The sequence below is a fragment of the Plantibacter sp. CFBP 8775 genome, from assembly GCF_014839505.1.
Taxonomy (GTDB): domain Bacteria; phylum Actinomycetota; class Actinomycetes; order Actinomycetales; family Microbacteriaceae; genus Plantibacter; species Plantibacter auratus.
Genome location: NZ_JACYNV010000001.1, coordinates 2,605,726 through 2,662,227, shown reverse-complemented (window position 1 = coordinate 2,662,227; position 56,502 = coordinate 2,605,726). Strand labels below are relative to the sequence as shown.

Annotated in this window: 53 protein-coding genes and 1 tRNA gene (2 of these 54 cut by a window edge); 30 read left to right on the top strand and 24 right to left on the bottom strand. The window is 68.5% G+C overall.

Annotated features, from left to right (window positions below; translation table 11 throughout):
- The 4 genes in view from IFR14_RS12550 to der are tightly spaced (at most 8 nt apart) and all read left to right on the top strand, a layout consistent with a single transcriptional unit that may run on beyond the window.
- Positions 1–113, top strand: partial view of a pseudouridine synthase gene (locus IFR14_RS12550; RefSeq protein ID WP_086475416.1) — the 3' end only. It extends 709 nt beyond the left edge of the window; only the last 113 of its 822 coding nucleotides appear in the window; the start codon falls outside the window, past its left edge; the stop codon is at positions 111–113.
- Positions 110–1,210 (top strand): prephenate dehydrogenase, encoded by a 1,101-nt coding sequence (locus IFR14_RS12545; protein WP_191941180.1) that lies wholly within the window; start codon positions 110–112, stop codon positions 1,208–1,210. Before IFR14_RS12550 ends, IFR14_RS12545 begins: the two co-directional genes overlap by 4 nt.
- Positions 1,211–1,218: 8 nt before the next feature.
- Positions 1,219–1,956: a (d)CMP kinase gene (gene cmk, locus IFR14_RS12540; protein ID WP_191941179.1), complete on the top strand. Its 738-nt coding sequence runs from the start codon at positions 1,219–1,221 to the stop codon at positions 1,954–1,956.
- Positions 1,943–3,451: a ribosome biogenesis GTPase Der gene (gene der, locus IFR14_RS12535; RefSeq protein WP_085514417.1), complete on the top strand. Its 1,509-nt coding sequence runs from the start codon at positions 1,943–1,945 to the stop codon at positions 3,449–3,451. Before cmk ends, der begins: the two co-directional genes overlap by 14 nt.
- A gap of 93 nt (positions 3,452–3,544) precedes the next feature.
- On the opposite strand, the gene IFR14_RS12530 is transcribed toward der, so the two are convergent.
- Positions 3,545–4,192 carry a TetR/AcrR family transcriptional regulator gene (locus IFR14_RS12530; RefSeq protein ID WP_191941178.1) on the bottom strand — a complete coding sequence of 216 codons (648 nt, stop codon included), beginning with the start codon at positions 4,190–4,192 and terminating at the stop codon, positions 3,545–3,547.
- A gap of 146 nt (positions 4,193–4,338) precedes the next feature.
- Here IFR14_RS12530 and IFR14_RS12525 point away from each other — a divergent pair, with 146 nt between their 5' ends.
- The 4 genes from IFR14_RS12525 (at position 4,339) to IFR14_RS12510 (ending at position 9,383) form a co-directional block, all read left to right on the top strand.
- Positions 4,339–5,253: an NUDIX domain-containing protein gene (locus IFR14_RS12525; RefSeq protein ID WP_191941177.1), complete on the top strand. Its 915-nt coding sequence runs from the start codon at positions 4,339–4,341 to the stop codon at positions 5,251–5,253.
- Between the two features lie 100 nt (positions 5,254–5,353).
- On the top strand, positions 5,354–5,842 hold the full coding sequence (locus tag IFR14_RS12520) for an NfeD family protein (RefSeq protein WP_191941176.1): 489 nt from the start codon (positions 5,354–5,356) through the stop codon (positions 5,840–5,842).
- A gap of 46 nt (positions 5,843–5,888) precedes the next feature.
- Entirely contained in the window at positions 5,889–7,409 is a 1,521-nt protein-coding gene (locus tag IFR14_RS12515) for a flotillin family protein (protein ID WP_064295482.1), read from the top strand.
- A 279-nt stretch (positions 7,410–7,688) separates the two neighbouring features.
- On the top strand, positions 7,689–9,383 hold the full coding sequence (locus IFR14_RS12510) for a long-chain-fatty-acid--CoA ligase (RefSeq protein WP_194718983.1): 1,695 nt from the start codon (positions 7,689–7,691) through the stop codon (positions 9,381–9,383).
- A gap of 78 nt (positions 9,384–9,461) precedes the next feature.
- Here the strand turns inward: IFR14_RS12510 and IFR14_RS12505 are convergent, their stop codons facing one another.
- Positions 9,462–9,662, bottom strand: coding sequence for a hypothetical protein (locus tag IFR14_RS12505; RefSeq protein ID WP_159878993.1), 201 nt, complete (start codon positions 9,660–9,662; stop codon positions 9,462–9,464).
- Between the two features lie 221 nt (positions 9,663–9,883).
- Here IFR14_RS12505 and IFR14_RS12500 point away from each other — a divergent pair.
- Positions 9,884–9,960, top strand: a tRNA-Pro gene (locus tag IFR14_RS12500).
- Positions 9,961–10,553: 593 nt separating this feature from the next.
- Here the strand turns inward: IFR14_RS12500 and IFR14_RS12495 are convergent.
- The 9 genes from IFR14_RS12495 to IFR14_RS12455 form a co-directional block, all read right to left on the bottom strand.
- Entirely contained in the window at positions 10,554–11,471 is a 918-nt protein-coding gene (locus tag IFR14_RS12495) for a PfkB family carbohydrate kinase (protein ID WP_249406913.1), read from the bottom strand.
- Positions 11,455–12,843 carry an HAD family hydrolase gene (locus tag IFR14_RS12490; protein WP_191941173.1) on the bottom strand — a complete coding sequence of 463 codons (1,389 nt, stop codon included), beginning with the start codon at positions 12,841–12,843 and terminating at the stop codon, positions 11,455–11,457. Before IFR14_RS12490 ends, IFR14_RS12495 begins: the two co-directional genes overlap by 17 nt.
- 454 nt (positions 12,844–13,297) lie before the next feature.
- Positions 13,298–14,416: a hypothetical protein gene (locus IFR14_RS12485; RefSeq protein WP_191941320.1), complete on the bottom strand. Its 1,119-nt coding sequence runs from the start codon at positions 14,414–14,416 to the stop codon at positions 13,298–13,300.
- Positions 14,413–16,431, bottom strand: a complete 2,019-nt coding sequence (locus tag IFR14_RS12480) for an ORC-CDC6 family AAA ATPase (protein WP_191941172.1) — start codon at positions 16,429–16,431, stop codon at positions 14,413–14,415. Before IFR14_RS12480 ends, IFR14_RS12485 begins: the two co-directional genes overlap by 4 nt.
- Complete coding sequence (locus tag IFR14_RS12475) at positions 16,431–17,459, bottom strand: phosphoribosyltransferase-like protein (protein WP_191941171.1); 1,029 nt, start codon at positions 17,457–17,459, stop codon at positions 16,431–16,433. The genes IFR14_RS12480 and IFR14_RS12475 overlap by 1 nt, the downstream gene beginning before the upstream one ends.
- A 1,185-nt stretch (positions 17,460–18,644) precedes the next feature.
- Positions 18,645–18,833 carry a hypothetical protein gene (locus tag IFR14_RS12470; protein ID WP_191941170.1) on the bottom strand — a complete coding sequence of 63 codons (189 nt, stop codon included), beginning with the start codon at positions 18,831–18,833 and terminating at the stop codon, positions 18,645–18,647.
- 105 nt (positions 18,834–18,938) lie between these two features.
- Positions 18,939–19,262, bottom strand: coding sequence for a YciI family protein (locus tag IFR14_RS12465; protein ID WP_191941169.1), 324 nt, complete (start codon positions 19,260–19,262; stop codon positions 18,939–18,941).
- 44 nt (positions 19,263–19,306) lie between these two features.
- Positions 19,307–20,719 (bottom strand): flavin monoamine oxidase family protein, encoded by a 1,413-nt coding sequence (locus IFR14_RS12460; protein ID WP_191941168.1) that lies wholly within the window; start codon positions 20,717–20,719, stop codon positions 19,307–19,309.
- On the bottom strand, positions 20,716–21,342 hold the full coding sequence (locus IFR14_RS12455) for a dihydrofolate reductase family protein (RefSeq protein ID WP_191941167.1): 627 nt from the start codon (positions 21,340–21,342) through the stop codon (positions 20,716–20,718). Before IFR14_RS12455 ends, IFR14_RS12460 begins: the two co-directional genes overlap by 4 nt.
- Positions 21,343–21,527: 185 nt before the next feature.
- On the opposite strand from IFR14_RS12455, the gene IFR14_RS12450 reads away from it, so the two are divergent.
- A complete protein-coding gene (locus IFR14_RS12450; protein ID WP_056005205.1) occupies positions 21,528–22,013 on the top strand; it encodes a glutathione peroxidase in 486 nt (161 codons plus the stop codon).
- A 21-nt stretch (positions 22,014–22,034) separates the two neighbouring features.
- Here the strand turns inward: IFR14_RS12450 and IFR14_RS12445 are convergent, their stop codons facing one another.
- Complete coding sequence (locus IFR14_RS12445) at positions 22,035–22,907, bottom strand: oxidoreductase (RefSeq protein WP_191941166.1); 873 nt, start codon at positions 22,905–22,907, stop codon at positions 22,035–22,037.
- Between the two features lie 199 nt (positions 22,908–23,106).
- Here IFR14_RS12445 and IFR14_RS12440 point away from each other — a divergent pair, with 199 nt between their 5' ends.
- The 3 genes from IFR14_RS12440 (at position 23,107) to solA (ending at position 26,654) form a co-directional block, all read left to right on the top strand.
- Positions 23,107–23,598: a PadR family transcriptional regulator gene (locus IFR14_RS12440; RefSeq protein ID WP_124769454.1), complete on the top strand. Its 492-nt coding sequence runs from the start codon at positions 23,107–23,109 to the stop codon at positions 23,596–23,598.
- Positions 23,599–23,659: 61 nt separating this feature from the next.
- Positions 23,660–25,363 carry an ABC1 kinase family protein gene (locus tag IFR14_RS12435; RefSeq protein ID WP_191941165.1) on the top strand — a complete coding sequence of 568 codons (1,704 nt, stop codon included), beginning with the start codon at positions 23,660–23,662 and terminating at the stop codon, positions 25,361–25,363.
- A gap of 130 nt (positions 25,364–25,493) precedes the next feature.
- The gene (solA, locus tag IFR14_RS12430; RefSeq protein WP_191941164.1) at positions 25,494–26,654 is read left to right on the top strand and encodes an N-methyl-L-tryptophan oxidase; all 1,161 of its coding nucleotides are present in this window, start codon (positions 25,494–25,496) and stop codon (positions 26,652–26,654) included.
- Positions 26,655–26,696: 42 nt separating this feature from the next.
- Here the strand turns inward: solA and IFR14_RS12425 are convergent, their stop codons facing one another.
- Positions 26,697–28,499, bottom strand: coding sequence for a GAF domain-containing protein (locus tag IFR14_RS12425; protein WP_198425043.1), 1,803 nt, complete (start codon positions 28,497–28,499; stop codon positions 26,697–26,699).
- Between the two features lie 202 nt (positions 28,500–28,701).
- On the opposite strand from IFR14_RS12425, the gene IFR14_RS12420 reads away from it, so the two are divergent.
- The 7 genes from IFR14_RS12420 to IFR14_RS21410 all read left to right on the top strand — a co-directional run bounded on the left by IFR14_RS12420 (position 28,702) and on the right by IFR14_RS21410 (position 37,240).
- Positions 28,702–29,976, top strand: coding sequence for a hydroxymethylglutaryl-CoA reductase, degradative (locus IFR14_RS12420; protein ID WP_191941162.1), 1,275 nt, complete (start codon positions 28,702–28,704; stop codon positions 29,974–29,976).
- Complete coding sequence (locus IFR14_RS12415) at positions 29,973–30,953, top strand: hydroxymethylglutaryl-CoA lyase (protein ID WP_191941161.1); 981 nt, start codon at positions 29,973–29,975, stop codon at positions 30,951–30,953. The genes IFR14_RS12420 and IFR14_RS12415 overlap by 4 nt, the downstream gene beginning before the upstream one ends.
- On the top strand, positions 30,950–31,624 hold the full coding sequence (locus IFR14_RS12410) for an FMN-binding negative transcriptional regulator (protein ID WP_191941160.1): 675 nt from the start codon (positions 30,950–30,952) through the stop codon (positions 31,622–31,624). The genes IFR14_RS12415 and IFR14_RS12410 overlap by 4 nt, the downstream gene beginning before the upstream one ends.
- A complete protein-coding gene (locus IFR14_RS12405) occupies positions 31,621–33,090 on the top strand; it encodes an amidohydrolase family protein (protein ID WP_191941159.1) in 1,470 nt (489 codons plus the stop codon). The genes IFR14_RS12410 and IFR14_RS12405 overlap by 4 nt, the downstream gene beginning before the upstream one ends.
- Positions 33,090–34,754 carry an amidohydrolase gene (locus tag IFR14_RS12400; protein WP_191941158.1) on the top strand — a complete coding sequence of 555 codons (1,665 nt, stop codon included), beginning with the start codon at positions 33,090–33,092 and terminating at the stop codon, positions 34,752–34,754. The genes IFR14_RS12405 and IFR14_RS12400 overlap by 1 nt, the downstream gene beginning before the upstream one ends.
- Positions 34,751–35,932, top strand: coding sequence for a M20 metallopeptidase family protein (locus IFR14_RS12395; RefSeq protein WP_191941157.1), 1,182 nt, complete (start codon positions 34,751–34,753; stop codon positions 35,930–35,932). The genes IFR14_RS12400 and IFR14_RS12395 overlap by 4 nt, the downstream gene beginning before the upstream one ends.
- Before the next feature lie 123 nt (positions 35,933–36,055).
- Positions 36,056–37,240, top strand: coding sequence for a sensor histidine kinase (locus IFR14_RS21410; RefSeq protein ID WP_124769444.1), 1,185 nt, complete (start codon positions 36,056–36,058; stop codon positions 37,238–37,240).
- Here IFR14_RS21410 and IFR14_RS12385 read toward each other — a convergent pair.
- A complete protein-coding gene (locus tag IFR14_RS12385) occupies positions 37,229–37,774 on the bottom strand; it encodes a CGNR zinc finger domain-containing protein (protein ID WP_191941156.1) in 546 nt (181 codons plus the stop codon). The two genes, IFR14_RS21410 and IFR14_RS12385, sit on opposite strands and share 12 nt — an antisense overlap.
- A 25-nt stretch (positions 37,775–37,799) precedes the next feature.
- On the opposite strand from IFR14_RS12385, the gene IFR14_RS12380 reads away from it, so the two are divergent.
- Both IFR14_RS12380 and IFR14_RS12375 read left to right on the top strand, forming a co-directional pair.
- Positions 37,800–38,018: a hypothetical protein gene (locus tag IFR14_RS12380; protein WP_124769442.1), complete on the top strand. Its 219-nt coding sequence runs from the start codon at positions 37,800–37,802 to the stop codon at positions 38,016–38,018.
- Between the two features lie 102 nt (positions 38,019–38,120).
- Positions 38,121–38,585, top strand: coding sequence for a carboxymuconolactone decarboxylase family protein (locus IFR14_RS12375; RefSeq protein ID WP_079706065.1), 465 nt, complete (start codon positions 38,121–38,123; stop codon positions 38,583–38,585).
- Positions 38,586–38,591: 6 nt separating this feature from the next.
- Here the strand turns inward: IFR14_RS12375 and IFR14_RS12370 are convergent, their stop codons facing one another.
- From IFR14_RS12370 to IFR14_RS21405, 6 genes are all read right to left on the bottom strand, one after another.
- On the bottom strand, positions 38,592–38,777 hold the full coding sequence (locus IFR14_RS12370) for a hypothetical protein (protein WP_085514378.1): 186 nt from the start codon (positions 38,775–38,777) through the stop codon (positions 38,592–38,594).
- Between the two features lie 38 nt (positions 38,778–38,815).
- Positions 38,816–39,619 carry an ABC transporter ATP-binding protein gene (locus tag IFR14_RS12365; protein WP_124769441.1) on the bottom strand — a complete coding sequence of 268 codons (804 nt, stop codon included), beginning with the start codon at positions 39,617–39,619 and terminating at the stop codon, positions 38,816–38,818.
- A 34-nt stretch (positions 39,620–39,653) separates the two neighbouring features.
- Complete coding sequence (locus IFR14_RS12360; protein ID WP_241160900.1) at positions 39,654–40,730, bottom strand: FecCD family ABC transporter permease; 1,077 nt, start codon at positions 40,728–40,730, stop codon at positions 39,654–39,656.
- Positions 40,727–41,770, bottom strand: a complete 1,044-nt coding sequence (locus IFR14_RS12355; RefSeq protein ID WP_236555586.1) for a FecCD family ABC transporter permease — start codon at positions 41,768–41,770, stop codon at positions 40,727–40,729. Before IFR14_RS12355 ends, IFR14_RS12360 begins: the two co-directional genes overlap by 4 nt.
- A complete protein-coding gene (locus tag IFR14_RS12350; protein ID WP_079706331.1) occupies positions 41,770–42,795 on the bottom strand; it encodes an iron-siderophore ABC transporter substrate-binding protein in 1,026 nt (341 codons plus the stop codon). The genes IFR14_RS12355 and IFR14_RS12350 overlap by 1 nt, the downstream gene beginning before the upstream one ends.
- Positions 42,796–43,035: 240 nt before the next feature.
- Positions 43,036–43,863 carry a helix-turn-helix domain-containing protein gene (locus IFR14_RS21405; RefSeq protein ID WP_124769439.1) on the bottom strand — a complete coding sequence of 276 codons (828 nt, stop codon included), beginning with the start codon at positions 43,861–43,863 and terminating at the stop codon, positions 43,036–43,038.
- A 122-nt stretch (positions 43,864–43,985) separates the two neighbouring features.
- Between IFR14_RS21405 and IFR14_RS12340 the strand changes: the two genes are divergently transcribed.
- Genes IFR14_RS12340 through IFR14_RS12330 form a run of 3 tightly spaced genes read left to right on the top strand, consistent with a single transcriptional unit; the run spans position 43,986 to position 46,635 of the window.
- Positions 43,986–44,663: a response regulator transcription factor gene (locus tag IFR14_RS12340; RefSeq protein ID WP_079706060.1), complete on the top strand. Its 678-nt coding sequence runs from the start codon at positions 43,986–43,988 to the stop codon at positions 44,661–44,663.
- Positions 44,626–46,014, top strand: coding sequence for a sensor histidine kinase (locus IFR14_RS12335; protein ID WP_241160899.1), 1,389 nt, complete (start codon positions 44,626–44,628; stop codon positions 46,012–46,014). Before IFR14_RS12340 ends, IFR14_RS12335 begins: the two co-directional genes overlap by 38 nt.
- Positions 46,015–46,071: 57 nt before the next feature.
- On the top strand, positions 46,072–46,635 hold the full coding sequence (locus IFR14_RS12330) for a hypothetical protein (RefSeq protein ID WP_191941155.1): 564 nt from the start codon (positions 46,072–46,074) through the stop codon (positions 46,633–46,635).
- A gap of 83 nt (positions 46,636–46,718) precedes the next feature.
- On the opposite strand, the gene IFR14_RS12325 is transcribed toward IFR14_RS12330, so the two are convergent.
- Together IFR14_RS12325 and IFR14_RS12320 are read right to left on the bottom strand one after the other, a co-directional pair.
- Positions 46,719–48,557, bottom strand: coding sequence for a DEAD/DEAH box helicase (locus tag IFR14_RS12325; RefSeq protein WP_124769435.1), 1,839 nt, complete (start codon positions 48,555–48,557; stop codon positions 46,719–46,721).
- 92 nt (positions 48,558–48,649) lie between these two features.
- Entirely contained in the window at positions 48,650–49,486 is an 837-nt protein-coding gene (locus tag IFR14_RS12320; RefSeq protein WP_124769434.1) for a DUF1206 domain-containing protein, read from the bottom strand.
- A 116-nt stretch (positions 49,487–49,602) separates the two neighbouring features.
- Here IFR14_RS12320 and IFR14_RS12315 point away from each other — a divergent pair, with 116 nt between their 5' ends.
- Positions 49,603–50,535 (top strand): alpha/beta fold hydrolase, encoded by a 933-nt coding sequence (locus IFR14_RS12315; protein WP_124769433.1) that lies wholly within the window; start codon positions 49,603–49,605, stop codon positions 50,533–50,535.
- Positions 50,536–50,708: 173 nt separating this feature from the next.
- On the top strand, positions 50,709–52,190 hold the full coding sequence (locus IFR14_RS12310) for an MFS transporter (protein ID WP_241160898.1): 1,482 nt from the start codon (positions 50,709–50,711) through the stop codon (positions 52,188–52,190).
- A 21-nt stretch (positions 52,191–52,211) separates the two neighbouring features.
- Here the strand turns inward: IFR14_RS12310 and IFR14_RS12305 are convergent, their stop codons facing one another.
- Entirely contained in the window at positions 52,212–52,760 is a 549-nt protein-coding gene (locus IFR14_RS12305; protein WP_124769432.1) for a dihydrofolate reductase family protein, read from the bottom strand.
- Positions 52,761–52,878: 118 nt separating this feature from the next.
- Here IFR14_RS12305 and ligD point away from each other — a divergent pair, with 118 nt between their 5' ends.
- Positions 52,879–53,904: a non-homologous end-joining DNA ligase gene (gene ligD, locus IFR14_RS12300; protein ID WP_124769431.1), complete on the top strand. Its 1,026-nt coding sequence runs from the start codon at positions 52,879–52,881 to the stop codon at positions 53,902–53,904.
- A 64-nt stretch (positions 53,905–53,968) separates the two neighbouring features.
- Here ligD and IFR14_RS12295 read toward each other — a convergent pair whose 3' ends face one another.
- A complete protein-coding gene (locus IFR14_RS12295; protein ID WP_124769430.1) occupies positions 53,969–54,289 on the bottom strand; it encodes a Fe-S cluster assembly protein HesB in 321 nt (106 codons plus the stop codon).
- A 261-nt stretch (positions 54,290–54,550) separates the two neighbouring features.
- Here IFR14_RS12295 and IFR14_RS12290 point away from each other — a divergent pair, with 261 nt between their 5' ends.
- Together IFR14_RS12290 and IFR14_RS12285 are read left to right on the top strand one after the other, a co-directional pair.
- Positions 54,551–55,594, top strand: coding sequence for an NAD(P)-dependent alcohol dehydrogenase (locus tag IFR14_RS12290; RefSeq protein WP_064296121.1), 1,044 nt, complete (start codon positions 54,551–54,553; stop codon positions 55,592–55,594).
- Between the two features lie 21 nt (positions 55,595–55,615).
- Positions 55,616–56,502, top strand: partial view of an MFS transporter gene (locus tag IFR14_RS12285; protein WP_079706054.1) — the 5' portion only. It continues 337 nt past the right edge of the window; the window shows 887 of its 1,224 coding nt (coding positions 1–887); the start codon lies at positions 55,616–55,618; the stop codon falls past the right edge of the window.

The following is a 56,502-nucleotide window of genomic DNA, read 5'->3' as shown; positions in this document are numbered from 1 at the left end:
GCGAGCTGAGCAAGGATGAACTCGGCGCCATCCTGACCATCGCCCGCGCTCACGGTCCTGAAGCCCGCGCGGCCGACGGCACGGCAGCGGAGGCGTCGGAGCCGACGGCATGAGCGACCTGAGTTCCGCGCCCGCGCGCGTGCAGGGGTCGGTCCGCATCGTCGGAGCCGGCCTCCTCGGCGCGAGCATCGGACTCGCGCTGCGCGCCAAGGGCGTCGACATCATCCTCGACGACGCGTCGCCTAGCCAGTTGCGCCTCGCCATCGACTACGGCGCGGGTCGTGCGGCGGAACCCGCCGACGACCCGTCCGTCGTCGTCATCTGCGTCCCACCGGACGTCACCGCGCGCGTCATCGAGGCCGAACTCGCCGCGTTCCCGCGCGCCGTCGTGACCGACGTCGCGAGCGTGAAGCTCGAACCGTACCGGGCACTGCTCGAGCGCGGCGTCGACCTCACCCGGTACATCGGTTCCCACCCGCTCGCCGGCCGCGAGCGCGGGGGAGCGATCTCCGCGAGAGCCGACCTCTTCCTCGGCCGCCCGTGGGTGATCTGCCGCGACGCCGAGACACCCGCCTGGGCACTGTCGCAGGTGGAGGGCCTCGCGCTCGACCTCGGCACCATCCCGATGGAGATGACGCCGGACGAACACGACCGCTTCGTCGCGCTCGTCTCGCACACGCCGCAACTCGTCGCGAGCCTCCTGGCCGCCCAGCTGCAGGACGCCGAGGAGGGCGCCATCCAGCTCGCCGGCCAGGGCCTGCGCGACACCGTCCGCATCGCCTCGAGCGCTCCCGAGCTCTGGGTCCAGATCCTCAGCGCCAACCACGCCGAGGTCCTCCCGGTGCTGGAGCAGCTGTCCACCGACCTCGCGTCGGTCATCTCGGCACTCCGGGACCCGGAGGTGCCCGGCGCTCGCCGCACGATCGCGGACACGATCGCCGCCGGCAACACCGGCGTCGCACGGCTCCCCGGCAAGCACGGCCAGAACCGCCGGTTCGCCAGCATCGTCGTCCTCCTCGACGACCGCCCTGGCCAGCTGGGCGCCCTGTTCACGGAGCTCGGCGAGATCGGCGTCAACATCGAAGACCTGCGTCTGGAGCACTCGCCCGGCGCGAACATCGGTCTCGCGGAGGTCCAGGTCCTCCCCGAGGTGAAGCAGCGCACCGTCGACGACCTCGAGTCGCGCGGTTGGCGCATCGCGGAAGTATAGGAAGAGACATGACCGAACAGCACCCCACCAGCACCGACGCGTCGACGACGCCGGACGCACCCGTCGTGGTCGCGATCGACGGACCGGCCGGCAGCGGCAAGTCCAGCGTGAGCAAGGCCGTCGCTCGCCGACTCGGCTACCGCTACCTCGACACGGGCGCCTGGTACCGCGCGCTCGCGCTCCACACGCTCGGTGCGGACGTCGACCCCGAGGACTCGGCGGCGGTGATCGGCTCGCTCGACGCGTTCGGTGGTGCCTTCACCGTCTCCCTCGACCCGGACGTGACCGCGTTCACGCTCGGGGGTCGCGACGTCACGGACGAGATCCGCGGCCCTCGCGTGACGGCCGTCGTGTCCGCCGTGGCCCGTGTCCCGGAGGTGCGTGCGTGGATCAACGAGACCTTCCGATCGCTCATCGCCGACGTCGACCGCCCGGGCATCGTCGTCGAGGGACGCGACATCACCACGGTGGTCGCACCGGATGCTCAGGCTCGGATCCTGCTCACGGCATCCGAAGCGGCTAGAATGGCCAGGCGTTCAGCGGAATTCGAGAGCCACCCTGCCGGCGACGTCGCGGAACAACTGCAGCGGCGTGATCGGGCGGACTCCAGGGTCGTCGACTTCATGAACGCGGCGGACGGAGTGACCACGGTCGACTCCACGCACATCGACTTCGACGAGACGGTCGACGCGGTCGTCCGCGTCACCGAATCCCTCACAGCAAGGAACTCCCATGGCTCACGATGACGAGCAGTTCGACGGAGGCCCCGACGACCTCGCGGACCGCCTCCAGGACATGGACGAGGAGCTCGCGACCCAGCGGGCCGCGTCCCTCCGCTCCGGCCTGGCCGACTACGACCTCGAGGGCGACGACCTCGACATCCTCGACGGCGCGACGGAGGACCCGGACGAGATCCGCTTCCTACCGGCGCTGCCCGTCGTGGCGATCGTCGGTCGCCCGAACGTGGGCAAGTCCGCGCTGGTGAACCGCATCCTCGGTCGTCGTGAGGCCGTCGTGGAGGACACCCCCGGTGTCACCCGCGACCGCGTCAACTACAAGGCCGAGTGGAACGACCGTCGCTTCACGGTCGTCGACACCGGTGGGTGGGAGCCCGACGCCAAGGGGATCGACGCGTCTGTCGCGGCCCAGGCCGAGATCGCCATCGACCTCTCCGACGTCGTGATCTTCGTGGTCGACGCCATGGTCGGTGCCACGGCGACCGACGAGCAGGTCGTCAAGCTGCTCCGCAAGACCGGACGCCCCGTCTTCCTCGTCGCCAACAAGGTCGACGACGCCCGTCAGGAGCCGGAGGCCGCGGCGCTCTGGAACCTCGGCCTCGGCGAGCCCCACCCGGTCTCCGCGATCCACGGCCGTGGTGTCGCCGACCTCCTCGACAAGATCCTCAAGGTCCTCCCGCAGGTCTCGGCCGTCGCGAAGGACGAGTTCGGCGGCCCCCGCCGCGTCGCGATCCTCGGACGCCCGAACGTCGGCAAGTCCAGCCTGCTCAACAAGACCGCAGGCGAGGAGCGCGTCGTCGTCAACGATCTCGCCGGGACCACCCGCGACCCGGTCGACGAGCAGATCGAGCTCGGCGGCAAGATCTGGCGCTTCGTCGACACCGCGGGTATCCGTCGTCGCGTGCACCTGTCGCAGGGTGCCGACTTCTACGCGTCGCTCCGCACGAGCACGGCGCTCGAGAAGGCCGAGGTGGCCGTCGTCCTCATCGACGTCACCGAGGTGATCAGCGAGCAGGACGTGCGGATCATCGACCTCGTCCTCGAGAGCGGTCGCGCCCTCGTGCTCGCCTTCAACAAGTGGGACCAGCTCGACGACGAACGCCGGAAGTACCTGGAGCGCGAGATCGAACAGGACCTCTCGCACGTGTCGTGGGCGCCGCGCGTCAACATCTCCGCGCGGACGGGCCGCCACCTCGAGCGTCTCGTCCCGGCCCTCGAGGTCGCACTCGAGTCGTGGGACATGCGTATCCCCACGGGCAAGTTCAACGCCTTCCTCGCCGAGCTCACGGCGGCGCACCCGCACCCGCTGCGCGGTGGCAAGCAGCCCCGCATCCTGTTCGGCACGCAGGCCGCGAGCCGTCCGCCGACCTTCGTGCTCTTCACGACCGGCTTCCTCGACCCCGGTTACCGTCGCTACGTGATCCGTCGCCTGCGCGAGATCTGGGGCTTCGAGGGCACGCCGATCAACGTCAACATGCGCGTCCGCGAGAAGCGTCAGCGCTGACCCGCGGCGTCCGTCCCTCGGACGGCGACGACGAAGGCCCGAGACCACTCCATGGAGTGGTCCCGGGCCTTCGTCGTACTGGTCGAGGTGTGATCAGGAGCGAGCGAGGGCGGATTCGTCCGCGGGCGCCAGGGCGGGCCCGTGTTCGGTCTCGAACGGCCACCAGCTCGGGAGCAGTTCGCGGATGACCTCGAGGAACGACTCGACGTCGCGTGGTGCTGGGGTGTCGAGCCAGACACGGAAGCTCGCGACGGAGCCCGCGGCGACGAAGTGCGCCGCTGATCGCATGAACAGCTCGTGCTGCTCCTCGCTCAGGCATTCGGCGTGGGGGAGGGTGATCGCCCCGCGCTCGAAGATGTCGAGCACGGTGGATGTGAATACCCGGTTGAGCATCGGCTGCAGACTCGCGCCGATGAGGTCGTCGCCGAGACCGATGCGGTAGATGTCGGCGCGCTCGTCGATGTGGCGGAGCGCGGCGACCGTGGCCCGGGTGATCGCCGCCGGGGCGTCGTCCGCGGAGACGGTCGCCAGATGGGTCATGCTCAGTTCCGTGAGCTCCTCGGCGAGGACCGATTCGAGCAGCTCGCACGGCGCCGCCGCGTGCTGGTAGAAGGTCGATCGGTTGATGCCGGCGCGAGCGGCGATCTCCGAGACGGAGATCTCGGAGGTGGGACGTTCTGCGGCGAGTTGCAGGATCGTGCGCGCGAGCCGTGCCCGCGTCCGGCGTTGACGTGCATCCATGAGGGTCCTTCGCGTGGGTTCGATGCGGCGGGCGCGAGCGCGGCCGATGCAATACTGGAGTTCAATATATAACATATTCCGCACGTGCGGTGGAGATGACCCTGGGCAAGGGGGTGGCGCACAGCGTTTCGTGCCAGGCTGGTCCAATGACTGATGCGCATCCTCCCGGCGGCCCCGTCCGGGACGCCGGGGATGCCTGGGTCGAATCCGGGGACGGCCGGAAGTACTGGGGTCGTTTCGGTGCAGCCGGACTCCTCGTGCACGATCGAGCGCGTGGCGTGCTGTTGCAGCACCGGGCCGGTTGGAGCCACTTCGGCGGCACCTGGGGCATCCCGGGAGGCGCGCGTCACCAGTTCGAAAGCGCTGTGGACGGCGCGGTCCGCGAGTCGCACGAGGAGGCGGGAGTCCCCGCCGAGTCGATCGAGCTGCGGTTCGACTCCGTGCTCGATCTCGGGTTCTGGTCGTACACGACGGTGATCGTCGAGGCGGTCGAGCCGTTCGAACCCGTGGTCTCCGACCCGGAGAGCATCGCCCTCGCCTGGGTGCCGCTCGCCGAGGTCGAGACGTTGCCGTTGCACCCCGGCTTCGCCGATTCGTGGCCGGGCCTGCGGTCGCAGCTCGAGCGCCGCGTCACGGTCGTCGTCGACGTCGCGAATGTCGTCGGCTCGCGACCGGACGGGTGGTGGAAGGATCGTGCCGGAGCCGCGCAGCGGTTCGTCGCGCGACTCGGCCGTCTCGCACACGAGGGCCTCGACGCCCAGGCGCTCGACCTCGACTTCAACCGCTGGTGGCCGGCCTGCGTCGCCGTCGTCGAAGGACAGGCCCGCGGTGCCCACACCGATGATGACGTGCGAGAGCCCGGGCATGAGCTGCGAGCGGGCGTCTCGGTCGTCGACGCGGCGGGGAGTGGCGACGACGCGATCGTGGACGTCGTCCGTGGGCTCGACGGCGCGGTCGTCGTGGTCACCTCGGACCGTGAGCTGCGGGAACGCGTCGAGGGTCTGGGCGCGACGACGCGCGGTGCCGGCTGGCTGACGGACCTGCTCGACGCAACGGTCTGAGGGCAGCGGCAGTCGCTCCACAGGAGCCCGCAGCCCGTCGCCGCCATCACGGGAGACCGCTTTCCTGCACGTCGCCTGGGCGTTCAGTAGGGTTGGTGCCATGACCCTGTTCATCATCGTCGGCGCTGTCGGTCTCGTGATCGTCCTCATCTCCCTGGTCTTCGGTGAGATCTTCGACTTCCTGGACGGGGCCGTCTCGGCCACCGCGCTCGGGAGCGCGTTCACCGTCTTCGGTGCGGTCGGCGCGATCGTGCTCGCGAACGGGCTACCTCCCTGGTCCGCGTATGTCATCTCGGCCGTCATCGGTGTCCTCGTGCTCGTCGGCGTGCAGCTGATGATCCGGAGTTTCAAGCGCTCGGAGGACGGCGCGCCGAGTTCACCGCTCGGCCTCTACGGCGTCGCCCGGTCGACCATCTCGGCTTCCTTCGGCGAAGTCAGCCTCGACGGTCCGCACGAGATCGAGACGCGCCTCGCCTTCTCCGACACGCGGATCGAAACGGGCAGCCGGATCCGCGTGGTCGAGCTCCAGGGCTCCCGCGTGAAGGTCGAACCCGCATCGAGCGGAGCCGCTGCCGACATGCAGCCCTGATTCCATCCATCCACCAGCACGCCCTCGAGGGGAAGGCATCTGCCCTATGGACTTCATCACCACCAACATCACAGTGATCGCCGTGATCGCACTCGTCGTGGTGGCGCTCGCGATCGTCGCGTTCGTCGCCGGACGGATCAAGCGCGTACCGCCGAACCAGGCGCTCGTCATCGTCGGTCGGGGGGCCGGCGCCAAGACGGGCGAGCCCGATGGCGGTCAGCGAGTCGTCATCGGTGGGCGGGTGTTCATCTGGCCGATCCTGCAGCAGGGCTTCCCGATCTCGCTCGAGCAGCGCCAGATCGGCATCGTCGTGGAGGGCGTCGACACCAACTTCATCAAGGTCGCCATCCAGGCGAGCGTGAACTTCAAGGTCTCCGGCACGCCGGAGGGTGTGCGCCGTGCTGCGCAGCGCTTCCTCTCGCAGCAGGGGTCGCTGACGCAGATCATCCAGCAGTCCCTCGAAGGCTCGCTGCGTTCCATCATCGGAAACATGCCGATCAAGGAGATCATCTCCAACCGCAACGCCCTGTCCGAAGCGGTGGTCGAGGCGACCAAGACGGATCTCGCCGAGCAAGGCCTCCAGGTCGACCTGCTGAACATCTCCGACATCTCGACGCCGGGCACCAACTACCTCGCCGACCTCGGTCGAGCGGAGAACGCGCTCGCGCGGCAGAACGCGGAGATCAAGGAAGCCGAGACCGCTCGTGCGTCCGAGTTCGCGCGGATCGAAGCGGCGGAGCAGGTCGCGGAGCGGCAGAAGGCCCTGAGCCTCAAGCAGGCGACGATCAAGGCGGAGACCGACCGCGCGAACGCCGAGGCCGAGGCCTCCGGCCAGCTCGCCACGGCGCAGCAGGACCGCCTGGTCGCGGAGCAGGAGCGCGAAGCCCTCGCCGAGAAGGCGAAGGTGGAGCAGGAGCGCCTCGACATCGAGGTGCGCAAGCCGGCCGAAGCCGACGCGTACGCGACGGTCCAGCGCGCGCAGGCGGCTCGTGATGCAGCCAACGCCGCGACGGAAGCCGACGCGTTCAAGCGCAAGACCATCGCCGAGGCGAACAAGGTCGCGGCGGTGCAGGACGCCCAGGCGGCTGCGGAGTCCGTGCGTCTCGCCGGTACCGCTGAGCGCGACAAGCAGATCGCGTTGGCCGAGGGTATCCGCGCCCAGGGTGACGCGAAGGCGTCGGCTGTGGCCGCGGAGGGTCTGGCGGAGGCCGAGGCGATCGACGCGAAGGCGGAGGCACTGAAGAAGTACGGTGAGGCCGGTCTGGCCTCCGAGATCATCGCCCGTCTGCCCGAGATCACGCGCGCCGTCTCGGAGCCGCTCGGCAACATCTCGAACCTCACGGTCATCTCGACTGAGGGCGCGTCCGCCGTCACGAAGACGGTCGGTCAGGTGGTCAGCGAGGTTCCGAAGGTCGTCAAGGACATCACCGGGCTCGACCTGTCCGCCCTCCTGGGCGGGGTCGCCGGTGGCGCGCTGGGGGAGAACCTCCAGCAGGCGATGTCCGACAACGCCGCTGCGGCCGCGAAGCGTCAGCCGAAGACGCCCGCGTCACCCGACGCCGTCTGAGTCGCTGGATCATCGGGAGCCGGTCGCCCTGGGGTGGCCGGCTTCTGGCGTTGCTCCACGGTTGTTCGCGCGATTCACCGGTGTCGCTTTGGAGCTTGTCAAGCGGTCCCGTCGCATCCCCGGTCGGGCATACGCGCCCGCCTAGGGTGGAGGCATGCGTGCGGTGCGCACGGTGTCATCTGGAGGATCGTCGTGGACCATCGAGGAAACACAGCCGAGCAGCGCGAGGGCGAGCAGTCGTCGGAGCCGACCGAGGCCGGCGAGGCCCAGCGCCAGCGCCTGGCCGAGCGGCCGTGGCTGTCGTCCTACGCCAGTGGCGTGCCCGCCGACATCGACGAGGTCACCGAGACGCTCGTCGACCTGCTCGACACCTCGGTGAAGCGCTTCGGTGATCGCATCGCCCTGGAGTTCTTCGGTGCCGAGACGAGCTACAGCGAGCTGGGCGAACAGGTCGCGCGAGCGGCCGAGGGGCTCCGCAAGCTCGGCGTGAAGCCGGGCGACCGCGTGGCGCTCGTGCTGCCGAACTGCCCGCAGCACGTCGTCGCGTTCTACGCGGCGCTCCGGCTCGGTGCGACGGTCATCGAGCACAACCCGCTCTACACGGCTCGCGAGCTGCGGCATCAGTTCGAGGACCACGGCGCGCACGTCGCGATCGTGTGGGACAAGGTCTACGACCTCGTCGCCGACCTTCCGGCCGACGTGATGCGCGGCCGGATCGTGTCCGTCGACATCACCCAGGCGCTGCCGTTGTCGAAGCGTCTGGCGCTCCGGCTACCGGTGAAGCGTGCGCGCGAGTCGCGTGCGGCGATGACCGCGACCCCGTCGGCCAAGCACGTGCTCCCGTGGGAACGCCTGATCGGCGGACGGAAGCTGTCGAAGCGGGTCGTGCGTCCGACGCTCGACGACACCGCGCTCCTGCAGTACACGAGCGGGACGACCGGGGCACCGAAGGGTGCCATCCTGACGCATCGCAACCTGCGGGCGAACGCCGAGCAGGGACGCGCCTGGGTGCCTGGCCTGAGCGAGGGCGGCGAGGTCTTCTACGGGGTGCTGCCGCTGTTCCACGCCTATGGCATGACGCTGTGCCTGACGTTCGCCATGAGCATCGGGGCGCGGCTCGTGCTGTTCCCGAAGTTCGACCTGGAGCTGGTGCTCACGGCGGCGAAGAAGTCCCCGCCGACGTTCCTGCCGGCGGTGCCACCCATCTACGACGCGCTGTCGCGTGCTTCGAGCCGCAAGGGCGTCGACCTGACGAGTGTCCGCTTCGCGATCTCCGGGGCGATGAGCCTCCCGGTGTCGACGGTGACGCGGTGGGAGGAGGCGACCGGCGGTCTGCTCGTCGAGGGCTACGGGATGACGGAGTCGTCGCCGGTGGCGCTCGGCAACCCGATCGGTCCGTCGCGTCGGCCGGGCACCGTGGGTGTGCCGTTCCCGAGCACCGAGATCCGTGTCGTCGACCCCGAGAACCCGACGGTCGATCGTGCGGCGGGGGAGTCGGGCGAGCTGCTGCTCCGTGGCCCGCAGGTCTTCCAGGGGTACTGGGGTCGTCCGGACGAGTCGCGCGAGGCGTTGCTCGAGGGCGGCTGGTTGCGGACCGGTGACATCGTGACGGTGTCGGCGGACGGCTTCGTGACGGTCATCGACCGCGTGAAGGAGCTCATCATCACCGGTGGGTTCAACGTGAGCCCGTCCGAGGTCGAGGAGACGCTCCTGTCGCACCCGGACGTCGAGTCGGCCGCTGTGGTCGGCCTGCCGCGCGACTCCGGTGGCGAGGACGTGACGGCCGCGGTCGTCATGCGTGCCGGGACGGTGTTCGACGCCGGCTCGCTGCGCGACTACTGCCGGACCCGCCTCACGGCGTACAAGGTGCCGAAGCGGGTCGTGCAGCTCGACGAGCTGCCGACGTCGCTCATCGGTAAGGTGCTGCGGCGCAAGGTGCGCGATCAGCTCGTCGCGGATCGCAAGGCTGAGTAGCGCCTGTCCGGGCACCTGCCCGGTTCTCTCGGCACATCGTGGGATGCGTCCTGGAGATGCCTCGTCGTGTCGCGGTGGTCAGCCGCGGGACTCGGGGTGCAGCCAGTGGCGCACGACGGGGATGAGCAGTGACAACGCGACGAAGGTGATGGCGCCGCCGATGATGGCGTCGTCGATCGGGGTGTTGCGGCTGACCTGCACGAAGCCGGAGACGATCGCGACGGGCAGGGCGGTGAGGGCCGCGACGCGGACCTCTTTCCAGTAGTGGCTGTAGCGCATGGTGGTCCTTCGTCGGGTGACCGGGTCGGTCGGTTCGTCCTGTCACGCGGGCGCGGACGAGTCACGGTAGCGTGCCCCGTGCGGGGGTGGGCAGGGGAGACCTCCCGCCCGACGAGTGCGGCATGTCTGAGCCGGGCTGTGCTCGCTAGAGCCGTGTCACGGAGCGCTCTCGGAATCCGCTAGACTGTTCGAGTTGTCTTCTCCGCTCGCGGAGATGGCATCGGGCTGTGGCGCAGCTTGGTAGCGCACTTGACTGGGGGTCAAGGGGTCGCAGGTTCAAATCCTGTCAGCCCGACCATGAAGTCCCGGAAACCATCTGGTTTCCGGGACTTTTTCGTTGGACAGTATTGATCCGACCCTTAGAGCGCCGTGCTCTGGACTGCAGCGAAACTTTTCACGCTGGCAGCCTCCGCCTGATCGTGCTGGTTGTCACCGCCCAGCGGGCCCTTTGTCGGTTGCCCTGACCCTGGCAATGTGTGCGATCATCCCTGATGAGCACGGTCTTCGGCTTAGCCCCAGGTCAAACTGCTATTTCTGTTGTTCGAGCAGGAGAACGTGATCTCCTTGTAGGCCGAGTCCCGCGATTCTGGCCGTATCCGGTGGGACGCTGCTAGAACGAGGGGTTCGAGACGGCTAGCGCGGTCCGAGCTGCTCAGCATGATTGCACTTGCTAGTGCACGGAGCCGACACCGAGCGGCCAATGCTGGTGCTGACCGACTGTGATAGCGGGAAGTTGCTGTCTGGTTCCGTATGGCACACCCCAACTCATAATTCGGGTCCAATCATTTGCTCCCGTAGTGTCGTCGGGTGATCGTGAGGGGACCGGAGTTCGATGTGCAAGTTGTCTAGCAAGCGAGCGGGCGATGGAGTCAGTCTGCGGAGCAGGCACTTCTAACGCGACCTCGTCACACGAGGGCAGCCGAAGGGTTCAAAAGCGATGTCGAACCGCCTCATTGCTTCGGGATGAACGCCTTCCCAGCTAAGCGATCGTGCCGCGAGTTCTTGGCCGGCAATAAGCGCTGATTCGATCCGCTCGAGTGCGACGTGGCCATCGAGCAGTAGGTCATTGATAAGGCCCGCGGTGGTCCAGTCGCCAGCGCCAGCGGAGTCGACGACATCCTCGATAGGTCGAGCAGCAACACGGACCCAGCCATCTTGGATGTTCCGACGGTAGCGGGCTCCGCTCGAGCCGAGCGTCTCCACAATTAGGCCGGGAGCCGAGACCAGCCGGTCACGGAATGCCGGGGCTCGCTGCGAACTGAACTTGATCAGATCGGCGGCCTGCACCGCTTGGTCGAAAAGGTGGGATCGGCCGACAGTCGACGGTTCAAAAACCACAAAGCTCCCGTGTTCCCGCCAGCGACGAGCGAGTTCAAGCGTGAACCGACTGACACGATCGAAGAAGAAAACATCTGGTGTGGTGGACTCATCAACAACTGCGGCCGCGAGATCCTCGGATGGAGGCCTGTATGAGGCGAACTTAGTGCCGCAGATCGGGCACTGGAATCGCCACCGGTGGTCGTCGAGGTGCGCTTCTTGAACAAGTACCGGAGTGGTCCACCGGTGATCATTGTATAAATGTGTCGTGTCGATTCCATCTGCGTGCAACTGCTCAGAGACGAACCTTCCCGCTGGATCATCTCCGATGGTACCGATCACTGCGCTCGACCACCCAAGAGTCAGAGCCGCACGCGCCACGTTGGACGCGGTTCCTCCGGGCGCAGCGCGTAGTGCTCCGTTCAAGAGCACATCGACGGTCGTATAACCACTGCTCGCCAGACTTGGCCGTCGTTTAGCGGACACGGGCATCCTTCAACCTGGGTGGTGCGAAGCGGAAACCGCCTTCGCGCAACTCGAATGAGTCCAACAAATGGGTCAAAGCGCTCGGTCCCTTGGTACTTGACAGGCTGATCGGCCAACAGCGGGTCGGATCCGGTGATGTCACGTCGACTGTGACTGAGCGCGTTGTCAAATGCAGTAAATCGTAGTCGTTTCCGCCGACGCCGCCCTGGTCGCCGATCGCCAGCGTCATACCGCTCTCATCCTCAACGGCGCGCAGGACCGCGGCCTTACCGAACTCGACCGGTACTATATCGACGCTGTGAGCACTCGACATAATCCGTAGCTGAGGACGAACCTCTTCGGGAATCGTCACTTCGACCAATTCCCGCAGGCTCCGCATGGACATTGCAACCGTCACAGGCACTACAGAGACTTGTGTCCATCCGCATCGGACGGCTGCAAGCCTGATCTCCTCAAGAGAAAGCAGTGCCCTTCCCGCTCTAGCAACTGCCGGATGGGTTTCGGTGGGAGCACGTAGATCGTCCGCCAGCTCTTGCATCCACGCGCCATTATGCAATCCCAACAGCACACGATCAGAGACGCTTTCGGGGACCCACTTACGGAGATCTCGGTATAGGCTGTCACCGCGTCCTGACGCGAATACTACTCGCACTCCTTCTTCGAGCAAGCGCAAGAGGCTGTGCTGAACGCTCCCGGTTGGCAGGCTCCAACGTGCTCCTGTCTCAACGCAGGTGCCGTCGTAGTCGAGGATGACCGTCGTAAATTTGGTCTGGGAGATTTGCTTCCTCCAGGATGAGTATGCCTTCGAGTAGAACTCTCCTGCTTGGTCTTTCGCCGGGTCGGCTCCGGCGGCGCGGAGCTTCACTTCAACGGGGTCCTGCGCGACAGAGGGGAAAAGACGCAGGAAAGGCAAGTGGTACAGGCGCCTGCCGTACGGCGGGACGATAGGTTTGGCTGGGTCTAGCTCGGCTAAAGCTGCCAGCACATTAGGCAGGGGGAGAACTTGGCGTAGTAGGTCGATTGCGCCTGTTCCTCCGGAGAAACCACTGTCGAGACGAACAACATCGACAGATTTCGGTATTGCTGCCAGCGTCTTTTCCGCCAAGTCTCGCGAACTGGCCGTCGTCAAAGCCACAATTGTCGTGGACTTGGCGTTGCGACTGAGGCCGACGTGGCGCCCATGAGCAAGGTTGCGGTAATCCGTGACTTGGACCGTTGCTAGACCCAGCTCGTGCATACGCGTTTCGATATCACGTGCAGCCGGAAGCCCATCTGTCCCATGCAACACGATCAGTCGTTCGCGCAGCGCCGGAGCGGCTTCAGCCGCTTCGAAAGCCGGCACAGGAACGCCATAAAGGCGAGCTAACACGATCGCCATTCTTACGATGCTGTTCGTTGCTAGGAACCCATCCTGATGTTGCCCCGCGGGGACGTTCAAGACGTGCACCCGAGGATGCGAGAGTTCAGCGGGAAGATCGTCAAGGGCGCGCTCAGTCAAGAGGATCACATCTAGCCCACCGGCGATGGCGTGACGCGCGGCCAAAGCTGTATCTGGGTGTTTCGCTCGAGCTGAAACGATCATGACGAGCGTGCCGAACGGGGAAGGAGGGGACTCTATGAATGCTAGCGGGGTGCTCGCGGAGGCGGGTTGACGAGCGTGAGAGCGGTGCATGAGCGCCGCAAGCTCAGCGATCGCCGAGGTCCCTCCGCTTCCGACTGCAACGAGAGGAACCCCTGCGAGAAGTCCTGTGAATTCCTGCAGAGCCTCCGCGCCGGGGGTGGCCTGGGCGAGCGCGGCCGTCTGTGGCACATGGCCGAGCTCATCCGCATACCTACGCATCAGACACATCATCCTGTCTGCCACTGACGGCGTAGGGCTCGCCGGTCAGCCACGCTGTATAGATTACCGGCTCGCGCCGCGACGCCGTCTCTGAGCTCTCGAACCGATACGCTTGCGCGTCTACCTGCGCGACCACGATGTGTTCCTCATGCGCTGCGAGGAGGACCCCGAGGCTCAGGAGCTTGCTGCCGTGCTCACTCGTGACAATCGTTGGTTCACCCAACGGATCGAGCGCCGTTCGGTAGCGCCTCGCGAGCGATACCATCTGCCGATAGAGGTCGAAGGGGTTGAGCTCGGTGGCGTAGAGCACGTTTCGCGGCTCAAACTGCATCTCATCGAATAGAAACGTGCCGTGCTCGACAATGAGATTGTCCCCGCGCCGGGCGAAGGATGCGGGAAACGGGACTACTGGGCAGACTTCCTCCGGATCGAGCATTCCTCGGAGCTTCTCCAGCTGCTCAGAGGAACCTGGCCCTAGTACGGGAATCCAGATCACATTTGCTGGACGGTCCGGGAACCTGGTCAGTGAGTTCAGCACACTTGGCCGACCTAGACCGCTTCGTCGGATCTGCTCGTCAACCGTCGCGTCTTCGGCGACGACAACGAGGAGATTGCCGTCAAATCTGTCACTAGCCGCCACGGATTGATTCAAAAACAACTGGATAACGCTGAAAGAGATGGTTGACGGTAGACCACTCATGTCGATGATGACCGCGTCGTAAGAGAGTACGTCGTGATTGTGCACCAAGATCCGCGACAACATGGTCCCAGCTGAGTTCACCTCGGCCACTTCCGGTGATCGCACGACGCGGAACCGGCCACCGAATCGTTGCTCCAGCTCCGCAACGTTTCGTGTCGCTTCGCTTTCTGCTTGATCGTGAAGCCCTTCAGCGTTCGGCTGCAACGCGATGACGTCGAGAGTGTCTATGCCTAAAGTTGCGATAGCACGAGGCGCATCGAGGGTCCGCGGATCAAATCCGCCACCACAAACCAGTAGGACCCGTCCAGACCCTAGCTTTGCTGCATCGGCAATCGTTCGGCAGCTCGAATTCGTGTCTGCGGTGAATACATAGTCATCCCAACGAATTCGAGCTCCCGCTGCCCCGGTCATCGCGGCCAACCAGGCACGTTGGTCGGCGTGATTGTAAGTGCCCGGGACGCATCGAGCTTCATATCCGCCACTGCTGCCATTCGTCGGGACAAAACTGCGACGCTCTGCTCGCGGAACCCGCTCCGTTGCAACGGCAGTTTGAGTGCAGGGAGCAGAAGCCGATTTAAATGAAGAAGTATCAGATCTTGATTCTTGACACGGGCAATCTCGCCAGACATTTCCAAGAGGTTCTCCGATACGGCGCTTGCTAGCGCATTCCTCAAGCGGGATGTGGGTGACCCATCTTTTCCGGAATCAGCGAAGAGAGCGTTTCTTTGAAGATATGGGATAGCGGTTCCAGTTACACCGGGCGCGTACGGTGCGTTCTTTCGATATGTTTGCTCAACGCTCACAGCCGCGATCGCGGTCAGCAACGCTAGTACGTCAGCGCCATAATTGACTCGTTGCGGGATTGAATTCCAGAAATCTCGACTCGAGCGTCTAATGAGGCGGTCCTGGTCTGCGGCGGTAAGTGTTGCATTCCGATTCCTTGACCGGCGTGCGGCCGCGGCAACCATTGTATCGAAATGTTCGCCAGCAACACGCAAATACTGCTCGACGTTGCGGCTTGCCAGCACAGAGAGCGCCTCGGCGCCGTAGTAATAGGGCAACTGATAGTCGTCGGAAAGAAAGAGTCGTGCTGCGACCTTGTCCTTCGATTGTGGTGTGCCTGTCTCTTCGACCTCTGGTGCATTCTCGAAGTCAAAATCAAATAAGGTCTCGCTAGCTCTACTCCGCTCGCGGTCGATTCGTATGAGAGTCTCCCGATATATGATTGCGGCTTCGAGTGGATTTGAGCGCGTCGCCCGCTCACGGGCTGCGAGGAGCCATCCAGTGTATGCAGGGTGGTCGCGCACGTACGCTTCGACCTGACTTCGGCTTCCGTTATACGCAAGATCAAGCTTCTTCTGTTCGATAGATGCTTCGCCTTCGAGAAGATCCGTGAACGGCGTATGTACATCGAGTGCCTGCAGGCCGGCTACTCCTCGCGAATCTGCAACGTGTTTGAATAGTCGATGACGTTTTGCCTCGCTCATGACGCTCGCGTCGTCGACGTAGATGATCTTTAGGTCTCGTCCCTCTGTGCGGCCCAAAAGCTCTCGCGATGGTACTGCTGCTTGCCGCTCTGCAATCCATCTAGCGATCTTGATATCCCGTGAAATTAAAGCCGCGTAGACCGCCTCACGCTGTTCGGGATGGAGTTCATCAACATCGTCAATGAGAAGCAGTGGTTCATAACTCATCATGTTGCCGTCAACATAGATGCCAGCACGTTCGAGTATTGCCAAACTATACAACTTCGCGTGACCATCGATATTGTCCCACTCGACCGGCACTAGTGAATCCAGGAGACTGAGAACCTCCAGCTCCACCGCTCTAGAGCGACGGTATAGCTCGCCAGCTGTAACCCGAACGACGCCCGAAGGGTCTTCCAAGTCGCCTAGCAGTTGTCTGAGCGCTGTGCCACCGCCAGGAATATCCGAGGATGATAGGTGAAACTCGATTCGGTCGAGTCCCTCAAGAAAGGGTAAGTGAGCGGAGACCGACAGGGCTTCCACGGTGGCCTGCAGGATCCGCGCGTCGAGGAGCTTGAATAATACCTTCGATGACCCCGGACCGTTGGGTCCGAGATCGATCAAGGTTTTGTAGTCGGGCCGCAAGCTGAGTAGCACTCCAAGCTTGGCGATCTTGGTCTGGCGGAGCGCTCCTTTTTTTGCTACGTCTTGGCGCAAGAGGTGGACGGATGGCTCCGGATGCACGTACGACGTGAGTTGGGCGAGGGACTCTGCCGAGAAGAGTTTTAGCAGGGAAGTTTTCCCCGCGCCAGGAGCGCTGCGTAGAACGATCAGCCGATCCCAAAGTTCGTCGCCGTCGGGTAGGGCACTTAGCATTTCTACGCCGAAGGTACTGTGAAAGCTGGTTAGCTGTCGGAGTTGCTCAGTGGCGCGGAATCGGAATGGATTGTTGATTACCACTAAGGGCGCTCCGAGCTGTGGCGTTCATGGCGAGGAAACACGCCAGACCACTTCTTTTTGTCCTGCGAATCGTGTTCCTTCCATACAATCGGCGGTGTATTGTTGGGGGCGTTGTGGTGAAGGATCAGCGGAAGCCGGCTTCCTCCGAAGCCGAGTCGCGGGTCGCCTGCTTTTCGGTTGTGTTCATCGACCCACTCCTCTTGGAAGTACTTATCGCAGAGCCTCAAGAAGTCGGCGTCAGTATCATCGTCGAGCGGCAGTTCATCGCCGAAAGTGTGTACGGCTCGAAGTTGAAATTTGGATGCGAAGCCTGATTCGCTCATGCGTTGGTCGAGGGTCAACTTTGCCTGTTGTGTCATCAAGTAAATTAGAACGATGACCTCGGCATCCTGGTCAATGATCTCGTGCTCCCGCAATTGTTCTAGGTGCTTATCCAGCTTCACTAGTTTGCCTTCCCACTCGATGGTGGGCTCGTCGGAATCGCCTTGGCCGGTCGCCGGATCGGAGCGTCGTAACATCGTGGTGCCGCTTGCAGTGAAGTCGTCGACCACGACCACCGTCGTGAATGTCGCCGGCTCGCTCGAAGAGAAGCTGTCGAGGGCCTTCCTGAGCGACTTTTTCAGGTCGGCCTGCTTCGCTCCGTCAATCACGGACACCAGGTGAAACTGTTCCGTCGACATGCTGGAGGCGCGCCGTAGTTTGTCGAGGCGTGCGCCGTCGCTCATTCCCATGATCAGTGTGCGTCGCTGAATTTCACGAAACGTTTGTGTGGCCGTGATCTGTCCCACCCTCCAAGGCTCCACCGGTAGCGATTCCGCGGCCTTGCGGATGAAGTAGGGCCGAAGTACATCTGGGTAAACCGTTCCCACTAGGTGGTCAAGTTCCGGTGAAGAGATGAAGGTGAGCCGCTCGAGTATAAACGTCAGAGCGATCCTTCGATCTTCCTGGTCAAAATAAGTAAGCCAGGTCGCCAGAGACTCGAGGAACTTGACTGCTGGACTGTAGCCCTCATACTCGTCGTACTTCACCGCAGCCAGCCGAGTGAGTTGGGAGGTCATTCGAGCCACTTCGTCATCAAGAGGTGCAGATTCATGCGCAGTTCCCTCGATGACGGCGTCAAGTAGCCGTCGAGCTAGCAGCTCCTTCACCGCACCTCACATTTGATTCGGGCGCCGACTCGCCGCGCTTCCCAGTTCACATAACCTAGCAGGCTGTCTGGTTCTGACGGCAGTATTGCTGTTGGATTGGTACGTCCCTGTCTTGCGATTCGATGTGACAGGCCACCTCGGCAGGTGAAGGCTCGCGATGGTGTGGTTCTGCAGCTGGCTGTTCTCTGCGGCAGCGATCTGGCAACCACCAGCCAGATTGGCTTCGTGCGGCGAAGAACATGGAAGGACAATTCTTGTCCACTAGCTGTTGCTACCTGGTCTTCCTTCCGTCGGCTGAGAGATTGACCTGGAGAAGCTGCGTTCTATCACTCGCGTGAAACCAACCGCGAGAGCTAGATCGAGAGAGTTGCCCGGTGCCTTGCAGGGTGTGAGGGTCGGCGGGTTCTCAATAGACGATGAGGCGAGGAAAGGGGAAAACAGTTCCTCACTGCATCGGGTCGCCGCCGAGGCTTAGGATTCCACCCTCCTGGAACGAAGAGGGCATCGATGTTCCGCGGGTAGCTGGGCGAGCACGCTGAGTGCAGTCTCGCGGGTTGTTTGGCCGACGACATGTTGTTCGTAGCAGCCTAGAGCTATGAGCATCGCGAAGGTCAGCAGCTCGTTCGTTGGCAGATCGATGCCGGAACTGGCGAGGCGGTCACTGGAGCAGCTGCCCGAGATCGCTCTCTGGATACGCGCGTAGTCGGCGGGTGCGTTCGAACACATGGTGTGGACCATTTCGTCGCCGATGACCCGTTTGTAGATGGTGAGACCAAATGCAATTCCTTGGGCAAGGGTGCTGGAGCACACGACAGGCACAGCTCGGCATCGTGAGCGATGAGCGCCTCGTTGGTCGTGTGAAGGACATCGACGACTATTGCCGTGACGATGAACCGAACCGCCCTGACTGGCCCAGCACAGCGGGGAGCGATGAGTCCGAGGAGTTTCCTGGAGGTAGCAAAAATACGTTTGGAGCCTCGCGGAGGGCTATCCCACCACTTAGCGCCCACCACGGACGCCGCGCAAGCGCCTACTGCGGTCTGTAAGACCACTACCTCATTGCACTCAGCTCGTCGGCTTCGGCTCCGCCACGGGGAAGACGACCAGGAGGAACGCGCCGATCGGTCCGAAGAAGAAGACGAGCAGGAACCAGATCCACGCCGACCGGTTCCGGGTGCGCGCGTAGCCGCCGGCGAGGATGGCGACGGTCAGCCAGAGGGCTGAGGCGAAGGAGTAGACGTATTCGATCTGCATGCACCGAGGCTAGGGGATGCGCGTCTCCTAGCCTCGATGGACCTCCTACGGGTTGCGGATTGCGGCAGCTCGCCGGACTCGCTCGTGGTCCTCCGGGCGAAACCCCTAAGAACTCGGGAAGGGGCGCAGCTCCAGGCGGCCGTTGCGGGCCATCGGGTGGCGGGCGGCGACGTCGATCGCCTCGTCGAGGTCGGCGCACTCGAGGATGTCGAAGCCCCAGAGGGTGTCGGTCGCTCCCGGGATCGGGCCGTTGGTGACCAGGCGCTCGCCGGCGCGGACACGGACGCCGCGCGCCTCGCTCGGATCGAGCACGTCGCCGAGGAGTCGCCGCCCGGTCGTGTCGAGTTCCTGGACCCAGTGGTCGACGTCGGAGTCGTCGGTCGGTTCGTCGGGTACCGGGTCCGTGAGGACGAACATCATGAATCGCATACGGTTCCTCTCATTCGACGCTCTCGAGAGCGCACTCGTGGTGGCTATCGGACCGGGTTGACGACCGGTACTCCGCTCTCGTCGCGCCAGAGGGTGTCGATCGGGACGGACTGACCGAGGACGCGCTCCGCCGCCCGATGGCCGGAGTGGAATGCCGCCGTCACCGTCGCGGGGTCGTCGGTCCAGGTGGCCTCGCCCGCGAGGTGCAGGACGCCGCCGACCGGGGTCGCGAGGGCGTCGTGGTCGTCGGTCGTCGAGCCGACGGTCATGTAGGCATAGGACCCGCGCGAGAACGGGTCGTCATGCCAGCGCGTGACGTGCACCTCCGTCGGCTCCCCGATGCGGTCGCCGTACAGGCGCCGCAGCTGCTCGAGGTTCGACTCCACGACGCGCGACTCGTCCCAGTCCCGGATCTCCACGGCCGTCGGGCCGGCGGCGAACGTGAGCAGCGTCGGCGATCCGTGCGCCGTCGTGAGGTCGTACCAGGAGTGCCAGCGTCGACTCTCCGGGCCCTGCTGTCGGATGGCGTAGACGTCGTCGTCCCAGAACCGCCGCTCGAACCGGAGGAAGACCTTCTCGAACGCGTTCATCCGCAATCGCGAGAGTGCGCCGGCGACCGGCTCCGGCAGCGAGGGATCGATCGCGAACTCCTCCGACTGCAGCACCCCGACCGGCACCGTCACCACCACCGAGCCCGCATGCAGCACCACCTCGCCCATCGGTCCCTGCGCGGTGACCTCGACGCCGTCTGCAGACCACCGCACATTCGTCACCACGTGCTCCAGGCGCACGTCGAGCCCCTCGGTCAGTCGCCGGGGGAGCACGTCGTACCCCTCGGGGAACACGACCTCGTCACCGTCGATCGCGTCGTCGTCGAGCCCGTGGGCCGCGAGGTCCTCGATCCATGCGCCGTACTGTTCCTCCGAACGATGCTCCAGGTACTCGCGGACCCGCTGCACCCGCTCGGCGTCCCAGTCCTGCAACGCGAGCGCCGCCTCCGTCACGTCACGGTAAGACGCGTCCGGCGTGGACTCGGCGACGACACCGAGGAGCGTCGCGTCGAGGGCGTGGACGTCCTCGGCGAAGCCGCGAGCCTCGGCGTCCGACAGGCGCTCGCCGCCGGGCCCGTAGTACGCGATCGGCCGGCTGTCCGGCTGGTAGCCGCCGACGGTGAACTCGACTGTCCGCATCCCGAACGCGTCGGCCGCCGCGGCGACCGCACTGTCGTTCACCCCGTGCACCCACGATGCGCCGAGATCGGTCACCTGACCGTCGCGACGCTCGGTCGACACCCGCCCGCCGACCCGGTCACGGGCCTCGACGACGACCACTGTTCGTCCGGCGGCCGCGAGGAGTCGTGCGGCGACGAGCCCGGCGACGCCGGCACCGACGACGACCGTGTCGAAGCGGGTGTCGGCGTCGGGCGTCTGCGTCGACGCCTCGTCCGACGCGCTCATCGCGGGTCGCCCATGTCGCCGGTGGCCGGTGTTCCGTCGATCTGCTCGTACTTGAGGTGGACGGTCCCTGCAGGGGAGGTGGTCGCCGGGCCGAGCAGGCGCAGCGAGGACGGCACGGTGCCGGTGGCGAAGACCCGCTTCCCGGCGCCGAGCGTGATCGGGTACACCCAGAGGTTCAGCTGATCGAAGAGTGCGTCGGCGAGCAGGGTCTGCACGAGGTCGAGGCTGCCGATGACGTGGATCTGCGAGTGACGCTCGCGCAGTGATCGAACGGCCTCCGGGAGGTTCGATCCGAGCTGCGTCGAGTTCGCCCACCCCAGCTCCCGCGGCTCGCGTGACGCGACGTACTTCGGCAGTCGGTTGAAGAGCCTGGCGATGCCGTCGTCCTGGCCGCCTTCCTGGTGCGGCCAGTATCCGGCGAAGATGTCGTAGGTCCGGCGACCGAGCAGGAGGGCGTCCATGCCCACCATGCCGGCGTCGATCTGCTCACCGTCGACCTCGTCGATGAGCGGCGCCTGCCAGCCACCGAACGCGAACCCGTCACTGGGGTCCTCCTCCGGCCCACCGGGCGCCTGAGCGACGCCGTCGAGGGTCATGAAGAGGTCGATGTGGATGCGTCCCATGTCCTGCTCCGATCTGCTGCACTCACGATCCACCGGCGGGCAGGCGGTGTCAACGGCTGTCGGCTGGGAACGCACTGACGAAAGGGCGTCGGCCGTGTCCTGGGCGAGTAGCGTTCGGAGTGGATCCGCTTGCGCACACCAGTGCACGGGCAGGACGTCGTTCGACAGATGAGAGGCATCACACCATGACCGATCTGGACACCATCCCCGTCACCACCCTCGACGGCCGGGACACGACCCTCGCGGAGTGGGACGGGAAGGCCAAACTCGTGGTCAACGTCGCGAGCCGCTGCGGCCTCGCGCCGCAGTACGAGAAGCTCGAGGCACTCCAGAAGGAGTACGCCGACCGCGGCTTCACGGTGATCGGGTTCCCGAGCAACCAGTTCCTGCAGGAGCTCGGCGACAACGAGAAGATCGCCGAATACTGCTCGGCCACCTGGGGCGTCACCTTCCCGATGATGGACAAAGTGAAGGTCAACGGCCGGAACCGGCACCCGCTCTACCAGGAGCTCGTGAAGACCGCCGACGCGAACGGCAAGGCGGGCAACGTGAAGTGGAACTTCGAGAAGTTCCTCATCGCGCCCGACGGCACCGTGCACCGCTTCCGTCCGACGACCGAGCCGGACGCCCCCGAGGTCATCGCCGCGATCGAGGAGAGCCTTCCCGCGTGACGCCGGGACGGCCGGGCGCGCTCACCGGTAGGTGACTCCGGTGAGCGCCTCGGCCGTCGTCCAGAGTTCGGCGGCGACGTGCTCGTCGCGGGCCGCCGAGGTCCGGTCGACGGGCTTCGGACCGCCGCGCATCTCGCCGAAGCCGCTCGGACCGTAGTAGCCGCCGGGCTCGACATCGGGCGACGTCGCCGCGTAGAGCGTCGGAAGCGCACCCATCTCAGCGCTCTGACCGAGGAGCCGGGTTCCCCACGCGAGGAGCGGACCCTGCGCGGACTCGGTGTGGGACTGGAGCTCGGTCGACGCGAAGCCGGGGTGTGCGGCCACGGATAGCACCGAAGAACCCTCCGCCGTGAGGCGTCGCTGCAGTTCGGCCGAGAACATGAGGTCGGCGAGCTTCGACTGGCCGTAGGCGGACCAGCGCCGATACGTCCGGTTGCGCCAGTTGAGATCGGCCAGGTCGATCTTGCCGGCACGGTGCGCGGCACTCGACAGCGTCACGACTCGCATGGAGATGCGGTCGATCAGGAGGCCGGTGAGGGCGAAGGGCCCGAGGAAGTTCGTGCCGATCTGCATCTCGAAGCCGTCGGCCGTGCGTCGTTCGGGAACCGCCATGACGCCTGCGTTGTTCACCAGCACGTCGACCCGCTCGACGCCGTCGGCGAATCGACGGACGGACGCCAGGTCGGCGAGATCGAGCTGCCGCACTTCGACGTCGCCGGTCATCGTCGCCGCGGCCCGCGCGCCCTTGTCCGCATCGCGGCAGGCGAGGATCACGGCGGCACCGTGGGCGGCGAGCTCGCGGGCCGTGACCGCGCCGATCCCACTGTTGGCGCCGGTCACGATCGCGACGCGGCCGTGCTGGTCGGGGATGTCTGCTGCGGTCCAGGGGCTCATGAGGGCGACGCTACGCCATCACGATCTTCCGATTACACATATCGTTCACAGCTTCACCGATATATCGTTGAGCATCGTTCACGTACGACGAAGGAGAGCAATCATGGGTGGATTCCCAAGCGGTGGCGCAGGATTCGGTGGCGCAGGGTTCGGTAACGGCGGAGGCTTCGGCAACGGAGCCGGCTTCGGGACCGACGGCATGTGGCAGATGATGGAACAGCTGCGTTCGAAGTTCGAGAAGAGCGCCGGCTCGCGCGTCGGCCGCGGCGACGTCCGCTCCGCCGTGCTGGCCCTCCTGGCCGAGCAGCCGATGCACGGCTACCAGATCATCCGCGAGATCGAGGAGCGCAGCGGCGGCTCCTGGAAGCCGAGCGCAGGCTCGGTCTACCCGACGTTGCAGCTGCTGTCTGACGAGGGCATCATCACGGCCGAGGAGTCGGGCGGCCGCAAGACCTACGCACTGACCGAGGCCGGTCGCGACGAGGTCGCCGAGTCCGGGGCATCCGCTCCGTGGCAGAACGCCGAGTCGTCCGAGCACCCCGGCTTCACCGCTCTGCCGAAGGCCGGCGTCGAGCTGGCCCAGGCTGCAGCCCAGGTCGGCCGCACCGGTACGCCCGAGCAGGTCCAGCAGGCCGTCACCATCCTCGACGAAGCTCGCAAGCGCCTCTACGCGATCCTCGCCCAGGACTGACCGAGTGTCGTCGACCGGCGGGACGCCCAGCGACTCGGCGTCCCGTTTCGGCGAGCTCCCCATGAGCGGGCGGGCCGGCGTTCCAGCCGGCCCGCCCGCTCATGGGCGCGCCCGGTACCGTCGCATCCTCCGCTTCGCGAGCTGGCACCTGGCCGCTGCCTGGTGGTTCGAGATCGTCCTGCCGCGATTCGGGCTCATCAAGCTGACGGAGCGGACCCGCACGCGCCGCATGCAGAAGTTCGCACGACGGTTCCACGTGCTCGCCGTGGACCTCGGCGGCCTCATGATCAAGGTCGGCCAGTTCATGTCGTCGCGCCTTGACGTGCTCCCGCCGGAGATCACGAAGGAGCTCGAAGGCCTGCAGGACGAAGTCCCGCCCGTCGCCTTCCCTCGCATCCGCGCGCTCGCCGAGTCGGAACTCCGCGTCCCGCTCTCGCAGGTCTTCGCCGGCATCGACGAACGCCCCGTCGCAGCGGCCTCGCTCGGCCAGGCGCACCGCGCCCTGCTCGCTCCGGCGCTCGCCGCGGACACGGGGCTCGACGCCGTCGTGCTCAAGGTCCAGCGGCCGGGTATCGACGAGATCGTCACCGTCGACCTCGCCGCCCTGCGCAAGGTGGGCGGCTGGTTGCGCCGCGTCCGGCTCGTCTCCGACCGCGTCGACATGCCCGCACTCGTCGAGGAGTTCGCCGCGACGAGCCTCGAGGAGATCGACTACCTCCATGAGGCCGCGAGTTCTGAGCGGTTCGCCGCCGATTTCGCCGGCGACGACCGCGTCTCCGTCCCTGCGGTGGTGTGGGAGCGCACGACGCAGCGCGTCCTGACGCTCGAAGACGTCACCGCCATCAAGATCACCGACGCCGACGCCCTGCACGCCGCCGGCATCGACCCGGTCGACGTGGCACCCGTGTTCGCGGCCGTCATGTTCGACCAGCTCTTCACCAACGGGTTCTTCCACGCCGACCCGCATCCCGGAAACATCTTCGTGACGCCCGTCGACGCCGCCCCGGGCGAGCGCCCGTGGAAGCTGACCTTCATCGACTTCGGGATGATGGGCGAGGTCCCGCCGACCACGAGGCGCGGCCTCCGGAAGCTGCTCATCGCCGCCGCATCGCGCGACGGCAAGGGCCTGGTCGACGCGATCCGCGACCTCGGCGTCCTCCTGCCCTCGGCCGACACGACCGAGCTCGAACGGGCCATGACCGCGCTGTTCGGACGCTTCGGCGGCATGGGGTTCGCGGAACTGCGCGACGTCGACCCGAAGGAGTTCCGCGACTTCGGCAACCAGTTCAGCGAGGTCATCCGGACGCTGCCGTTCCAGCTCCCCGAGAACTTCCTGCTCATCATCCGCGCGATCTCGCTCACCTCCGGTGTCTGCAGCGCACTCGACCCCGAGTTCAACCTCTGGGACTCCGTCGAGCCCTACGCCGCGCAGCTGCTCCGTGACGAACGCGGCAACGTCGTCCAGGACCTCGGTCGCGAGGCACTCGACATCGCCACGGTCGCCGTCCGCCTGCCGAAGCGTCTCGACGCGGTCATCACGCGGGTCGAAGCCGGCACCGTCGCGACCACCAACCCGAGACTGGAACAGCGGATCGCGCGGCTCGACCGCACGACGGGCCGGGTCGTCTCGGCCGTGCTGTTCGCCGCGCTGCTCGTCGCGGGAGCCGTCCTCCGGTCCGACGATGCCGTGCTCGGCACCGTCTTCATGGTGGTCTCCGTCGTGCCACTCCTCCATGCACTGTTCTCGGGGCGCCGCGGGCGCTGACCCCGGCGAGGGGTCGTCGCCACGGCACACTCCTGACGCGAAAACCTGGATCATCGGTCCATAGGCCGGTCTCCGCCGCTCCAGCACACTTGCCTGAATCGATCGGGCGAGCATGAGGGAGCACCACCGGATGGAATCGTTCGACGTCGCGGTTGTCGGTATGGGAGCTCTCGGCAGTGCCGCCGCCTACCACCTCGCCCGTCGGGGCGCGAAGGTCGTCGCCTTCGAGCAGTTCGAACTCGGGCACGTCCGCGGCGCCTCGCACGACACCTCGCGGATCGTCCGGACGTCCTACGGCGCACCGCAGTACGTGCGACTCGCGCAGTCTGCCTACCGTGACTGGGCGGACCTCGAGCAGGAGTCGGGCGAGCGGTTGCTCACCATCACCGGCGGGGTCATCTTCCTGCCCGTCGACGGGCCCTACTCGGCCACCGACTTCACCGCGGCACTGGAGGAGTGCGGGGTCCCGCACGAGCTGCTGACGCCGGCCGAGGTGCAGACGCGGTGGCCGCAGTTCCGGATCCCCGAGAACGTGGAGACGGTCTACACCGCCGACACCGGCATCGCGCACGCCGCGCGCACCGTCGCGACGCTGCAGCTCCGTGCTCGGGCGCTCGGTGCGGACATCCGCGACCGCACCCGGGTCGACGCGCTGACCCCTGATGGATCCGGCGTCGTGGTGCAGACCTCCAGCGGCCCGGTGCGTGCCGGCAAGGTCGTCCTGGCCGCCGATGCCTGGGCCAACGAGCTGCTCGAACCCCTCGGCGCGGCGATCCCGCTCGACGTCATGCAGGAGCAGGTCACCTACTTCCGCCCGGCCGACGCCGGGCAGCTCGATCGCGAGCGGTTCCCGGTGTGGATCTGGGAGGACGAGGAGTGCTACTACGGCTTCCCGACCTTCGGGGAACCGACGGTGAAGGCCGCACGCGACGTCTCGGAGAACCGCATGTCGCCGGCGGAGCGCACCTTCGTCCCGTCGCCGGAGCTCACCGGGCAGCTGGCCGACTTCATGGCGGACCTCGTGCCGGCGTCGGGCCCTGAGCTCCGCACGGTGACCTGCCAGTACGCGCTCACCCCGGACCGGAACTTCGTCCTCGGCCCGCTCGAGGAGCACCCGGACGTCATCGTCGCCCTCGCCGCCGGTCACGGCTTCAAGTTCACGCCCGCGTTCGGACGCATCCTCGCGGAGCTCGCGCTCGACGGGGAGACGAGCGACGACATCTCGAGCTTCGCCCCGTCCCACGCCCGCAGCGCCGACCGCGTCTCACCGATGCCGACCTCCGCGAGCTGATCCGGAGCTCGGCGTGGAGCGGGCCGGTCCGAGTGCTGCAGGTTACCGTCCGGCCTGCAACTGCTCGCGGAGCTCGTCGAGGCGGACGGCGATGCCGAGCCGGAACATGCGCTCGTCCTCGCGCCAGGAGGCTCCGAGGACCTGGTCCAGCCGGTCGAGCCGCTGCAGGATCGTGTTCGTGTGGAAGTTCAGGGCGCGCGCCGTGCGGGTGGGGCTCGCGTTGTTCCGCACGAACGCGCGCAGCGTCCCGAGCAGGTCGGCGTTCCGCTCGGCGTCGTAGCGCCGGACGAGTCCGATGGTGTCGCGCAGGAAGTCCGCGAGCGCCCGCGCATCGGTGTCGAAGATCGCGGAGTAGGGCAGGAAGTCGTCGGTCGATGCGGTGAGGTCCGAGAGTTCCAGTGCAGCGATGAGTCTGGCGGTGCGCATCGCGCTGGTGAACGCGGAGGTGAGGGCGTCGGGAGCGGTGCGGGGCACGACGGCGACGACGGGGTGCTGGATGCTGCCGGCGACGTGTCGGCGGACGGCGTCGGCGTCGAGCGGCTGACGGCCGGAGGCGTGTGCGGCGACGACGTACCCGCGGTACTCGCCGACGAGCGCATGGTCGTCGAGTCGGCGGCTGAGCGCTCGGGCGGCGGTGGTCTGCTGGTCTCCCGGGACGGCGAGGAGGAGCAGGGAGTCGAGTTCGTGCAGGTCGATGCCGAGGCGCCTGGCGCGTCGTTCGACGTCGGATCGCCGTTCGGGCACGTCGTCGAGGAGGTCGGCGATGAGTTCGCTGCGGACGCGGTGGTCGGCACCCGAGGCCGCCTCCTGCTGGAGCTCGAGGAGCGCAGCGACCTGCGCCGCGCGTTCGACGGTGCGGAGGTCCACTGCGCCGAGCTCGAAGTCGCCGTCACCGAGGATGAGGGCGCCGAAGTGCCGGCTGCCGGCGGACAGGGCGGCGACCGCTCCGACACCGCCGCTCGCGACCAGGACGCAGTGGCCCGAGCGACGGCTGTCGGTGATGGCCGCGCGCGTGACGTCGTCGAGGTCGAGCATCCCGGGGGAGAGCGGGAGCCAGGCTGCCGCGATCACCCGGTCCTGCGCGTCGGTCACGGCGACCGCACGGCCGAGCGCCGTCGCGAGCGTGTCCGCGACGGGTGCGAATCCGCCCCCGGCGAGGACCGCCTGGACGAGTTCCTGGTGGACGGTGTTCGCCCGGTCGCGTTCGACGAGGTGGGCGGTGAGGTCCGCGAGGTTCCGTCGGCTGGCGTCCTCGGAGTCCTGCAGGTCGCGGAGGGTCTGCGTGGTCTGGAGGATCACCGAGGCGTGGTCCGCGAGCGCCGCCAGGAGCGCGACCTCGTCGGGGGAGAAGTCCTTCCGGTCGCGGTTGCCGACGAAGAGGACGCCGAGGACGTCGTCGCTCGTGAGCATCGGCACGCCGAGCAGGGAGACGAGCCCCTCCGCTGCGACCGCGTCGTCGATGCCCCGCTCGTGTCGATCGGTCGAGTAGTCGGAGTAGTCCGCGACCCACTGGGCCGTGCGCGATTCGACGACGACGCTCGCGAGCCCGCGCCCGGGAGGGACGCGCAGCGTCTGGAACGACGGACTGACGGAGCCACTCGTCTCGCGGACGCGCAACTCGTGGGTGACCGGGTCGAACTCGGACAGGTAGGCCAGATCGACGCCCATCATCTGGTGGGCGCGCTGGACGAGTCTGGCGAGCACGGCGTCGCTGTCGCGGAGCTCGGCCAGTTCGCGGGCGCTCGAGAACAGGGCTGAGAGCTCGTGCTCGCGGCGTCGCAGCCGGATCAGCTCCCGCTCGGTGTCGTGGGGTTCGGCGTCGACGAGGTCGGTGGCCGTTCGCACGTCGGCAGGCTCTCGCATCGGGTCTCCTGACTGGTCCCTCAGGAGTCTAAAGCGATGGCCGGTCCAGCGGGGTGTGGGATCCGCCCACACGATCGCCGATCCGCTGAGTCATCCGCCCATCGTCGTCGACGATCACCGCTCCTAGGGTCGTCTTGACCGCAGCACCGAGGATCCGGTGTCTGCCTGTACCGAAGGGCGACCCATGCCGAGAAACAGCCGAATCCAGGGGCTGCGCGACCACACGCCGGACGAGCGGCTCGACCTCGTCGCCGAGGGGGCCGGGATCGCGGCGGAGGCGCTCGCCGCACTGCGACCCGACACCGGCCTGTCGATCGCCCAGGCGGACCACCTCGTGGAGAACGTCGTCGGCGTCATCGCCGTCCCGGTGGGCGTCGCGACGAACTTCACCATCGACGGCGAGGATCGACTCGTCCCCATGGCGACCGAGGAACCGAGCGTCGTCGCCGCGGCATCCAACGCCGCCCGCATCGCGCGCGTGCACGGCGGTTTCCGGACGTCGTCGTCGGGCGACGTCATGATCGCGCAGATCCAGATCCTCGACGCCGTCGACCCGCACAGCGCGCGGCTCCGCGTCCTCGAGGCCCGCGACGAACTGCTCGCCCTCGCGAACGAGCTCGACCCGATCCTCGTCTCCTTCGGCGGCGGCGCCCGCGACATCGACGTGCGGATCCTGCCGACGCGGGTGGGGACACAGGTCATCGTCCACCTCCACGTCGACGTCCGCGACGCCATGGGCGCGAACGCCGTGAACACGATGGCCGAGGCGATCGCGCCCCGCATCGCCGAGATCGCCGGATCGCGGACCCTCCTGCGGATCCTCACGAACAAAGCCGACCAGCGCATCACCCGTGCCAGGGCGGTGTTCGACGCCGACCTCCTCGGCGGTGCGCAGGTCGTCGCCGACATCGTCGCCGCGAGCGCGTTCGCCGAGGCCGACCCGTACCGGGCGGCCACGCACAACAAGGGCATCATGAACGGCATCACGGCCGTCGTCCTCGCCACGGGCAACGACACCCGGGCGGTCGAGGCCGGCTGCCACTCCCACGCGGCGCGGTCTGGTCGCTATTCGGCGCTGTCGCAGTTCGAGCAGGACGCCGACGGGAACCTCGTCGGCACGGTCGAGGTCCCACTGGCCGTCGGACTCGTCGGTGGAGCGACGAAGGCACATCCGACGGCGCAGGCGGGCGTGACCCTCCTGGGCGTCGAGACGGCTCGGGAACTCGCGGCGGTCATCGCCTCCGTGGGCCTCGCCCAGAACCTGGCCGCGTGTCGGGCGCTCGCCGCCGAAGGCATCCAGCGCGGCCACATGACCCTGCACGCCCGGACGATCGCGGCGAGCGCCGGCGCGACCGTGGACGAGATCGGGGCGGTCGCGGCGAGGATCGTCGCTGACCGTCGGATCCGGGTCGAGTACGCACGCGAGGTGCTCGACGAGCTCCGGGGGACCTCGGCATGAGCGGCCTGCCGCAGCCCCGGATGGAACCGGTCGACGGTCTCCCGACGCGGGTGCGCGTCTACGAGGTGGCGCCGCGCGACGGGCTGCAGGCCGAGACGGACATCCTGCCGACGGCGGTGAAGGCGGAGCTCTGTCGGCGCCTGTACGAGGCGGGGTCGCGGGACCTCGAGGTGACGAGTTTCGTGCCGGCCACCTGGATCCCGCAGTTCGCGGATGCGGAACGGCTCGTCGCTGGCCTCGAGGTGCCGACGGGTGCGCGGGCGGTCGGCCTCGTGCCGAACCTGCGCGGCCTCCATCGGGCGATCGACGCGGGTGTCCGGGAGGTCTCCGTCGTCGTGAGCGCGTCGGAGTCGTTCGCCAGGGCCAATCTCAACACCTCGCGCGAGGGGGCCGTCGAACGGGCCGAGGAGGTCGTCGCCACCGCGACCGCGGAGGGCGTCCCGGTGCGCGGCTACGTGTCGATGGCGTTCGGGGACCCCTGGGAGGGTGCGGTCGATCCGGCGACGGTCGTCGAGGCCGCCGTCCGGCTGTACCGCGCCGGGTGTTCGACCGTCGCCGTCAGCGACACGATCGGGGTGGGGACGCCCGGGCTCACGACCCGGGTCGTCCGGGACGTGCTCGCCGCCGGGATCCCGGTCGAGGCGGTCGCACTGCATCTGCACGACACCTACGGGCAGGGACTCGCCAACGTGTACGCGGCGCTCTCGCTGGGCGTCGCCGAGTTCGACTCCTCCGTGGGTGGCCTGGGTCGCTGCCCGTACGCGAAGGGCGCCACCGGTAACCTCGCAACCGAGGACCTCGTGTGGATGCTCCACGGGCTCGGGATCGAGACCGGGCTCGACCTCGGGGCCCTCGCCGCGACGACCGCCTGGTTGGCGCGCGTCCGGGGCGTCGGAGCCCCGTCGAACGTGGCGACGGCCCTGGCGGCCGCAGCGTCCGCGGTCGACACCCCGAGCACCGCAGGAGGCGGCAGATGAGGCACACCACCGAGTACGTCCAGGACGACGTCGAAGCGGTCCGCGCACTCGTGCGCGAGTACCCCTGGGCGACGGTCGTCAGTCACGTCCCCGGTCGTGGGCTCGTCTCGTCGCACTATCCGGTCCTGCTCGAGGAGGACGAGGACGGGATCGTGCTCCTCAGCCACGTCGGGCGGCCCGATGAGCGACTGCACGAGCTCGGTCAGCACGAGGCCATGGTGATCGTCTACGGCCCCCAGGGGTACGTGTCGCCGAGTTGGTACGACACGTCGCCGGCCGTCCCCACCTGGAACTTCGCGGTCGCGCACCTGTACGGGGTGCCCGAACTGCTCTCGGACGAGGAGAACCTGCAGGTGCTCGACCGCCTCGTCGCCCACTTCGAGCGCGTGTTGCCCGAGCCGTACCTCATGAACGGGACGATCGCGAACAGCGAGTACGCGGCACGCATCGTCCATGGGACGGTCGGATTCCGCCTGCGCGTGACCCGGTTCGAGGCCAAGGAGAAGATGAGCCAGGACAAGCCGGCCGAGGTCGTCGAACGGGTGATCACGGCGCTCGGGGAGCCGGGTCCGTACCGGAACCCGAGCCTCGCCGCCCGCATGGCGGCCCTCCACGGGCTCGACTCTGGGACAGCGGCACCGACCACCGACGACGGGACACCGGCACGGTGACCGCGACCGACCTCACGCTCCGGAACGCACGACCCTCCGGCAGCGAGCCCGTCGACATCCTCGTCCGCGACGGTCGGATCGCCGGGATCCGACCGGCAGGGACGGCCCCGGCGTCCGGCGAGGTCGTGGACGTCGCCGGACGCACGATCGGACCGGGGCTCTGGGACGCCCACGTCCACATGACCCAGTGGGTGATCCAGCGGCGACGGATCGACCTGACGGAGACCGCCAGCGCGGCCGACGTCCTCGCGGCCGTCCGTCGCGCCGTCGACACCGATGCACCCCTCACCGACGGGTTCCTCATGGGGTACGGGTTCCGCGACGGCCTGTGGGCGCAGCCGGCGACGCTCGCCGCGCTGGAGGCCACCGAATCGGACGTACCCGTCGTCCTCGTCAGCGGCGATCTGCACTGCGCCTGGATGAACACGCGCGCCGCGCGACGACTCGGCCTGGACCTCGACGCGAGCGGGGTCGTCGCCGAAGCACCGTGGATCGAGGCGCTGCAGCGGATCGACCAGCGCTCGGGGCTCGCCGCACACGCCTACCGGGACGCCGCCGACGCGGCAGCCCGACGCGGTGTCGTCGGGGTCGTCGAGTTCGAGAACACCGACAATCTCGGCGAGTGGTCCGAGCGCATCGCGGACGGCGCGACGAGCCTGCGGATCGAGGCCGCTGCGTGGCCCGACCGTCTGGAGTCGGTCATCGCGGCGGGACTCCGCACCGGCGACGCGATCGACCCGGCCGGACTCCTCACCATGGGGCGGCTCAAGGTCGTCGTCGACGGTTCCCTCAACACGAGGACCGCCTGGTGCTGGGACCCGTATCCGGGCGTCGACCCGTCGAGTGCGCACGCCTGCGGGGTCGAGAGCGTCTCGGTCGACGAGCTCCGCCGACTGCTGGAACGAGCGAGGGGCGCCGGGATCGAGGCTGCCGTCCACGCGATCGGCGACCGAGCCAACACCGAGGTCCTCGACACCTTCGAAGCGCTCGGGATGCGCGGCGTCATCGAGCACGCCCAGCTCGTGCGCGAGCAGGACTTCGCCCGGTTCGCGAGCCTCGGGCTCATCGCGAGCGTGCAGCCCGAGCACGCGATGGACGACCGCGATGTCGCCGACCGCCACTGGAGCGGCCGCACGGGTCGCGCGTTCGCGTTCGGATCCCTGCACCGCGCAGGCGTCGGCCTCCGGCTCGGCTCGGATGCTCCGGTCTCGCCACTCGACCCGTGGCAGGCGATCGCCTCCGCGACGAGCCGGAGTCGCGACGGCCGCGACGCCTGGCACCCCGAGCAACGGCTCCCGCTGGACGTGGCCCTGACCGCGAGCGTCCGGACGTCGATCGCGGTCGGGCAGCCCGCCGACCTCGTCATCACGGACCTCGACCCGTTCGACGCCGACGCCGAGCGGCTGCGGTCGATGCCGGTCGCCGCGACGCTGCTCGGCGGTCGCTTCACCTGGCGCGCGATCTGATGGCAGCTGAGACGGAGACCCCCACCGTGACACCGCAACCCACCGCGACGCCGACCCGCTCGCAGCTCTTCACGAACGCCCGGGTGTTCACCGGCACCGACGAGACGGGCTTCGCCTCCGCGTTCCGCATCGTCGACGGCCGCTTCGACTGGGTGGGGGAGGCGTCCGCGGTCGCGTGGGAACCCTCGGTCGACCTCGGCGGACGCACCGTGCTCCCCGGCCTCATCGACAGCCACACCCACCCGGCGCTCATGGCCGCCACCGCCGTGGCCGCCGAGTGCTTCCCGCCGTCGGTGGTCTCCATCGACGGACTCGTGGAGCGGCTGCGAGAGCACCAGGCGACGCTGACCGCGCCGAGCGCCTGGGTGCTCGGCCGCGGGTTCGACGACACGAAGTTCCCCGAGGGGCGGATGCCGACCACGGCCGACCTCGACGCGGTGTCCGCAGAACGCCCCGTCCTCGTCTGGCGCTGCGACGCCCACTCCGCTGTCTGCAACACCGCGGCGCTCCGCCTCGCGGGCATCACGGCCACCACGCCCGACCCGGCCGGTGCGCGTTTCGAACGCGGACCGGACGGCGAACCGAACGGCGTCCTCACCGAGATCGCCGCGGTCGAGGCGGTCGCCAGGTTCATCCCGGTGCCGGAACGCGACGAGCAGGTCGCCTCGCTCGTCGCGATCGGCGAAGAACTGGCCTCGCGAGGGATCGTCGCCGTGTGCGACCTGCTGTCCAACCGACTGCACGACCCCCTCGACGCCTTCCGCGCCGCTGCCGCCAAGGGGCTCCGCACCCGCGTCGCCCTCTACCCGGGCTGGGACCCCTCCGCGCCACTCGCCGAGCTGACCCCGGGCGATCGCGAGGGGCGGATCCGCATCGGCGGGGTGAAGGTCGTCCTCGACGGGGCCTACTCGAACCGCACCGCCTGGGTCGCCGAACCGTATCCCGAATCCTGCGACCACGGACTCCGACTCGTCGAGGACGACGACGTCCTCACAGCCGGTGCCTGGGCTCGCCGCAACGGCGTCCAGCTCGCCGTGCACGCCATGGGCGACCGCGCCCTCGACCGCGTCGCGAGCCTCTTCGAAGACCAGGAACCCTGGCTCGAGGGCATCCCCTCCGTCCGCATCGAGCACGCGACCATCATCAGCGAGGAGTACGCCGAACGGCTCCGCTCCGCGCGCATGACGTTCGGGATCGCCACCCACACCGTGTTCTTCTTCGCCGAATACGACGGCTACGAGCTCGCCTTGCGCGCCGAACAGGTCCCCGACGCCTACCCGATCGCCCGGTTGTTCCGCACCATCGGGCCGCTCGCGCTCTCCTCCGACCGCCCGGCCACCGCCTGGAGCGGCGCCGACGATGTCATGCTCTCCGTCGAGGCCGCCGTCCGACGCCAGGCCTACAACGGCGCCGACTTCGTCCCCGAGGAAGCCATCAGCGTCGCCCAGGCGCTCCTGCTGTACACGGGACGAGCCGGCCTGCTCTCGCCGCTCGACAGCGTCGGCCGGATCGCCACGGGGTACGACGGCAGCTTCGCCGTCCTCGACCGCGACGTCTTCTCCGTCCCCGCGGACGAGATCGCCACCGTCCGGGTCGCCGAGACCTGGATCCGCGGCGAGCAGGTGTACCGGCGCTCGCCGCAGGACGAGGGGGTCCGCTCATGACCGGCTTCCAGGGGGACGCGACCGCGATGCGCGACGAGCTGATCGCCGTCCGACGCGAACTGCACCAGACTGTCGAGATCGGCCTCGACCTGCCCGCCACCCAAGGGATCATCCTGCGCGAACTGGCGGGTCTCGGCCTGGAGATCACGACGGGCACCGGACTCTCCTCGGTCGTCGCCGTCCTCCGGGGCGGTGCCCCCGGCCCCACCGTGTTGCTCCGTGCCGACATGGACGGTCTGCCGGTCACCGAGGCGACCGGGCTGCCGTTCGCGTCGACCTCCGGGGCCATGCACGCCTGCGGCCACGACCTCCACATGGCGGGTCTCCTCGGCGCCGTCCGCCTGCTCGTCGCCCGTCGCGACGACCTCGCCGGCACGGTCGTGTTCATGTTCCAGCCCGGGGAGGAGGGCCAGGCCGGCGCGCGGATCATGCTCGAGGAAGGTCTGCTCGACATCGCCGGAGAGCGACCCGTCGCGGCGTACGCGCTGCACGTCGACTGCAGCACCCCACGCGGGCAGCTCGTCACGCGCGAGGGCGCGATGATGGCGAGTGCCAACGCGTTGCAGCTCACCCTCCGCGGGACGGGCGGTCACGCGGCGTTCCCGAACCTCGCCGTCGATCCGGTGCCGGTCGCCGCACACCTCATCCTCGCCGTGCAGACCTTCGCGGCCCGTCGGCTTCCGGCCACCGACCAGGCCGTCATCTCCATCACCCGGCTGAGCAGCGACTCCGAGGCCAGCAACGTGCTCGCCTCGGCCGTCAGCCTGGAGGCGAACATCCGCACACTGTCGAAGGCGACGCTCGAGACGGTGCGTGAGCAGCTGCCTGAGCTGCTGACCGCGATCGCCGAGGCGCACCGCTGCACCCTCGAGTCGACGTTCATCGCGTCCTACCCCGTCACCGTCAACGACCCGGAGGAGACGCGGTTCGTCCTCAGCACGCTCGACGCACTCGTGGGGCCAGGCCGGGTCGTCCGCCAGGAGGTGCCGTCGATGGCATCGGAGGACTTCGCCTACATCCTCGACGAGGTCCCCGGCACGCTCGTCTTCGTCGGTGCCGCCTCGGACGAGGGCTCCGTCGCCCTGCACTCCGAACGCGCGGTGTTCGACGACGACGTCCTGGACCTGCAGGCCGCGGTGCTCGCCGAACTCGCCTGGAGGCGCCTGCAGCTCGCCTGAGCGACGGTCGACCGTCCGGGTGGCGAGTGGGACATCCCGGACGTATCCGACAGTCGGGGCAGCGCATGTGCCCTGGATGGGTAGCATGGACACGTTCCGGATTCCGACGACGAAAGGGCGCGCGTGATCACCGCAGAGGACATCACGAGGCGCTCCGCGATCGCCGAATACCAGGTCGTCGGTCGTCCGCCCGAGACGGACCTCGAGAGCCTCGTCCACCTCGCCGCGGCGATGTGCGGCGTGCCGACAGCCGTCATCAACATCATCGACGACCGGTTCCAGCACCAGATCGCTGCAGTCGGGTTGGAACCGGCGAGCTGCTCGCGCGAGGACTCGATGTGCGCGGTCGTGTTCCAACAGCAGGTGCGGACGATCGTTTCAGACGCTCGTGAGGACCCGCGCTTCGCGGCGAACCCCTTCGTCACCGGTGAGCTCGCCAACGTCCGCTTCTACGCATCGAGCCCGCTCGTCACCCCCGACGGCGTCCCGATCGGCACCCTGTGCATCTTCGACGACCGGGTCCGTGAGCTGACTCCGGAACAGGGCAAGGCGCTCGACCTCCTCGCGAGGCAGGTCGTCGACGTCCTCGAGCTGCTCCGCCTCACCTACGAGCTCGGCCAGTCCAACGAGCAGCTCGCCCAGTTCGCCGGCCAGGTGAGCCACGACCTGCGCAACCCGCTCATGGCGGTCTCCGGGTTCCTCGAGCTCGCGACCGACAGCCCGGAGATGGCGAACGCGCCGCACGCGGCGAAGGCGCTCGCGCGAGCCGAGTCCGCCGCCGATCGGATGGCGGCGATGATCACCGACCTGCTCGACTTCGCCCGGATCGGTGGCGCCCGTCCGCGACGCGCCCCGATCGACCTCGGGCCGCTCGTGTCCTCGGTGGTCGAGGACCTCGATGCGACCATCACCTCGACCGGCGCGACCGTCGACGTCGACACGCCTTTCCAGGTGCACGGCGACGAGACGTTGCTGGGCGCGCTGCTGCAGAACCTGATCGCGAACGCGGTGAAGTTCAGTGCGGCCGCCGGAGTCGTCCCGCACGTGCTGGTGCAGGCCGAGCGGGTCTCCGCCGGGGTGCTGGTCGCGGTCGAGGACAACGGTCCTGGTGTCGCTCCGGAGCAGCGTGAGCGCGTCTTCGACCTCATGGAACGCGCGGCGGGGAGCGAGGTCGCCGGCCTCGGCATCGGCCTCTCGACCTGTCGACGCATCGTCGAGGCGCACGGTGGCCGGATCGAGATCGACGAGTCGGGGCTCGGGGGAGCGAGCGTCTGGTTCCTGTTGCCCGACGCCCGATCAGCGGCCTGAGCCGCCCGCGCGTGCGCGGTGCCTGCGGACGCCCGACCGGTTGGCGCACCGCACCGAGCAGTAGCGCTGACGACCGTTGCGGGTGACGTCGACGACGACCCGCCGGCAGGTGTCGCCGGGTTCGGTCCCCGCGGCACACCGACCGAGACGCTGCATCCCCCTCGTCGTCAGGTGGAGGGCGGTCCCGACGCTGATCACCGCGCCGAGGACCTCGGGGAGCGCCTGGTGCTCGTCGCGGTAGTGCAGGTGCCACCCCTCACCGTCGTGGTCCGTCAGCCGCGGGAACGCGGCCGCAGCGGCCATCTGACGGTTGAGCGCGGCCGCCCTGGCCTGATCGTCTGCCGCGTCGACGACGGTCAGCCACTCGTCGACGACCCGGCGGACGCGGGCGTGGTCATGGGGGACCTCGGTGAAGGGCATCGTCATCCCGTGCTCCCGGGTGCGGGCGACGATGACGTCCCGGTCGTCGGGCCAGTCGTTCGCGAGCGAAGCGGCCAGGAGGACGGCGTACGAGCCGTAAGGGTTGAGATGCATAACGCCATTACATCATGGTGGAGTCATGACCCTCCTCGACGCACCCCCGCAGTCCTCCGAACCGTCGCCGAACGCCGTCGACGCCTGCCGCCACATCTGGGCGACGGAGTCGGCGCACACCACCTCGGAGGGGTCGCTGCGCTACCTCCGGTGCGCCGCCTGCGGCATTCGTCGGGTGGAACTGCGACCCCACGGCGACGCACCGGCGGAGCCGGTCACGCGCCAGGACATCCCGCCGCGGTGACGCATCACCGAGACCGTCCACGCTGACGTCCTCCCGCCACGCGCGTTAGCGTTGGAGGAGTGGTCTGCGGGACCGCACCCGCCCAGTGACGAGAGGAACCCCATGAGCGCCGACGTCTGGCTCGACAAGGAATCACCCGAGGTCTATCAGGCGCTCGTCGAGACCGGCCGCGCCGCGGGTCGCGCGGCTCTCGACGCCGGCATCGACAAGCGGCTCATCGAGCTGATCCGGATCCGGGCCTCGCAGATCAACGGTTGCGCGTACTGCCTGCGTCTCCACGTCGCTGACGCGATCGCGCTCGGCGAGACCACGGAACGCCTCGCCATCCTGTCCGCCTGGCGCGACAGCGAGTACTTCAGCCCGGTGGAGCAGGCCGCACTCGCGATCACCGAGGACGTCACCCTCATCGCAGACGTGCAGCATCGCCGGCGACTGCCGGACGACGACCTGTCGACGCTCACGAACGGTCAGATCGCCGCGGTCCGGTGGCTGGCGATCGTCATCAACGCCTTCAACCGCGTCTCCATCACGAGCCACTACCCGGTGCACCCGGAGCAGGCGGACTGAGGGCGCTCAGTCCTTCCGGCGCCTCGCGCCTCGGAACCACGCTGCGACGCGGGTGCGCAGTCCGTCGGAGTACTCGTTCGAGAGGTCGAGGGTCTCCTTGCCGAGATCGCCGCCGTTCCTGATGGACTCGAGCGCCCGCAGCGCCCGGGCCTCCTGCTCGGCGGCTCGCTTCCTGCGGTCCTCATCACCCATGCGCCCAGCCTAGACGCGGTCGACGGTGACGCCCCCGTTCAGACCGTCACGTGGTGACGGCCGATCGGCAGCATGAGCGGCTTGCCCGAGGTCGGGTCGGTGATGACCTGGTTCTGCAGTCCGAACACCGCGCGCACCGTCGACTCCGTCAGCACCTCGTGGGGTGTCCCCGCCGCATGGAGGCGCCCACCGGCAAGGGCGACGAGGTGGTCGGCGTAACGTGCGGCGAGGTTCAGGTCGTGCAGCACCATGACGATGGTCGTCCCGCGGGAACGGTTGAGGTCGGTGAGGAGGTCGAGCACCTCCACCTGATGGCTCACGTCGAGGAAGGTGGTCGGTTCGTCGAGGAGGAGCAGGTCGGTCTGCTGCGCGAGCGCCATCGCGATCCACACGCGCTGACGTTGTCCGCCGGACAGCTCGTCGACGTGCCGGTCCGCGAGCTCGCTCGTCTCGGTGGCGTCGAGCGCCGCAGCGACCGCGACGTCGTCCTCGGTGCTCCAACGAGAGAGGAAGCCCTGGTGCGGGTGTCTGCCTCGCCCGACGAGGTCGGCGACCGTGATCCCCTCCGGTGCGATGGGCGACTGGGGGAGCAGGCCGAGCGTGCGTGCCAGCTGCTTCGCCGGCAATCGGTGCACGTCCTTACCGTCGAGGACGACGCGGCCGCTCCGAGGCGTCAGTAGGCGGGACATCGAACGCAGCAGCGTCGACTTGCCACAGGCGTTCGCGCCGACGATCGCCGTAACCCGGCCGGGCGGAACGAGGAGGTCGAGTCCGTCGATGACGGTCCGGTCGCCGTAGCCGAGTGCGAGTCGCTCGACGAGGAGCTGGTGTTCCGTGGTCACAGGGTGCCTCCGGGATGGTCGGGTGGCGTGCCGGTCACAGCGAGCCACCGGCGCGGTTGGTGCGGATGATGAGCCAGATCAGGAACGGTGCCCCGAGCACTCCGGTCACGACGCCGACGGGGTAGCGCGCGCCGAGGAGGTACTGCCCGGTGAGATCGGCGACGAGGACGAGGAGGGCGCCCACGAGCGCGGCGGGCACGAGCATCGACCCGCCGCGTCCGACGATCCGCGAGGCGATGGGGCCGGAGAGGAACGCGACGAACGCGATGGGGCCCGACGCCGCTGTCGCGAACGCGATGAGGCCGACTGCCGCGACGATCACGATCAGGCGGGTCCGGTCGACGCGGACGCCGAGTGCGGCGGCGGTGTCGTCGCCGAGTCGGGTCGCGGCGAGGTTCCTGGACTGGGCGAGGAGGACGGGGCCGAGCACGAGCAGCGCGACGACGACCGGACCGACCTGCGACCAGCTCGTCCCGTTGAGACTGCCGGTCAGCCACCGGGTCGCCTCCTGCAGGTCCCACTGGGCTGCCCGCGACAGGATGTACGTCGTCACACTGTCGAGCATGGCGGCGACACCGATGCCGATCAGGATGAGTCGGGTTCCGGCGACGCCGCCGCGGTAGGCGAGGACGTACACGAGGACCGCGACGGCGAGGCCGACGACGATGGCGAAGACCGACACCTCGGTCGCGCCGAGGGAGAGGGTGACGATCGCGAATGCGGCGGCCGCGCTCGACCCGGCGCTGATGCCGATGATGTCCGGACTCGCGAGGGGGTTCCGCAGCATCGTCTGGAAGGTGACGCCGGCCAGACCGAACGAAGCCCCGGCGATGACCGCGAGGACCGCCCGGGGGAGCCGCAACCGTCCGACGGTGAAGGAGGCGCCCGGCACGTCCTGACCGAGGACGACACGCACGACGTCGCTCGGCGGATAGAAGGTGTTGCCCACCATCAGGGAGATCAGGAAGACCGCGACGATGAGTGCGGCGAGGGTGGTCATGACGGCGACCCGGCGACGGCGGCGCCCCCGGCGTCCACCGACAACGCGGTCGAGGGTCGAGGGCGTCCGTCCACCGAACCCGGGCGCCGCGACGGGTTGGCGCTCGGTCACAGGGCGCTCACCTTCTGCCGACGGACGATCGCGATGAAGATCGGAGCGCCGATCAACGCGGTGATGATGCCCACGTCGATCTCCGCGGGGCGGGCGACGATGCGGCCGAGGACGTCGGCGACGGTGAGGAGGATCGCCCCGACGACGGCTGAGAAGGGGAGGAGCCACCGGTGGTCGACGCCGACGATGAGCCGACAGGCATGCGGCACGACGAGCCCGACGAAGCCGATGGGACCGGTGACCGCGGTCGCCGCCCCGCAGAGCACCACCGAACCGAGGGCCGCCGCACCGCGTGCGATGGCGACGCGTTCACCGAGGCCGGCGGCGAGCTCGTCGCCGAGCGCGAGGGAGTTGAGACCGCGTGCGGACAGCAGGCAGACGAGGAACCCGACGACCAGGAACGGCAGCACCTGCTCGAGTTGCACGACGGTGGCACCACCGACGCCACCGATCTGCCAGGACCGCACACTGCTCGCGATGTCGCCGCGGGGCAGCACGACGGCAGTGATGACGGAGGCGAGCGCGGCGGACGTCGCGGCGCCCGCGAGGGCGAGCTTGAGCGGTGTCGCGCCACCTCGGCCGAGCGAGCCGACCGTGTAGACGAAGACCGCCGTGGCTCCGGCGCCGATGATCGCGACCCAGATGGTGGTACTCGCCGCTGCGAGCCCGAAGTACGCGAGGCCGGTCACGACGGCGAGGGAGGCGCCGAGGTTGATCCCGAGGATGCCGGGGTCGGCCAACGGGTTCCGGGTGACGCCCTGCATGACGGCTCCCGAGACGCCGAGGGCGGCACCGGCGAGGACGGCGAGGAGCGTCCTCGGGATGCGCTTGGCCACCGCGGCCTGATCGAACCCGTCCACGCCGCCCGAGAAGGCGCCGAGCACGGCGGACCACTCCACGTCACGCGATCCGACGGTGACGGAGAGGAGCATCGCGGCGAGGAGGACGAGGGCCGCGACGAGGAGCCAGAGCCCACGAACCCGCCTCGGGCGTCGCACGACGGCGACACCCGAGGCGGGTGGGGTGGCGGTACCGGTGATCACGCCGCCTGGTCAGCCGCCTGCGCGAGCAGCTTCAGGTAGTCGTCGAGGATCCAGGAGATCGAGAGCGGCGTCGGGTTGGCGGCGGTTCCGAGGGGGCTGGTGCCGGGGAGGGCGACGATGGCGCCGTTCGCGACGGCGGGCATCTGCGACAGCAGCGGGTCGGCCTCGAGTGCCGCGATGAGCTCGTCGCCGCCGTACGTCACGATGATGTCGACGTCGCTGAACGCGTCGGCCTGTTCGGCGCTCTGCGTCAGGGAGAACAACTCGGTCTCGGCGGAGGCCGTCGCGACGCTCTCGGGGAACGCGAGGCCGAGGTCCTCGAAGAACGCGGTGCGGGTGTCGTGGGTCGTGTAGTAGCTGACCTCGCTGAGATCACTGGTGTCCACGTGGGTGAGGAACATCGCGGTCTTGCCCTCGAGCTGCGGGTACGCCGCCGCCGCGTCGCTGATCTCGTCCTCGAGCTGCGTCACGAGTGCTTCGCCCTCGTCGGCCATGCCCATCGCCTCGCTGTTGAAGAGGATGGTGTCGCGCCAGGACGTGCCCCAGGCGGTCTCCGGGTAGGCCACGACGGGGGCGATCTCGGTGAGGGTGTCGTAGTCCTCCTGCGTGAGCCCCGAGTAGGCGGCGAGGATGACGTCGGGGTTCGTGTCGGCGACGGCCTCGAAGTCGATCCCGTCGGTCTCGTCGAAGAGCACCGGGGTCTCGGCGTCGAGCGCTTCGAGTTTCTCCTCGACCCAGGGGAGCATGCCATCGCCGTCGTCGTCACCGAAGTTCGCAGCGGCCATCCCGACGGGCACGATGCCGAGGGCCAGTGGAACCTCGTGGTTCGCCCAGTTCACGGTGGCGACGCGCTCCGGCTTGGCGTCGATCGTCGTGGTGCCGAGGGCGTGCTCGATCGTGATCGGCGTGAAGCCGTCGCCACTGCCGGTGCCTTCTTCGGCCGACGACGACGAGCAGGCCGCGAGGCCGATGGTGAGGAACGCCGCCGCGGAGAGGGCGACGAGACGTGATGCGCGCTGCATGGGGTCCTTTCGGGTGCTGCTGGCTGACACCTGCGTGCGGGCACGACGAACGACGGCGTCGGAGGACGTCGTCGAGGGGTCGGGCATGGCGGCCGTGAACGGCCGGCGTCACACGCGAGGAGGGGATGATGAAGGATTGCCTAACCAAAGTTAGCTGGCATCCCACCCTGACGCAATCGAGCGGATCCGACGTGTTCCTTCGCGAATCGGACAACCGATCGCGGGTGCATCGATCCGTCCTCAGCGGTTCCGGAATCGCCCGGGGCTCATGCCGGTGACGCGGCGGAACGCGGTCCCGAACGCCGTCGACGAGCGGTACCCGACGGCGGTCGAGACCTCGTCGATGCTGTCACCCGCCGTCAGTCGGGTGATCGCGTGCTGAGCTCGCGCGGCGGCGACCCACCGGGTGAACCCCAACCCGGTCTCGGATTCGAAGGCGCGCGTCACCGTCCGCGTGCTCACGCCCAGCCGGGTGGCCCATTCGGCGAGCGAGGTCGTGTCGGACGGGTTCGTGCGCATCCGCTCGGCGATGGGTGTGAGGAGCGCCGACCGGGGGAGTCGGAGGAGCAGTTCGTGCTCGGCCGGCTCCAGCACGTCCACGATGGCCGCCTCGGTGGTGGCACGCGCGCGGTCCTCGAGCTCGGCGTCGCCGAGCCGGTCGAGCAGGAGGCGCAGCAAGGGCGTCACTTCCACCGCGGTCGGCTGCTCGGAGATCGTGGGGACGCGGTCGACGCTGAACATCGCGGCCCGCTGCCAGGTGCCGGCCGGGGTCCATCCGGTGTGGCGGACACCGGCCGGGATCCAGAGACCGTGGTGCAGGGTCACGGTCCAGACGCGCTCTCCGACGGTCGCGGTGGATGCGCCGCGATCGTTCCACAGGAGCTCGTGCGTGGGGTGGGAGTGCTCGTCCCAGTGCGTGTCCCGCGCGATCCGCTCGGTGTTGCCGCGGATGACGAACGGCACAGGGATCGCGCCCGCCTCATAGAGGGGGAGTCGACGACGCGCCGGTGCCGTGTCCGTCGCGTCGAGGGACTGCTCCCACGGGTCGGCGGCGGCGGGGACTGGCACCGCTCCAGCGTACGGGGGTCCACGCCGGACCGTCCCGCTTCAGCGCTGCTTCAGCTTGTCCGCGCCAGACTGGGACGCGCCGCTCGACCGTCGACCGGCACGGAGCCTGGAGGTCGCACCGGATGCGGATACTCGTCGTGGACGATGAGGTGCGACTCGCCGACGGCGTTCGGAGGGGACTCGAGGCGGAGGGCTTCGCCGTGGACGTCGCGGCGAATGGCGTCGACGGACTCTGGATGGCCGGAGAACACCGCTACGACGCGATCATCCTCGACATCATGATGCCGGGCCTCAGCGGCTACCGCGTCTGTCAGCAGCTCCGCGACGCGGGCGACTGGACCCCGATCCTCATGCTCACGGCGAAGGACGGCGACTGGGACCAGGTCGAAGCCCTCGACACCGGTGCCGACGACTTCCTGAGCAAACCGTTCTCCTTCGCGGTGCTCGTCGCGCGGATCCGCTCACTCGTCCGACGTGGATCGCGGGAGCGGCCGGCGGTGCTCGAGGTCGGCGAACTGCGGCTCGACCCTGCGTCGAAGCAGGTCCACCGGGGCGACGTCCCGATCGACCTCACCTCGCGCGAGTTCGCGGTCCTCGAGTTCCTCATGCGACGCGGCGGCGAGGTGGTGTCGAAGCGCGAAGTCCTGCAGAACGTCTGGGACGACGACTTCGAGGGCGATCCCAACATCGTCGAGGTCTACGTCGGGCATCTCCGCAACAAGGTGGACCGCCCCTTCGAGCGGGCTTCGATCGAGACGGTGCGTGGGTTCGGATACCGGTTGGCGGGCGGGCGTGGCTGACGGCGGGCCGCACGGAACGGTCGCGCCCCGACAGCGGCTGTGGCGTTCGGTCCGAGCCCGCGCGGCACTGGGATCGGTGCTCGCGGTCGGACTGTTCCTCGGGGTCGGCTCCGTCGCGTTCGTCGGCCTGTTCTCCGCGGCGCTCCGTTCCGGCGTCGAACAGAGCGCCTCGGCCGAGGCCGAGAGCGTCTCGGCGCAGCTGGTCGCGGCGGACGTGACGACGCTGCCCGAGGACGACGGTCGACTCCTGGTCCTCGTCGAGGACGGCCGTGTCGTGGACCGGACGGACGACGAGATCGAGCTCCCGACGCCGATCCCGGACGGTGACGTGTTCGTTTCGGTCGTCGACGACGAGCCGGTGCTGTTCGCCAGTGAGGACGTCGACATCGACGGCCGTGACCTCGTCGTCTTCGCGGGCCGCTCTCTCGAGGAGACCGACGACGCCGTCGGACTCGTGTCGATGCTCCTCCTCATCGCGGTCCCCGTGCTCGTCGCCCTCGTCGGCGGCCTGACCTGGCTGCTCGTCGGGCGTGCGCTGGCGCCGGTGGAGCGGATCCGCCGCGAGGTCTCGGAACTGGGGGCCGGCGAACTGGATCGACGGATCGCGGTCCCCGCCACGGGCGACGAGATCGGTCGCCTGGCCGGGACGATGAACGGCATGCTCGAGCGGCTCGAGGACGCCCAGACGGCGCAGCGGCGGTTCGTGTCGGACGCCTCGCACGAGCTCCGCTCACCGCTCGCGGTGATCAGGCAGTACGCCGAGGTGGCGGCGCTCCACCCGGACCGGGTCGACCCGGCCGAGCTGTCCTCGACGGTCCTCGAGGAGGGCGCCAGGATGCAGGGGCTCGTCGAGTCGCTCCTGCTGCTCGCGAAGCTCGACGAAGGGGCGACGGGCGCCGCACGGCGCACGGTCGACGTCGACGACCTCCTGCTGGCGGAGGCTGCTCGTCTCCGATCCGCCGGTGGACTGCGCGTCGAGTCCGCGGCCGTCGCGGCGGCGAGGGTCGACGGCGACGAGGTGCTCCTCGCCCGCGTGGCGCGGAACCTCGTCGACAACGCCGTCCGGCACGCACGATCCGTGGTCCGACTGGGAACCGCCACCGACGGTCGGATCGTCAGGATCTCCGTGGAGGACGACGGCCCCGGTGTGCCGGTCGAGTCCCGCGCACACGTGTTCGAACGGTTCGTCCGCCTCGACGAGAGTCGTTCGCGCGACGCCGGCGGTTCGGGCCTCGGCCTGGCGATCGTGGCCGACGTCGTGCGGCTGCACGGTGGGTCGATCGAACTCGTCGACAGCGCGCTCGGCGGGGCGGCGTTCATCGTCACGCTCCCGGCGTCGTCCGCTTCCTGAACGCGGCTTCAGCTCGCTTCAGGTCCGCTTCAGCGCTCCTCGGACAGTCTGGGGCACATGAACGAGCACACCGCCTCCCAGCCCACCGATCCCACACAGCCCACCGCAGCCACCGAGCGCATCGAACCCGTCGAGCGCGTCGAGGCGACCGACCACACCGCCATCCCCGCGACCCCGGCGACCACCGGCAAGCCGGCCTTCTGGCGCCGGAAGCCCGTGTGGATCACCGCGATCGTCGTCGGGGCCCTCGCCCTCGGCGGAGCCGGCGCCGCCTACGCGGTGGACGAGTTCGGGGACGACGACGACGACCGCGTCACGGCGGCGTCGAACACCGACCGCGACGGCGGCGCCGCCATCGACGACGGTGACACCACGGCGGCCACCGATGATCGCGACGCCCGTGACGCCGACGACGTGCCGCTCACCGACACCGAGTTCGACGCGGCCTCGAAGGCAGCGCTCGCCGAGGCGAAGGGCGGTACCGTGACCGACGTCGACCGCAGCGACGACCCGGGCGAGGCGTTCGAGGTCGACGTCCTCCTCGAGAACGGCGACGAGCTCGAGGTCGCGCTCGACGCGGACTACGCCGTGGTCACGAGCGTGCTCGACCCGCGCGACTGACGGACGCACCCCGCCGGGTGCGGAACGACGAGGGCCGGACGGAATCCTGGGATTCCGTCCGGCCCTCGTCGTGTGCGTGCGAGCTAGGAACGCGGCTTGCGGTCGTACGAGCCGCCGCTCGTGCCACCCTCGTCGTCGCGTCGGCGGGCGGGACCGCCACGGTCGGGACGGAGCTCGATGAGCTTGCCGCTGATGCGGGTGTTCTCGAGACGGTCGAAGACGTCGTTGCCGAGGCTCGCCGGCAGTTCGACGATCGAGAAGTCCGGCTTGATCTGGATCGCGCCGAAGTCCTCGCGTTTCAGACCGCCCTCGTTCGCGAGCGCGCCCACGATCTGACGCGGGTCGACCTTCTGGCGACGACCCACCGCGATGCGGTACGGAGCCATCGGTCCGCTGGAGGGACGGCTGCGACGCTCGGGACGGTCGCCCTGATCGCCGCGGTCGCCGCGGTCGCCGCGGTCGAAGCGTGAGCCGCGGTCGCCGGAGTCACGACGGTCGCGACCGGCGCGGTCGTTGCCACGGTTGGTGTTGTCGAACTCCTCGCGGCGGCGGCGCTCGTCCTCGGCCGAGAGGAGCAGCGGCGTCTCGCCCTGGGAGACGACGGCCAGGGCCGCGGCGACGTCGGCCTCCGGGACGTCGTGGTGGGAGACGTAGTGGCCGATGATCTCGCGGAAGCGCTCGATGCGGTCGGTCTGGCCGAGTGCCTCGGTGATCGCGTCGTCGAAGCGGGTGAGGCGCGTGGCGTTGACATCGTCGACGCTCGGCAGCTGCATCTGCGTGAGCGGCTGGCGGGTGGCCCGCTCGATGGCCTTCAGGAGGTGGCGCTCGCGCGGCGTGACGAAGCTGATCGCGTCACCAGTGCGTCCGGCGCGGCCCGTGCGGCCGATGCGGTGCACGTAGGACTCGGTGTCGACGGGGATGTCGTAGTTGACGACGTGGCTGATGCGCTCGACGTCGAGACCGCGCGCGGCGACATCGGTCGCGACGAGGATGTCGAGCTTGCCGGCCTTCAGCTGGTTGACGGTCCGCTCGCGCTGCACCTGGGCGACGTCGCCGTTGATGGCGGCCGCCGAGTAGCCGCGCGCCCGGAGCTTCTCCGCGAGCGTCTCGGTCTCGTTCTTCGTGCGCGTGAAGATGATCATCGCGCTGAAGTTCTCGGTCTCGAGGATGCGGGTCAGGGCGTCGACCTTCTGCGGGTACGAGACCGTCAGGTAGCGCTGCGTGATGCTGGCCGAGGTCGTGGTCTTCGTCTTGACCGTGATCTCTTCCGGGTTGTTCAGGTACTTCGCGGAGATGCGACGGATGGACGACGGCATCGTCGCGGAGAACAGCGCGACCTGCTTGTCCTTCGGGGTGTCGGCCAGGATCGTCTCGACGTCCTCGGCGAAGCCCATCTTCAGCATCTCGTCGGCCTCGTCGAGCACGAGGTATTTGAGCTCCGTGAGGTCGAGGGTGCCCTTCTCCAAGTGGTCCATGATGCGACCCGGCGTGCCGACGACGATGTGGACACCGCGACGGAGGGCCGACAGCTGGACGCCGTAGCCCTGGCCGCCGTAGACGGGCAGGACATGGACGCCGCGCAGGTGCGTGGCGTACTTCTCGAACGCCTCGCAGACCTGGAGGGCGAGCTCACGGGTCGGTGCGAGGACGAGCGCCTGCGGCGTCTTCTGCGTGATGTCGAGGCGGGACAGGATCGGCAGGGCGAACGCCGCGGTCTTGCCGGTGCCCGTCTGTGCGAGGCCGACGACGTCGCGTCCCTCGAGCAGCAGCGGGATGGTGGCCGCCTGGATGGCGGACGGGGTCTCGTAGCCGACGTCCTTGAGTACCTTGAGCACCGCGTCGTCGAGGCCGAGGTCGGAGAAGGTCTGCGTAGCGCCGGCGGGTTCCGCCTCGGGCTGCGTCGTGGAATCAGAAGACGTCATACTCCTAACGGTAGTCGCAACGCAAGCGTTTGCAGGACATGGTCTGGAGCCGACCCGTCCGCGTCGTCGCCCGAGGCGTCCGCCTCACCGTCCTAGAGGCTGCCCCAGCGCGCCCGGGCACCGCAGAAGAGTCCGTAGGCGATGAGCCCGACGCCGACCACGAGCAGGATGACGACGCCGAACGGGAGCGCGGCCAATGCCGAGATGGCGCCGTCCATGCCGGAGGCCTTCTCGGGGTCCTGGGTCGCAGCGGCGACGATGAAGAGGATCCCGACCGTGACGAGCGCGACGCCCTTCGCGACCCATCCGACGACCCCGAGGACGACGACGGCGCGCTTCGTCGTGCCGGTGGGCGGGTGGACGTCCTCGAGGAACTTCCGCGTGACGCCCTTGAAGACGAAGAAGCCGCCGATGCCGATGACCACGAGGCCGACGACGATGACGACGAACACCCCACCGGGGGAGGACAGGAGGGTCGCCGTGAGGCCCTGGCTGGACTGCGAGGAGTCCTGGCTGCCGCCGAGGGCGAAGGTCAGCGCGGTCGATCCGACGGCGAGGTAGGCGATCGCGCGTCCGGCGGTCGAGATCCGCTTGCTCCACCGCTTGCGGGTGTCGGATTCGCGCACGAGGAAGGCGGACATCGCCGTCCAGAGACCGAGGGCGAACAATCCGACGGCGACGACCCAGATGATCACGATCCCGCCGGGCGTGCCTGCAAGCGTCTTGAGCGCACCCGATTGGTCCGCGTCACCGCCGCCGCCGGATCCACCGCCCGCGCCGGACAGGGCGATGGAGATCGCGATCCCGCCGATGAGGACGTGGAGCAATCCGTTGACGGCGTGGCCGGTGCGGGCGAGGGTGCGGAGGGTCGTGCTGTTCTGTGCGGTTCCAGCGGCTTGGTCTGCGGCGGCGCGTGCGTTCTCAGGCATCAGACCACGGTAGCGGCCGGGTTCCCGACCGGAAGGGGGGTTGCGCGCCGCACCGGGGGACCGGCGTCGTCGATCGAGCACCGATCCGAGCGGTACCTCGTTTCCGAATGACACGCATGCCCGTGAACTCCTCGCGTCCTGCCCCGCCGGACGACCCCTCCGTGATCACCGCCGACGCGACCGCGCTCGGCCTGCGACGCGTCACGGTGGACACCGACATCGGACCGGTCACCGTCCGGGCGGGTCGCGAAGCGGGCGGACCGGCCATGATCCTGCTGCACGGCGCCGCCGGCTCCTGGACCACGTGGTCACCCCTCCTCCGTGCCGACGACGAGCGGGGCGCGGTCGTCGACGACGTCATCGCCGTGGACCTCCCGGGGTGGGGCGAGTCGGCTCTGCCCACCGCCGACCCGGTGACGGTCGGAGACCTCTCCGCAGCCGTCGCGACCGTCGCTCGCTCGCTCGGCTACCGGTCCTGGCGCGTCGTCGGGCACTCGCTCGGCGGGTTCGTCGCGCTCGACCTCGCCGTCCGCGAGCCCGAGGCGACGATCCGGGTCGACCTCGTCTCGCCGACGGGGATCGGAGTCGTCGAGGCGATCCGCCAGCCGGTCGGTGGCGGCGCCCGGCTCCCGTGGTTCGCGGGCATGCTCCTCGGCATGCGCGTGCTGCAGGCACTCGGCGAACGCGGGCCGGGACTCGTCCGCGCGCTGAACCGGATCGGCCTGCTCGCACCGCTCATGTCGCCGCTGTTCGGACGACGCCGGGACCTCGACCGGTCGGTCGTCGACGCGCTCGCAGCCGACGTCCGGCCGGCGTCGTTCCTCCTGGCTGCCCGCGCGGCCGCCGCCTACGACCTGCACGTCTGGCGCGGCGTGCGGTGTCCCGTCCGCGGCATGATGGGCGACCGTGACGTCTTCATCGGGCCCGACGACACAGCCGTCCTCACCGCCCTCGTCCCGGACCTCCGACTGCGCACACTGCCGGCGACCGGGCACTTCGCGGCGGTGGAACACCCGGAGGCCGTCCTGGAGCTCGTCACCTCCGAGTGATCCGCGTGGCCTCACGGGTGCAGCGACGTCGGCATCCGCTATCCTGGTCCTCTGCCCGACTTCGTGGTTGGGGTGGTTGATCGTCCGCACCGTGCTGCACTCGCGCCGTGTGCCGAGCATCGATCTGGGGCTGGAAACCCCCAGCACCCCCACCCCTCGCACGGAGGTCCTCCTTGTCTGCATCCGCAGCCACCGCATCGCATCCCACCAAAGCACCGTCCGGTTCCCCGGCCCGCCGCTGGTGGGTCCTCGTCGTCCTCGCGATGACGCAGCTCATCGTCGTCCTCGACGGCACGATCGTGAACATCGCCCTTCCGGCAGCCCAGCAGGAGCTCGAGCTGTCCGACACGCAGCGTCAGTGGGTCGTCACGGCCTACGCCCTCGCGTTCGGCGCCCTGCTGCTGCTCGGTGGCCGCATCGCCGACTACTGGGGCCGGAAGCGCACCTACCTGGTCGGCATGGTCGGCTTCGGCGCCGCATCGGCCTTCGGCGGGTTCGCCCAGAGCGGGACCGAGCTCATCATCGCCCGCGGCCTGCAGGGTGTGTTCGCAGCGCTCATGGCACCCGCCGCACTCGCGCTCCTCACCGTCACCTTCTCCCACGGACGCGACCGCAACACGGCCTTCGCCGTCTTCGGCACCGTCGCCGGTGCGGGAGCGGCCGTCGGCCTCATCCTCGGCGGCGTGCTCACCGAGTTCGTCGATTGGCGCTGGTGCCTCCTCGTCAACGTGCCGTTCGTGATCGTCGGACTCATCGCCGGCCTCATCCTCGTGACCGAGAGCAAGGCCGAGGGCGACAACCGCTACGACTGGCTCGGCGCGATCACGGTCATCCTGGGCCTCGGCGCCCTCGTCTACGGCTTCACGCTCGCCGAGGGCGGCTGGGGCAGCGCCGACACCATCGGCTTCCTCGCGCTCGGTGCGGGACTCCTCTCCCTCTTCGTCTTCATCGAGATGCGTGTCGCGCAGCCCCTGCTCCCGCTGCGCATCGTGGCGGACCGGGTCCGCGGCGGTGCCTTCCTCATGCAGATGATCGTCGGCAGCGTCATGATCGGGGCCCTGCTCTACCTGACGTTCCACCTGCAGATCGTGCTCGGCTTCCCGCCGCTCGAGGCCGGCATCGCGACCCTCCCGATGACCGTCGCGATCATGATCGTCGCCCCGATCGCCACGAAGCTCCTGCCGGCCATCGGCCCGCGCCCGCTGCTCATCATCGGTCCGCTCATCGCGGCGGCCGCCCTCGTGTACCTCAGCCGCATCACGGCCGACGGCGACTACTTCGTCCAGGTGCTGCCGGCGCTCCTCGTGCTCGGGATCGGCATGGCGATGATCTTCGTCCCGATGCAGAACCTCGCGCTGACGGGTGTCGCCCCGCACGACGCCGGTGCGGCCTCCGCCACGGCGAACGCCTCCATGCAGATCGGTGGGTCGATCGGCCTGTCGGTCTTCACCACGGTCTACGCGAGTGTCACCGACCAGGCGACGGTCACCGATCAGGCGTCGCAGCTCGTGGCGTTCACCCAGGGCTACTCGGCGGCGTTCATCGCGGCCGCGGTCGGCCTCGTGATCGCGAGCGTCATCGCCATCGTCTGCATCCGCGGTCGCAAGGAGGACCTCCTGCCCTCGGGCGACCAGCAGGCCGTCCACCTGGGCTGAGTCGGCCGTGCGGCGACCCGCCTAGGCGCGGGGAGCGTACGTCGAGAGCACGTTGCCGGAGCTCGTCCGCACCGAGTGGACGAGCTCCAGGCGTGTCACCGGGTCGCTCGGTTCGAACAGATGACGCCCGGCACCGGCGACGACGGGGTGGATCATGAGGGTGAGCCGGTCGAGCAGACCGGCGAAGAGGAGCTGCCGCACCACGGAGATGCTCGCCTGCACCGCGATGCGCCCGCCCTCCTGCTGCTTGAGCTCGTCGACGAAGGACTCGAGCGTGCCGGGGATGAGCGTCGCGTTCTCCCAGGACAACGGGCCCGCCAGAGTGCGTGATGCGACGTGCTTCCGGACGGGGTTGATGAAGGAGCCGAACGGATCGTCGTCGCCGACCGTCGGCCAGAACCCGCTCCACTGCTCGTAGCTCACGCGGCCGAGCAGGACGTCGTCGATCGGAGCGATCGCCTCGGTCATCATGGCGCCCATGTCGGCGTCGAAGTGGTCGAACTGCCACTGATCGGGCGACTCGACGACGCCGTCGACGGATTGGAAGAGTGAGGCGTGGACCTCGCGCATGGTGGCTCCTCGGCAGGGTGGTGACGGCGGGTTCGATGGACAGGTCTCGTTCTACTCCGCTGCGGCGACGAGCACCACCCTCGTGACCACGCCGGGTAGGGCGCGTACGGTGTCCGACATGGCCAGCACCGCGATCGTCCTCACCGTCCCCGGACCGCACGGCGACCGCGAGGTGCGTCTCTCCAGTCCCGACCGCGTGCTCTGGGAGGAGTCCGGTGTCACGAAGCGGGAGCTCGCGGAATACCTCATCGAGGTCGCGCCGGCCTTCCTCGCCGCCAACGGCGACCGCCCGGTGTCCCTCCAGCGGTTCCCGGGCGGTGTGGACGGTGAATGGTTCTTCTCGAAGAACCCGCCGAAAGGAGCACCCGAGTACGTCCGGGCGGTCGACGTCGTGTATCCGAGTGGCCGGCGGCATCCGCAACTCGTCCTCGACGAGGCCGCTGCGGTCGTCTGGGCCGCGCAGATGAACACGGTCGTGTTCCATCCGTGGCCGTCACGGGCATCGGACACCGACCATCCCGACGAACTGCGGATCGACCTCGACCCGCAGCCGGGGACCGACTTCGCCGACGCCGTGCGCGTTGCGGGCTCGCTGCGGGAGCTGCTGACGGAGGTCGGACTGACCGGGTTCGTGAAGACCTCCGGCAACCGAGGTGTCCACGTGTTCGCGCCCATCGTGCCGGAGCACGAGTTCCTCGACGTCAGGCACGCCGTGATCGCGGCGGCTCGGGAACTGGAGCGACGGGATCCCGACCGCGTCACGACCTCGTGGTGGAAGGAGGAGCGCGGTGAACGCATCTTCGTCGACTACAACCAGGCGAACCGCGACCGGACGATGGCCGGCGCCTACAGCCCTCGTGCGCTGGCCTCGGCGACCGTCTCGTGCCCCGTGACCTGGGACGAACTCCCCGAGATCGATCCGGGCGCCTTCACGGTGCGGACCGTCCCGGAGCGACTCCGGACCACCGGAGACCCGTGGGCCGGCATGCACGACACCGCTGGGCGCATCGACGTCCTCCTGCAGTGGTGGGAGCGGGACCTCGAGCAGGGACTGGGCGAGCTCCCGTTCCCTCCCGACTTCCCGAAGATGCCGGGCGAGCCGCCGCGGGTGCAGCCGAGTCGCGCCAGACACTCCGAGGACTGAGCCCGCGCGGACACACGAACGCCCGGTGATCGTGGATCACCGGGCGTTCTGCTGAATCAGGGCGCTATTCGGCCTTGCCGAGGGCGAAGCGGACGCCGCCCTGCTCGTCGATCTGCGCATCGAGGACCGCGTCGCTCAGGGCGACGGCTGCGGTCTCCTCGAGGAAGACGGTGGCTCCGGCGCTCTCGATGACCTGGTCGGCCTCGTGCGGTGTCGCCGTCATGGTGACTTCGAAGTTGTTGTCGTCGGAGCTGCTGCTGATGCGCAGTCCGGCGCCGTGCGTGAGCGACGACGCGTCGTCCGGGACGACCAGTCCCGGGGTGAGTGGTGCGTTCTCGGCGAGGGTCTTGACGACTCGGCCGGCGTTCTCGGTCAGGGTGAGCATGTGTGTTCTCCGTTCCGTTCGCGAATACGAGTTCCCCACCTTGCTCGGGTTCGGGGCAGGATGCCACCCTGAGGCCGATCCTCTGCGGGAACTGCCAAGCAACTCTGCAGGGATTCACACCTCCGCGCCGCTCGTAGCACAGCTCGGGTGATCGTCCCTTGGGGGTTCGTCCGGTGGAGTGGGCTGCTAGCGTCGAACGTGCTGTCCGGCGCGTGCATCCCGCCCCACGGCACCCCCAACACCCCCAGCCCGAGGAGTCCTATGACCACCGTCGCCGCCATCATCAAGCCCACCGCCGACGCGCCTTTCGAGGTCGGCACCATCGAGCGCCGTGCGCCGCGCGCCAACGACGTCGTCATCGACGTCCACTACGCCGGCATCTGTCACAGCGACATCCACCAGGCCCGCGAGGAATGGGGCAAGGCCATCTTCCCGATGGTCCCCGGCCACGAGATCGCCGGCATCGTCACCGAGGTGGGCGACGCGGTCACCAAGCACCAGGTCGGCGACCGCGTCGGCATCGGCTGCTTCGTCGACTCCTGCCGCGAGTGCGAGAACTGCCTCGCCGGCGAGGAGCAGTTCTGCCTGAAGGGCAACGTCGCCACCTACAACGGCCGTGAGTACGACGGCGAGCCCACGTACGGCGGCTACAGCAAGCAGATCGTCGCCGACGAGAACTATGTGCTGAGCATCCCCGAGGGCATCGAGCTCGACGTCGCGGCACCCCTGCTGTGCGCCGGCATCACCACCTACTCGCCGTTGAAGCACTGGGGCGCCGGTCCCGGCAAGCAGGTCGCCATCGTCGGGATGGGTGGCCTCGGTCACATGGGCGTCAAGATCGCCCACGCCCTCGGCGCAGAGGTGACCGTGCTCAGCCAGACGACCTCGAAGGAGGAGGACGGCAAGCGCTTCGGGGCCGACCACTACTACGCGACCGGTGAAGAGGGCACCCTGAAGTCGCTCCGCGGACGCTTCGACCTCATCATCAACACGGTCTCCGCCGACCTCGACATCGACGCCTACCTGTCGACGCTCAAGCTCAACGGCTCGATGGTCTTCGTCGGACTGCCCGAGAACACGCAGCAGTTCCGGGTGTTCTCGCTCGTCGGTGGCCGCCGCTCGCTCGCCGGCTCGAACATCGGCGGCATCCGCGAGACGCAGGAGATGCTCGACTTCTGCGCCGAGCACGGCATCGGCTCGCAGATCGAGCTCATCGGTGCCGACGAGGTCGAGGGCGCCTACGACCGCGTGGTCCGCAGCGACGTCCGCTACCGCTTCGTCATCGACACGGCGACGATCGGCTGATCGCACCGATACCCTGAGAGCATGATCCGGCTCCCGTTCCGTCGTCCAGGCGGAGCGGGAGCCGTTCCTCGTGAGCCCCTCGGCCGCGAGGTCCTCGTCCTCGGCGGTGTCGCGTTCTTCGTGATGCTCGGGTTCGGTGTCGTGATCCCGGTCCTGCCCGTGTACGTGCGGAGTTTCGGCGTCGGCTACCTCGAGGTCGGGGCGGTCGTTTCGGTCTTCGCGCTCATGCGGCTCATCGCGAACCCGTTCGTGGGTGCGCTCGTCGATCGGATCGGCGAGCGGGTGGTGCTGGCCACCGGCATCGGGATCGTCGCGGTGTCGAGCGCGCTCGTCGGGCTCGCGGCGGACTATCCGCAGCTGCTCCTGCTCCGCGGGGTCGGCGGGATCGGGTCGGCGATGTTCTCCGTCGCCGCGATGACGCTGCTGCTGCGCACCACCCCACCGCACCGTCGTGGGCGGGCGGTCGGGTTCTACCAGGGCGGGTTCCTCGTCGGCGGCATGGCCGGACCGGCCGTCGGTGGCCTGCTCGCGACCATCTCGCTCACAGCACCTTTCTTCTTCTACGCCGGGACCCTCGCGGTCGCCGGCGTCCTCGGACTCGTGATGCTGCGCGGCAGCCGGATCGCCGCGCCGGTCGAGACCGCCACGCAGGCCGAGCCGTTCCGCACCGTCCTCGCCGATCGCCGGTACCAGGCGGCGCTCCTCGCGAACTTCGCGAACGGATGGGCGTCGATGGGCGTCCGTGGCGCACTCGTGCCGGTCCTCGTGGTGGAGGCGCTCCACGAGGAGGCCGCCTGGACCGGGATCGCCTTCGCGATCGCCGCTGTCGCGCAGACGCTCGCGCTCGGTCCCGCCGGTCGCTTCGTCGACACCGTCGGACGGCGACCCGCGATGCTCGTCGCCTTCCC

Bases quoted from the DNA above. Each gene is read 5' to 3' on its own strand.
- IFR14_RS12395 (WP_191941157.1), top strand. From the start codon at position 34,751: ATGACCGGCTTCCAGGGGGACGCGACCGCGATGCGCGACGAGCTGATC.
- IFR14_RS12470 (WP_191941170.1), bottom strand. From the start codon at position 18,833: ATGCAGATCGAATACGTCTACTCCTTCGCCTCAGCCCTCTGGCTGACC.
- IFR14_RS12400 (WP_191941158.1), top strand. From the start codon at position 33,090: ATGGCAGCTGAGACGGAGACCCCCACCGTGACACCGCAACCCACCGCG.
- IFR14_RS12305 (WP_124769432.1), bottom strand. From the start codon at position 52,760: ATGCGCGAGGTCCACGCCTCACTCTTCCAATCCGTCGACGGCGTCGTC.
- IFR14_RS12450 (WP_056005205.1), top strand. From the start codon at position 21,528: ATGACCGATCTGGACACCATCCCCGTCACCACCCTCGACGGCCGGGAC.
- IFR14_RS12325 (WP_124769435.1), bottom strand. From the start codon at position 48,557: ATGACGTCTTCTGATTCCACGACGCAGCCCGAGGCGGAACCCGCCGGC.
- IFR14_RS12415 (WP_191941161.1), top strand. From the start codon at position 29,973: ATGAGCGGCCTGCCGCAGCCCCGGATGGAACCGGTCGACGGTCTCCCG.
- IFR14_RS12375 (WP_079706065.1), top strand. From the start codon at position 38,121: ATGAGCGCCGACGTCTGGCTCGACAAGGAATCACCCGAGGTCTATCAG.
- IFR14_RS12435 (WP_191941165.1), top strand. From the start codon at position 23,660: ATGAGCGGGCGGGCCGGCGTTCCAGCCGGCCCGCCCGCTCATGGGCGC.
- IFR14_RS12385 (WP_191941156.1), bottom strand. From the start codon at position 37,774: ATGCATCTCAACCCTTACGGCTCGTACGCCGTCCTCCTGGCCGCTTCG.
- IFR14_RS12330 (WP_191941155.1), top strand. From the start codon at position 46,072: ATGAACGAGCACACCGCCTCCCAGCCCACCGATCCCACACAGCCCACC.
- IFR14_RS12455 (WP_191941167.1), bottom strand. From the start codon at position 21,342: ATGGGACGCATCCACATCGACCTCTTCATGACCCTCGACGGCGTCGCT.
- ligD (WP_124769431.1), top strand. From the start codon at position 52,879: ATGGCCAGCACCGCGATCGTCCTCACCGTCCCCGGACCGCACGGCGAC.
- IFR14_RS12380 (WP_124769442.1), top strand. From the start codon at position 37,800: ATGACCCTCCTCGACGCACCCCCGCAGTCCTCCGAACCGTCGCCGAAC.
- IFR14_RS12525 (WP_191941177.1), top strand. From the start codon at position 4,339: ATGACTGATGCGCATCCTCCCGGCGGCCCCGTCCGGGACGCCGGGGAT.
- IFR14_RS12545 (WP_191941180.1), top strand. From the start codon at position 110: ATGAGCGACCTGAGTTCCGCGCCCGCGCGCGTGCAGGGGTCGGTCCGC.
- IFR14_RS12445 (WP_191941166.1), bottom strand. From the start codon at position 22,907: ATGAGCCCCTGGACCGCAGCAGACATCCCCGACCAGCACGGCCGCGTC.
- der (WP_085514417.1), top strand. From the start codon at position 1,943: ATGGCTCACGATGACGAGCAGTTCGACGGAGGCCCCGACGACCTCGCG.
- IFR14_RS12315 (WP_124769433.1), top strand. From the start codon at position 49,603: ATGCCCGTGAACTCCTCGCGTCCTGCCCCGCCGGACGACCCCTCCGTG.
- IFR14_RS12490 (WP_191941173.1), bottom strand. From the start codon at position 12,843: ATGGCGATCGTGTTAGCTCGCCTTTATGGCGTTCCTGTGCCGGCTTTC.
- IFR14_RS12290 (WP_064296121.1), top strand. From the start codon at position 54,551: ATGACCACCGTCGCCGCCATCATCAAGCCCACCGCCGACGCGCCTTTC.
- IFR14_RS12520 (WP_191941176.1), top strand. From the start codon at position 5,354: ATGACCCTGTTCATCATCGTCGGCGCTGTCGGTCTCGTGATCGTCCTC.
- IFR14_RS12410 (WP_191941160.1), top strand. From the start codon at position 30,950: ATGAGGCACACCACCGAGTACGTCCAGGACGACGTCGAAGCGGTCCGC.
- IFR14_RS12340 (WP_079706060.1), top strand. From the start codon at position 43,986: ATGCGGATACTCGTCGTGGACGATGAGGTGCGACTCGCCGACGGCGTT.
- IFR14_RS12370 (WP_085514378.1), bottom strand. From the start codon at position 38,777: ATGGGTGATGAGGACCGCAGGAAGCGAGCCGCCGAGCAGGAGGCCCGG.
- IFR14_RS12420 (WP_191941162.1), top strand. From the start codon at position 28,702: ATGCCGAGAAACAGCCGAATCCAGGGGCTGCGCGACCACACGCCGGAC.
- IFR14_RS12320 (WP_124769434.1), bottom strand. From the start codon at position 49,486: ATGCCTGAGAACGCACGCGCCGCCGCAGACCAAGCCGCTGGAACCGCA.
- IFR14_RS12440 (WP_124769454.1), top strand. From the start codon at position 23,107: ATGTGGCAGATGATGGAACAGCTGCGTTCGAAGTTCGAGAAGAGCGCC.
- IFR14_RS12530 (WP_191941178.1), bottom strand. From the start codon at position 4,192: ATGGATGCACGTCAACGCCGGACGCGGGCACGGCTCGCGCGCACGATC.
- IFR14_RS12515 (WP_064295482.1), top strand. From the start codon at position 5,889: ATGGACTTCATCACCACCAACATCACAGTGATCGCCGTGATCGCACTC.
- IFR14_RS12505 (WP_159878993.1), bottom strand. From the start codon at position 9,662: ATGCGCTACAGCCACTACTGGAAAGAGGTCCGCGTCGCGGCCCTCACC.
- IFR14_RS12465 (WP_191941169.1), bottom strand. From the start codon at position 19,262: ATGCGATTCATGATGTTCGTCCTCACGGACCCGGTACCCGACGAACCG.
- cmk (WP_191941179.1), top strand. From the start codon at position 1,219: ATGACCGAACAGCACCCCACCAGCACCGACGCGTCGACGACGCCGGAC.
- IFR14_RS12460 (WP_191941168.1), bottom strand. From the start codon at position 20,719: ATGAGCGCGTCGGACGAGGCGTCGACGCAGACGCCCGACGCCGACACC.
- IFR14_RS12495 (WP_249406913.1), bottom strand. From the start codon at position 11,471: ATGCCCGTGTCCGCTAAACGACGGCCAAGTCTGGCGAGCAGTGGTTAT.
- solA (WP_191941164.1), top strand. From the start codon at position 25,494: ATGGAATCGTTCGACGTCGCGGTTGTCGGTATGGGAGCTCTCGGCAGT.
- IFR14_RS12350 (WP_079706331.1), bottom strand. From the start codon at position 42,795: ATGCAGCGCGCATCACGTCTCGTCGCCCTCTCCGCGGCGGCGTTCCTC.
- IFR14_RS12295 (WP_124769430.1), bottom strand. From the start codon at position 54,289: ATGCTCACCCTGACCGAGAACGCCGGCCGAGTCGTCAAGACCCTCGCC.
- IFR14_RS12485 (WP_191941320.1), bottom strand. From the start codon at position 14,416: ATGACCGGGGCAGCGGGAGCTCGAATTCGTTGGGATGACTATGTATTC.